This is a genomic window from Pannonibacter sp. I15F10I1 (assembly GCF_900185665.1).
GTDB lineage: Bacteria > Pseudomonadota > Alphaproteobacteria > Rhizobiales > Stappiaceae > Pannonibacter > Pannonibacter indicus.
The window spans coordinates 1-54,390 of sequence record NZ_FYAN01000004.1; the positions used below are offsets into that span (position 1 = coordinate 1).

Genomic DNA, 54,390 nt, shown 5'->3' on the forward strand with positions numbered 1-54,390 from the left:
GAATTGGCGGCATGGCGCTGGCCTTGACGCTTCATCAGATCGGCGGTGGCTACGGCGGCGGACGCAGCGGCGGCGGCGGTTACGGCGGTGGCCGTGATGGCGGCGGTGGCGGCTACGGCGGCGGACGCAGCGGTGGCGGCGGTTATGGCGGCGGCGGTGGTGGCCGTGGCGGCTTCGGCGGCGGTGGTGACGGTGATGGCGGCCCGCGCCGTCCGCGTCCCGAGTTCGACGGTCCGGTCGAGCGCGGCCCGCGCCAGATGGGCACTGTGAAGTTCTTCAAGGCCGACAAGGGCTTTGGCTTCATCACCCCGGACAACGGCGACGCCGATGTCTTCGTCCACATCTCGGCTGTGGAGCGTTCGGGCTTCCAGGCTCTGGACAGCGGTCAGCGCGTCTCCTTCGAGACCGAGCCGGATCGCCGTGGCAAGGGCCCGAAGGCTGTGAACCTGCAGGCTCTGGAAGGTGAAGCCACCTCCAGCGAGCAGGACGGCCAGGACGACGATGCAGGCTACGACGACTGATCTGGCCTGATACCGGTGAGATTGCGGTGGCCTTCCCCGGAGGGCCACCGTTTTTCTTTTCAGCGGCAGCCGCCTTGCTGTGCTCAGCCGCTCCGGCACAGACTGTTGTGATGCGCCGGAGACGCCAAGCCGCGCCATGAAGCCCGCAGCGCCCCGCCTGTGCCCCTGTTGCAGGCCCAGGGGCCGCGAAGCTCCCCTTGCCAGACACGCCTCTTCCCCATAAAGCCCATCTGAGCGCCGCATCTTTCGACATGAGGAACACCACATGAATTACCGGCACGCCTATCACGCCGGCAACATCGGCGATGTCCTCAAACATCTCGTTCTCGCCCGCTGCATCTCCTACATGCAGCGCAAGGACGCGGCGTTCCGCATCATCGACACCCATGCGGGCATTGGCGGTTATGATCTGCGCGCCGAAGAGACGCAGAAGACCGGCGAATGGCAGCAAGGCATCGCCAAGGTGCTGGCGGCTGACGTCCCCGCAAAGGCAGAACCCGTGCTGGCGGACTGGCTCGATGTGGTGAAGGGACTCAACCCGGGCACCGAACTCACCCAGTATCCCGGCTCCCCTGCCCTGGCCCGTGCCCTTATGCGCCCGCAGGACCGGCTGACGCTGACAGAGCTGCATCCCGCCGATTTCGAAACACTCGCCGCCCGGTTTGAAGGCGACTGGCAGGTAAAGACCATCCATCTGGACGGCTGGCTGGCGCTTGGCAGTTTCGTACCGCCCAAGGAGAAGCGCGGCCTTGTGCTGATTGATCCGGCCTTCGAAGTCACCAATGAGTTCGAACTCATGGCGGACGGGCTGATCAAGGCCTGGAAGCGCTGGCGCAGCGGCATGTATCTGGCGTGGTATCCGCTCAAGGACCGCAAGAGCGTCGAACGCTTTCACCGGACGCTGGAAGAGGCGGAGCTGCGCGATGTGCTGGTTCTGGAGCTCAACGCCGGTTACAGCGCACCCGACCGTCCGATGAAGGGGTCAGGCATGACCATCATCAATCCGCCCTTTACGCTGGCGGAAGAGATGCGCAACACTCTGCCCTGGCTGGCAGAGGTTCTGGCGCAAGGGCCGGGGGCATCGGCCCGGATTTTCCAGCTGATCGCCGAGTAACTCCAATGGACATGCGTCAAACTTTCAGCAAGATTTTTCTGATTTTATAGAGGCACTTTGCAAGGAGGGTTGCGCAAGATGCACGCATTTCTGAAGTCAGTTTCCGTCGCTTGCCTCATTGGATCCTTGGGCATGGTTTCGCCTGCACTCGCAACTCCTTCACAGCACCGTCTTCCGGTTTGCACGGCAACACATGTTCTCCATGCTGCGATGGCCCGCATCGCGGCTGCAAATGCAGATTACAGGAACGGTATAACCGTCAACTCGATCAGCCACATTGCCGAGACCGGCTACAGTGAGCCGCTTGGAAGTCCGCTCGCCATGCGCTCTTGCTCAGGCAGAGCGACCCTTTCGGATGGCAAGCAGCAGGCTGTTTACTTCCGTATTGCAGAGGGCCGTGGCACTCTGGGTCAGACTTGGGGCGTGGAGGCTTGTCTTCCCAAATTGGACAAATGGTATGTCTACGGTATTCGCTGTCAGGTACTGCAGCCTTGAAATCAAGGCCAGCAGCGCCGGGTCGTAAGGATCTGCCCTGTTAATGCTGCAGAATCTTATACGTTTGACCGTTCTGATTGCACTTCTGTTTATTCCGCAGGCAGTCAAAGCTCAGAACAGACTGGAGCCCTTCGATTTCTATGTCCTCGCCCTGTCATGGTCACCCGCCTATTGCGAACTGAACCGGCAGCGCGCGGACCCGCAGCAATGCGGCGATGACAAGAATTACCGCTTCATCGTCCATGGCCTGTGGCCGCAGCGTGAACGGGGTTGGCCTGATTACTGTCCGCTGCCGCGTGACCTTCCGCCCTCCGCCGGTGACATCCGGTCCATGCTGGACATCATGCCGAGCCAGGGCCTCATCCAGCATCAGTGGCGCAAGCATGGCACCTGCTCCGGCCTGCCGCCGTCAGACTATTTTTCCAAGACCCGCCAGGCCTTCGAAAAGATCCGCATTCCCGAAACCTTCACCCGTATGACACGCCGCGGCAGGATCAGTCCCGAAGGCGCCGAGGCCGCCTTTGCTGCGGTGAACCCGGGCCTCACCCGGGAAGGCATGGCCGTCTCCTGCAACCGCGGTATCCTGACAGAGTTGCGCATCTGCCTGACGAAAAACCTCGAGTTCCGGGCCTGCCCCTCCGTTGACCGCAGCGGCTGCCGCACCTCCAGCCTCGACGTTCCGGCCCCCTGACAGGGACGTCCGCTGCGGAGCGTGGCAAGCAGAAGGCATGCACAGTGGCCTTGCGCCTGCGCCAAGGGCATGCACAACTGACGTCCCCACAAAGGAGATTTCAGCCCGATGCTCATTCTGCGCTCCTCGCCTGCCTCCCCCTTTGGCCGCAAGTGCAAGATTGCCGCAAGCGTTCTCGGCATCTTCGACAAGATCGAGATACAGGCCACCGACACGACGAATCCGGCGGACACGATTCGCCTGCAGAACCCGCTCGGCAAGATCCCGGCACTGATCCTGGAAGACGGCACCGTGCTCTATGACAGCCGCGTGATCGTTGAATATCTGGACTTTTTCGCCGGTGGCGGCCGCATCATCCCGGCAGGCGAAGGCCGGTTCGAGGTTCTGCGCCTGCAGGCGCTGGCCGACGGCATGCAGGATGCCAGCATCCTGCAGGTTTATGAAACCCGCTTCCGCGCGGAGGAAAAACGCTCGGCCGATTGGCTCAGCTATCAGGCGGAGAAAGTCTCCCGCGCCCTGTCCTCTCTGGAGGCTGCCCCTCCCGCTCCGGTCAAGGTGGCCAACGGGGTGGATGCCGGTCAGATCGCCCTTGCCTGCGCGCTTGGCTATCTGGACCTTCGCTTCGAGGGCGCCTGGCGCCAGCAGGCACCCCATCTCGTCACCTGGCTGGACGGTTTCGAGACCCATGTTCCGATGTTCGCAAAGACCCGGATTCTGCCTGCCTGACCTGTGAACAGCACCCGAAGCAAAAGGCCCGGCGGAGTGTCCGCCGGGCCTTTGTCTTGATCGTCCGGACTGACCGGGATCAGAACTTGTAGCTCAGACCAACGCGGGTCACGTTGTCCTGCAGCTTCACGCGCTGGTTTACGCCGCCAACGGTGAAGTTGTCACGGCCGTAGTCGGAGTGCAGATACTCGACGCGGGCAGTGATGTTGTTGGTCAGAGCGCCTTCAACACCGGCGCCGAGGACCCAACCGGTCTTCGTTTCATCGCGCTTGGTGCCGGCAACATTGGTTTCCATGTTGGCGATCGCCAGACCACCGGTGCTGTAGACCATCAGACGGTCGAACACGACACCGGCACGGGCGCGCAGCGAGCCGTTCCAGTTGGACGAGTTCTTGATCGAAACGCCATTGCCGGAGCTGCGCTTGTCAAGATCACGGTACTGGAAGTCAGCTTCAGCACCCGCCAGGAAGTTCGGCGTGATCTGGTAGTTGTAGCCGCCATGGATACCGATGGTCGGGCCATTGGTGCTGCTCTTGACGTTGCCCGTCAGAGCGGACGAATTCTTGAACTCGCCCCAAGCCCAGCCTGCGTTCGCACCGAAGTAGAAGCCGGACCAGTCAAAGCGAGCGTCCGAAACCGGAGCCTGATCATACATCACCGGTGCGGCCGGCGCAGGGAGGTCGGCAGCGAATGCCGGAGCCGCTGCGGCGAGCGCAACCAGGGACACACCAGCAACTGCGAGACTCTTCATGTTTTTGCTCCACGCAATACAGGTTCAAAGTCGAGGATCATACCTCATGGGCAAGACAGCCGATTGTCGTGGCGGCTATCCCCATCCTCACCCACATCGAGGTATGCCCCCCGTTTGTGTCGGAAAATTTGGCAGAATATGGAAAAACCGTGGCAAGCCCGGGGTTCTTTCGGGATGGTAAGCATCCGGTAAAACCACCCGGCAGAAGCTGCCCGCCGTTGCAAAATGCAAGAAGTCCAGGGCAATGAGCGGTTCAGGAGAGTTGATCCGCGTTGAGCGATGCGCCGTATTCAAAGCATCAGACCGAAGAAGAGACAAGCACGAATGACACAGGCGGCCGGAACGGCACTCATCACCGGCGCATCCAGCCGCATTGGCGGAGCGATCGCCCGCGATCTGGCGGCGCATGGCTGGACAGTGCTCCTCCATGCCCACCACGGGCTGGAGCGGGCAGACGCCCTGAAGCAGTCGATCCTGTCAGGCGGCGGCACCGCACATGTCTTCCAGGCGGACCTGACCCGGCCGGATGAACTGGCTGGCCTGATTCCTGCGGCCATAAAGGCCGCCGGTCAGTTGGATCTTCTCATCAACAATGCCTCCATCTTCCAGCCCGACGAGGCCGGTGCTCTCGACCCGGCCCTTTTCGATGCGCATTTTGCCATTCACGTAAAAGCGCCGCTGTTCCTGACAGATGCCTTCGCCAGCGCCTTGCCTGCGCCGTCCGAGGGGCTGGTGGTCAACATCATCGACCAGCGCGTCTGGAAAACGACGCCGCGCTTTGTCAGCTACTCGCTCTCCAAGGCGGCCCTGTGGGAGCAGACCCGTATGATGGCGCAGGCCCTGGCGCCGCGCATCCGCGTCAATGCCATCGGCCCCGGCCCCAGCTTCCGCAACGAGCGCCAGACGGAAGAGGATTTCGCCCGGCAGCAGCAGGCCGTTCTGTTGCAGCGTGGCCCGGCCCCGGAAGAATTTGGCGCCACCATCCGTCATTTCTGGGCCATGCGCTCGGTCACCGGGCAAATGCTGGCACTGGATGGCGGGCAGCATCTCGCCTGGGAAACCGCGGATGTGGTGGGCGTCGGGGAATAGACCTGCATTTTCCTCGCGCCGGGCGCCCCCATATTAGCGTCAGAGCACAAGCCGTCTAGAATGGCGCCACGTTGGAGCAGATTCGCCGGGCCTTTGTGCCTGGCCGAGGTATAGTGAAATCATGACATCCCGCCCGTCAGCCATGGACCGTCCGGAAGAGGCCGAGGAAACCGTCGAGGTCCCCGCGGCGCCGGAGGTGACCTTCACGCCTGCCCAGGACGAGAACACCGCCGGCAAGAAAGGCGTCGAGGTGATCGCCGATGTGGTGCGCCGCCTGCCCATGGGGCCGGGCGTCTACCGCATGCTGGATGAGAATGGCGACGTGCTTTATGTGGGCAAGGCCCGCAGCCTGAAGAAGCGCGTCACCAGCTACACCCGCCTGCAAGGCCAGTCGAACCGCATCATGCGGATGATCATGGCCACCGCTGCCATGGAATTCGTGCTCACCCGCACGGAAACCGAAGCGCTGCTGCTGGAAGCGAACCTGATCAAGCGCCTGCGGCCGCGCTTCAACGTGCTGCTGCGAGACGACAAGTCCTTCCCCTATATCCTGCTGACCGGGGATCATGCAGCGCCAGCCATCGTCAAGCATCGTGGCGCGCGGCGGCGCAAGGGGGATTATTTCGGCCCCTTTGCCTCGGCTGGCGCGGTCAACCGTACGATCAATGCGCTGCAGAAAGCCTTTCTCATCCGCAACTGCACGGACAGCTATTTCGAGAACCGTTCCCGCCCCTGCCTGCTGTTCCAGATCAAGCGCTGCGCCGGACCCTGCACCGGCGAGACCTCAAACGAGGATTACGCGCAGCTCGTGGCCGAGGCGCGCGGCTTTCTCTCCGGCCGCAGCCAGGCGGTGAAGAAGGAACTGGCCGCCCAGATGGAGGCGGCCTCCCAGCAGCTCGACTTCGAGCATGCCGCCGTCTACCGGGACCGGCTGGCGGCCCTGTCGCATGTGCAGTCGCATCAGGGCATCAACCCGCAGACCGTCGATGAGGCCGATGTGGTCGCCATCCATCAGGAAGGCGGGCAGACCTGCGTGCAGGTGTTCTTCTTCCGCACGGGCCAGAACTGGGGCAACCGCGCCTATTTCCCCAAGGCCGACAAGTCCATCGAGGAAGCCGCCATTCTGGAAAGCTTCCTTGCCCAGTTCTATGACGACAAGCCCGCCCCGCGCCTGATCCTGCTGTCGCATGAGATCGAGGAAATGGACCTGCTGTCGCAAGCGCTGTCCGAGCGGGCCGAGCGCAAGGTGGAAATCGCCGTTCCCAAGCGCGGCGAGAAGAAGGAACTGGTGGACCACGCCCTCACCAATGCCCGCGAGGCGCTTGGCCGCCGGCTGGCAGAAACCTCCAGCCAGGGCCGCCTGCTGCAGGGCGTTGCGGAAGTCTTCGGCCTGCCCGCCGCCCCGCGCCGCATCGAGGTCTACGACAACTCGCACATCATGGGCACCAATGCGGTCGGCGGCATGATCGTTGCCGGGCCGGAAGGCTTCGCCAAGGGCCAGTACCGCAAGTTCAACATCAAGTCGCAGGACATCACCCCCGGCGATGACTACGGCATGATGCGCGAGGTGCTGACCCGCCGCTTCTCCCGCCTGTTGAAGGAACACGCCCGCACGCCGCTGGCCGCAGCCGATGATCCTGTCCCCGAAAGCGCCGGAGAAACCGGCCTTGAGGACGACGAGGAAGACGATGGCGTGCAGGCCGGCAACGCCGACATGCCCGCATGGCCGGATCTCGTCTTCATCGACGGCGGTCAGGGCCAGCTCAATGCGGTGCGGGAGATGCTGACGGAACTGGGCGTCACCGATGTGCCGCTGGTCGGCATCGCCAAGGGGCCGGACCGGGATGCCGGGCGCGAGAAGTTCTTCATGGAAGGCCGCCCGTCCTTCATGCTGCCGGAGCGCGATCCCGTGCTCTACTTCGTCCAGCGCCTGCGCGACGAGGCACACCGTTTTGCCATCGGCACCCACCGGGCCAAGCGCAAGAAGGACATTGCCCGCAATCCGCTGGATGACATTTCCGGCGTCGGCCCGGCCCGCAAGCGCGCCCTGCTGCGCCACTTCGGCACGGCAAAGGCCGTTTCAAAGGCGGGCATTGACGACCTGTTGACCGTGCCCGGCATTTCGGAATCGGTCGCAAAGCTGGTCTACGATCATTTTCACGAATGACCGTCTGTGCTAGGACGGGCCTGCCCGCGCTGCAGTGCAACAGGAGACGGCAGGCCCGATGACAGATCAAACCGGCGGCAAGACCTCGATTTTCGCCCGGCTTCTGCGCCTTGCCTCCGTCATGGGCCTGCTGGTGGCCCTGCTGTTCGGCCTTCTGTCCTTCGGGCCCTTCGTTGCGCCGGACGTCTGGGTTGCCGACAACATGAGCTTCTTCCTGCCGCAGCTGATTGGCGGCGGCTTTGTGGCCGTGTTTCTTGCGGCCATCTGCCGGCGCCTTGCCGGGCCGCCGCGCGCAGGCAAGGCCCTGCGGCGGCTGTTCCTGCTGACGGGCCTCACCCTATCGCTGGCGCTGGGTGTCTCGCTCTACCAGACATACAGGATCGTCGCTCCCGGCTTCGCCGAAGCCCGCATCCCCGGCACAAAGAACCTGCGCATCGTCTCGATCAATCTGGAAGTGCGATATCTGGGTGATCCGGAGTTCATGGCCTATCTGGAGAGCCTCAATCCCGACATTCTCGTGTTTCAGGAGGCCGAGTGGCATCATCAGATGCGCTACCGCAAGCGCCAGGGGGATGACACGCCCCTGATCGGCCTCGGCCCCTATTTCGAGAATTTCCTGATCGGCGATCTTGGCAGCATGATCGCCTTCTCCCGGTACCCGGTCAAATCCAGCAAGATCATACCAGTTGAGGGTGCCTGCGGCCCCAGACGCTATGGCAACAGGGAAATCTTCTCGGCCATCATCGATGTGGACGGGTCCCCGCTCAACTTCATCGCGGTGCATCCGGACAGCCCGCGCTCGCCCTGCCGCTGGCAGTCCCGGCAGGATTATTTTGCAGCGCTTGCCGGTGTGATCGACGCATTACCCGCCTCCGAACCGGCCATCATGATCGGCGACTGGAACACCTCCCCCCTTTCGAACCACTTCGAGAATCTGCTGGAGCAGGCCGGCATGCGTGTGCGCTTCCCGGCCGTGGTGCCCGTGATCACACGCTATTTCTACCACTACCGCTTCCGCTGGATCCTGGGCTCGGCGGTGGACCATGCCGCCGTCTCGGATGAAATCACGATCAGGGATGTTTCCATCGGCGGGGACGTGGGCTCGGACCATGTGCCGCTGATCGTGGACATCGCCATCCCCTGAGAAAGCCCGTCAGCTTCTGCCTTCCACAGTTTATGCCCGCAGCCTGCCGCCTGCCGTTTGTGTCTGACCGGCTGGATGGCAAGAGTGTGACAGACAGCGGGACCGATTCCCGCTGATGCGAACAGACCGGCGCAGGACCGATGGCCAAGCTCTATTTCAACTACTCCTCCATGAATGCCGGCAAATCGACGGTGCTGCTGCAGGCCTCCTACAACTATGTGGAACGGGGCATGCGCACCCTGCTGCTGACGGCTGCGGTGGATGACCGGGCGGGGGTCGGACGTATTTCCTCCCGCATCGGCCTTGTGGCAGAGGCGGATATTTTCCGCGCCGGCGACAACCTGCTCGACCATATCCGCAAGGCCCATGAAGCGGCCCCCATTGACGCGGTGTTTGTCGATGAGGCGCAGTTCCTCACCGAAGACCAGGTGTGGCAGCTGGCCCATGCCTCCGACCGGCTCGGCATGCCGGTCATGTGCTTCGGCCTGCGCACGGATTTTCAGGGCAAGCTCTTCCCGGGCAGCAAGGCCCTGCTGGCGCTGGCCGACAGCCTGAAGGAAATCAAGACCATCTGCTGGTGCGGCCGCAAGGCAACCATGGTCGCACGGCTTGACGGCAGCGGACGGATCGTCGAGGAAGGCGAACAGGTGGTGATTGGCGGCGAAGAGTCCTATGTTTCCCTTTGCCGCCGCCACTGGGTCGACCGTGACCTCGGGCCGCGCTGCGACTGAGCAATTTCAAGGCGTGATGCGTCAGCACCGAAAGCCTTGGTATAACGGGCGCAGATCACTTCAAACCGCAAGGACGGGACAGGCAGATGCTGGGAAAACTGTTCGGATCACTTTTCAAGGGCGGCTCTTCCGCTGAAGCCACCCCTGCCCCCGTGGCCACCGAGGATTACAAGAACTGCCGCATCATCGCCGAGCCGCGCCAGGCCGGCAGCCAGTGGCAGATCGCCGGCCGTATCCTGAAGGAGATCGACGGCGAACCGCACGAGCACACCTTCATCCGCGCCGACCAGTTGCCCACCCGCGATGAAGCCGCCGAATTCACCATCCGCAAGGCCAAGCTCATGATCGACCAGCAGGGTGATCTGATTTTCAAGAGCTGAGGGAGAGGGAAAGCTCGCTCAAGCGCAGCTTGTTTCTCAGCCCCTACCTCTCCATCGTCATCCCGGACGCGCATCGCGCGATCCGGGACCGGTGAGCCGAAGTGCCCATTGCTTCAAGAAGCTAGAGCCGAAAGACCGTGACTCACCGGTCCCGGATCTTCGCTTCGCTGCGTCCGGGATGACACCCAAGGTTGGCAAGGCCTCAGCAAGAGCGCGCTTCTCGCCTCCCCCCTCAGTCCCCCCGGCACTCCGCCAGACTGCGCTTCTGCCGGCCATCGGCGTCGAAATTATCCAGCGAGAGCCAGGCCTCGAAGCCGGCCTTCAGCCGTGGCCATTCCTTGTCGAGAATGGAGAACCACGCCGTGTCCCGGTTGCGGCCCTTGTAGACGGTCGCCTGCCGGAAGATCCCCTCGAAGGTGAAGCCGAGCCGTGCGGCAGCCGCGCGCGAGGGGGCGTTAAGATCGTCGCATTTCCATTCGTAACGCCGGAAGCCCAGCCCTTCGAAGGCATGGCGCATCATCAGATACATGGCCTCGGTCGCCAGCGGCGTGCGCTGCAGGGCGGGGGCGAAGTTCAGATGCCCAACCTCGATGCAGCCTGTCGCAGGCTCCACACGCAGATAACTGCCAACACCCATGGCCTTGCCGCTGGCCTGATCGATGATGGCGAACATCATCGGGTCCGCCTTGCCTTCCATCGTCTTCAGAAAGGCCATGCACTCCGCCTCTTCGGCGAAAGGGCCATAGGCCAGATAGGTCCAGACCCGGTTCTCCCGGTCGGCGGACCATGCGGCATGAAGCTCCGCACCGTGGCGCTCAGCGCTCAGCGGCTCAAGCCGGCACCAGCGCCCCTGCAGCACCTGAGCCACCGGCGCTGCCGCGCCCGTCCATCCATTCACCGGCTCTCCAATCGGCTGTCCCAATTCGTTCAGGCGCATGTGTGCAGATCTCCCACCATCAATTTGCTGTGACAGGCTTACCGCTCCATCCTTGCCGGCACCAGTTCAAAGACGGCATTCAGGGCCGTTTGCGCCCTCTCCGGCATTGTCAAAGTCACTCATCCGCCAGATGCGTTGACACCCGCGCGCCCTCATGCTTGTGTCCGGCTGACCCGCCGCCCGAGACGCGAAGCAGATACTTCACATGGCCAGACACGTCGCCCTGACCCTGCCTAACCTCTTGACCTATGCGCGCATCCTGGCGGTGCCTGCGGTGGTGGGATGCTTCTATTTCGATGGCCACACGGCGCGCTGGATTGCGCTGGCCATCTTCATCGCCGCCGCCGTGACCGATTTCTTCGACGGCTATCTGGCCCGCGCCTGGCAGCAGCAGTCCGCGCTCGGCCGGATGCTGGACCCGATTGCCGACAAGCTGCTTGTGTCCGTCTGCCTGCTGCTGCTGGTGGCCAAGGGGGATATTGGCGGCTGGTCGCTGATTGCCGCCATCATCATCCTGTGCCGCGAAATTCTGGTCTCCGGCCTGCGCGAGTTTCTGGCCGAGCTGCGTGTCAGCGTTCCGGTCACGAAACTGGCCAAATGGAAGACCACCGTGCAGCTCGTGGCCCTTGCCCTGCTGCTGGCAGGCCCCGCCGGGGAAGAGGTGCTGCCGGGAACCGAATTGTCCGGCCTTGTCGCCCTCTGGATTGCGGCTGTCCTGACGCTCTACACCGGCTACGACTATTTCCGGGCTGGCATTGGCCATCTGATCGAGGAGTAGTCTCTCAAGGACTGCCGAAGAAGGAGAGGCGCATGATCATCCGTTACTTTGCCTGGGTGCGCGAGCGGACCGGCGTGGAGCAGGAAGAGATCACCCTGCCGGACAGCGTGACCACCGTGGGCGGCCTGATCAACTGGCTGCAGACCATCGACGATGCCCATGGCCATGCCTTTGCCGAGCCGGAACTGATCCGCGCCGCCATCGACCAGACCCATGCCGAACATGACGCTCCGATTGCGGGCGCGCGCGAGATTGCCTTTTTCCCGCCCATGACCGGGGGCTGACGATGAGCCCGGTCCTGCGCGTCATCGTCCAGCCCGGCCCCTTCGATGCGGAGGCCGAATCCCGGCAGCTGTCCGAAGGCCGCGCCGATGTGGGCGCCATCGTCAGCTTCACGGGCCTGTGCCGTGACGAGGACGGGCGGCTGGAAGCACTGGTGCTGGAGCACTTCCCCGGCATGGCGGAGAAGGAGCTGGAGCGCATCGCCCGCGAGGCGCTGGAGCGCTGGCCGCTGACCGGCCTCACCGTCATTCACCGCCATGGCCGCATTCTGCCGGGCGAGCAGATCGTGCTCGTCACCGCCGCCTCGCGCCACCGCCGGGCCGCGTTCGAAGCCGCTGATTTCCTGATGGATTTTCTTAAATCCAGGGCCCCGTTCTGGAAGAAGGAAATCCTGCGTGAAGGCGGAACAGGCGGCTGGGTTGCGGCCAAAGCCGAGGATGAAACAGCGCTGGATCGCTGGAACGGCGTTCAGCCAAAAGCGTGAAATTTCCCGGAGTCCCAGGGTTGACCGACCGGTCAATTTGGACCACTGATAGGCAACACTGATATTTTGCACGCCGGAACGCAGGCTGCGGGCCGCGTTTCAGGCCGCTGTGCACCATACCTAAGGTTTGTTTATGTCCGATCTTGCCCGGAACACTGGCGCGAGCCAGACGCCCCATCCTGGGCTGTCCTTCGCCGAATTCGTCACCATGGTTGCCGCGCTGATGGCGCTGAATGCGCTGGCGATGGACATCATGCTGCCCGCCCTGCCCGACATCGGCAACGCACTCGGCATTGCCAACGAGAATGACCGTCAGCAGATCCTGATCTTCTATCTGATCGGTTTCGGCGGCGCGCAGCTCATCTTCGGGCCGCTGTCGGACTCCTTCGGCCGCAAGACCATTCTCGTCGGTGGCCTGGCGCTCTATGCCGCAGCCAGTGTCTTCGCCCTGTTCAGCACCAATCTCGATCAGTTGCTGATTGCCCGCGTGCTGCAGGGCATCGGCTGTGCCGGAACCCGCGTCATCGCGGTCTCCATTGTCCGCGACTGCTATTCCGGCCGCCGCATGGGGCAGGTCATGTCGCTGGTGATGATGATCTTCATGGCCGTGCCCATTGTTGCGCCTTCCATCGGCCAGTTGATTCTTCTGGTGGCCGAGTGGCACTGGATCTTCAGCACCCTCATGGGCGCAGGCGTTCTCATGCTGGTCTGGACCGCTTTCCGCCTGCCGGAAACGCTGCCCGAGGATGCCCGCCAGTCATTTTCGCCAGGCTCCATCTCCCTGGCCTATCTCAAGGTGGCGACGACCCGCATCAGCGTCGGCTACACCATGGCGACGACCTTCATCTTCGGCGGCCTTTTCGCCTTCATCTCCATGGCGCAGCAGATCTATGTCGATATTTTCGATCTCGGCGTCTGGTTCCCGCTCGTGTTTGCCGCCGTCGCCGTCACCATGGCCATTGCCTCCTTCCTGAACTCGCGGCTGGTCACCATCATCGGCATGCGGCGCCTGTCGCATGGCGCGGTGCTGGTCTTCACCGCCATGGGCCTGCTGCAGGTTGCCCTCGCGCTGGCGGGTGTCGAGAACCTTGCCATCTTCACCGTGTGCATGGCCATCAACATGGCCAGCTTCGGCTTCATGGGCGCGAATTTCAACGCCATGTCCATGGAGCCGCTGGGCGACATCGCCGGAACCGCCTCCTCTGCCATCGGCTTCACCACCACGCTGGGCGGCGCCATTCTGGGCTTCATCATCGGCCAGAATTTCGACGGAACCCTGCTGCCGATGTCCCTGGCCTGCGCCGTCTATGGCCTCATCGCGATCGGTTGGGTGCTCTTGGCCGAGAAGGGCAAACTCTTCCACGCCCAGCATCCGTCAGGCGCAAAACCGCACTGAAGCGGTAAGCACAGGCGGCAGAATCAAAAAGGGCGGCTGCACCGGATGCAGCCGCCCTTTATGACTTACCAAACAGGTTGACGCGTCACTCCGCCGCTTTCAGCCCGGCCGGATCGGCGCGCACCAGCGCGTCATAGTCCAGCATCAGCGTCTTGGTGATCTCGCCGACGGTGAAGCTGTGCGGCCCGATCTCCGAGACAGGCGTCACTTCAGCGGCGGTGCCGGTGAGGAAGCACTGCTCGAAGCCGTCCAGTTCCTCCGGCATGATCACCCGCTCGATCACCTCGAAACCGCGCGCCTTGGCAAGGTCGATCACCGTGCGGCGGGTGATGCCATTGAGGAAGCAGTCCGGCTTCGGCGTGTGGATCTTGCCGTCCTTGACAAAGAAGACATTGGCACCGGTCGCCTCGGCCACCTGACCGCGCCAGTCGAGCATCAGCGCATCGGCATAGCCCTTGCGCTCGGCTTCATGCTTGGACAGGGTGCAAATCATGTAAAGGCCAGCCGCCTTGGACTTGAACGGGGCCGTAGCCGGGTCCGGTCGGCGGTATTTTGCCATGTCGAGGCGGATGCCTTTCAGCCGCTCTTCCGGCTTGAAGTAGCTCGGCCATTCCCAGGCGGCGATGGCCAGATGAATGGTGTTGTGCTGGGCCGACACGCCCATCATCTCGCTGCCGCGCCAGGCAATCGGGCGCAGATAGGCATCAACGAGGTTCATCCGCTTCAGCAGCTCTTCCTTGGCGGCATTGATGACCTCGGAAGAATAGGGAATCTCGAAGCCAAGCACCTCAGCCGAGGCATGCAGGCGCTCGGTGTGCTCGGCGCTCTTGAAGATCCGGCCGTTATAGGCCCGCTCCCCTTCAAATACCGCGCTGGCATAGTGCAGGCCATGCGTCAGCACATGCACCTTGGCATCGGCCCAGGGAATGAACTTCCCGTCGAACCAGATTTCACCATCGCGTTGATCAAAGGGAATACCAGCCATTGTTCTTGTCTCCCGCGCCTTGTCACCCGGCGCAATCTGCTTCTGTTTGTCCGACTGAAGGGAACCCTGTTTCCGGCCTCTGGCCCAGTTCAGGAGTTTTGCATGCACCCGTAACAATCGGTATCTTGTTTTGACGAGACGGCGGGCCCGGATTCTCTTAAGGGAATGAGGGCCATGTACGATCCGGACAAACACCCGGCACGGGGGCGCATGCGACCGAACATTTCGTCAAGGTGCCGCTACAGGTAACAATCGATCAGAAATAAGTCAATATGGCTGACATAAATTTCAAGACAGCACCTGCAGCGCCCCAGATGGCCCAAGACAGCACCCCCGTTTCAGGCAGCGGAACCACCGGGTCCACGCCTTATGACCTGATCGAACTGCTGTTCTTCGCCTACCGGGATTTCACCGCAGACCCCGATCAGCTGCTCTCCGGGCTCGAATTTGGCCGTGCCCACCACCGGGTACTGCACTTTGTCGACAGAAATCCGGGCATCCGCGTATCGGATCTGCTCGCCATCCTGCGCATCACCAAGCAGAGCCTTGGCCGGGTGCTGAAGCAGCTGGTGGATGAAGGCTTCATCGATCAGCGCCCCGGCGAGACGGACCGCCGCCAGCGCCTGCTGCACACCACGGACAAGGGCCACAAGCTCTCCCGCAAGCTGGATGCCCTGCAAGCGGTGCGCATCAACGCAGCCGTGGATGCCCTGCCCGGACAGGATGCCGCCATCGTGCGCCAGTTCCTGTTCCAGATGATTGATCCGGAGCGGCGGCCCGAGGTGGCCCGCATGCTCTCCAACATTCCCCAAAGCGGCAGCAGCGGCCCAGCGCCCGAGCTGGCCGATACGGAGGCTTGACGCAATGACACGGGTGCCGGACGACAACGCCATCCACATCCTGCTGGTTGACGACGACAGCCGTATCCGCGATCTGCTGGGCCGGGTGCTGCAGGAGAACGGCTACCGGGTGACAACAGCCGCCAACGCCGCCGAGGCCCGGCGCTGCCTGTCTGGCCTCGCCTTTGACCTCCTGATCCTCGACATCATGATGCCGGGCGAGAACGGGCTGGATCTTGCGGCCTCGCTGCGGGCGGACAGCCCTGTGCCCATCCTGATGCTGACGGCCCGCGCCGAGGCGGAAGACCGTATCGCCGGGCTTGAGGCCGGGGTGGATGACTATCTGCCCAAGCCCTTCGACCCGCGCGAGCTGATGCTGCGCATCGCCGCCATCCTGCGGCGCGGTGCCACCCGCAGGATAGACCGCCAGCCGGAAATCCGCTTCGGCCCCTTCGTCTTCGTCACGGAGCGGGGCGAGCTGCGCCGGGGCGACAGCCAGATCCGCCTGACCGACCGCGAGCGCCAGATCCTGACCATTTTCGCCGAACAGCCCGGCGCCACCGTGCCGCGGCACAAGATCGTCGGTGATGACAGCGGCCTTGGCGAGCGCACGGTGGACGTGCAGATCAACCGGCTGCGGCGCAAGATCGAGGATGATCCGGCCAATCCGGTCTATCTGCAGACGGTGCGCGGCATCGGCTACAGGCTGGCCTGTGACTGAAGCGCCCGCCCGCCTCCGCAGCCTTTTCGCAGGCCTTGGCGCATTTCTGGCCCCGGCTGCGAAACTGGCGGGCAAGCTGCTGCATCCGCTGCTGGTCCCCTTCGCCTTCATCTATGACAGGGTGGCCGGGCGGATTTACCGCCATATGCCCAAGGGGCTTTATACCCGCGCGCTGCTCATCATCGTCACGCCCATGGTGCTGCTGCAGTCCGTGCTCGCTTTCGTGATCATGGAACAGCACTACCAGCAGGTCACCTTCCGCCTGTCACAGGCGGTGGTGCGCGAAATCGCGGCGCTGGTCTATACGCTGGAGAACTACCCCCAGGATGCGGATTACCGGCTGATCGAGGAAATGGGCAGCCGGACGCTGGACATGTCCGTCTCCATCCTGCCCCCCGAGCCCTTGCCCCCTCCCCGGCCCAGGGCCTTCTTCGATCTGGTCGCAGAAAATCTCAGCCGCGAGATCTCCCAGCGTATCGGCAAGCCCTTCTGGGTGGACACCATCGGCCGCTCCCGCTTCGTCGAGATCCGCATTCAACTCAAGGACAAGGTGCTGCGCGTGGTGGCCCGCCACAGCCAGACCTATGCCTCCAACTCGCATATTTTTCTGGTCTGGATGGTTGGCAGCTCTCTGGTGCTGATCTCCATTGCCATGCTGTTCCTGCGCAATCAGATCCGGCCCATCGAGCGGCTGGCCAATGCGGCGGAAGGCTTCGGCAAGGGCCGTCCGGTGGATGATTTCCGCCCCAGCGGGGCACGCGAGGTGCGCAGGGCCGCACAGGCCTTCATCGAAATGCGCCGGCGCATCGAGCGGCAGATCGACCAGCGCACCACCATGCTGGCCGGTGTCAGCCATGACCTGCGCACGATCCTCACCCGCTTCCGCCTGCAGCTTGCCCTCATCCCCGAGACGCCGGAGACCGAAGGCCTCAAGCGTGACGTGGACGAGATGAGCAACATGCTGGAGGATTATCTCGCCTTCACGCGCGGCGACAACGGCGAGGCCGTGGAAACGGCGGACATCACCCTGATGCTGGAGGAACTGGAGGAGGCCGCAGAGATTTCCGGTGCCAGCGTTTCCTCCAGTTTCACCGGCGAGCCGGAAGTGGAAATGCGGCGCAATGCCGTGAAACGCAGCCTCATGAATCTCGTCATGAATGCCGCAAGGCACGGCAGCCGTGTCGATATTCAGGGCCGCCATGTGGACGGCTGGCTGACCGTGATCATCGACGACGATGGACCCGGCATTCCGGAAGAGGAGCGCGAAAACGTCTTCCGCCCCTTCTACCGGCTGGACGAAGCCCGCAATCAGGACGCCTCCGGCAGCGGCCTTGGCCTTGCCATCGCCCGCGACATAGCCCGCAGCCACGGCGGCGATATCCAGTTGGAAGAAAGCCCCCTCGGCGGCCTCAGGGCCCGCTTCCGCATTCCCGGGTAAAGCTCAGAACAGGCGCCCGCCCAGCGGAGTGTCCTGATCGGCGGCAATGAGCACCACTTCGCCGTCGGCATCCGGCACGCCGAGCGTCAGGACTTCCGAGCGCATCGGGCCGATCTGGCGCGGGGGAAAGTTGACGACCGCCAAGACCCGGCGGCCGACGAGGCCTTCCGGGGTGTAGTGTCTGGTGATCTGGGCGGAGCTTTTCTTGATGCCGATGTCCGGGCCGAAATCGATCACCAGCTTGATCGCCGGCTTGCGCGCCTCGGGAAAGGGCGCAGCCTCGATGATCTGCCCGACGCGGATATCCACCTTCAGGAAATCGTCAAAACTGATCGGCTGCGCGGGAGCGCTCGGGGTCATGGCAGGTCTCCGGAAAATCCATGCGAAAGGATCTTCACAGTGCCGCGCCCGGCGCAACCGCGCAAGCCCTTGCAGACAGGCAGAGGACGTCAGACCGGCTGAGCCGCAGCCTCTCCGCCAGCCTCAGAGGTGGCCCCTGAGGCTGCTTCGCCGCGCCGGGACTTGCGGCGGGACATCGCCTTGCCGGCGAGTTTGATCAGGCCGCAGGCCACGGGGCGCGTCACCCGTTCCACCGCTCCCAGCCGCCGCAGCCAGTCCTCGCCCCGGTCCAGTTCCCTGTCGAGGGCTGCCATGGTGCGCGGCAGGCTTTCGTCTTCCTCCTCAAGGAAAGTTTCGAGCACACGGGCGAAGGAAACCGCCAGCCCCTGCTGCACCAGACGGCCCTTGATGCCGGGAATGGAAACACCGGCAGCGGCCAGCATCCAGCCCTGCGAGCGCACGGCAATACCGTTCAGGCACATGGCCAGCGCCGGATCACGCATGGCGTCCTTGCGCAGCTGGGCCAGCGCAGATTTGTGGGGGGCCAGCGCATCCAGCCGCGTCATCAGCACATCAAACAGCCGGTCGCGCGGCGGCTGGTCAAACATGCTGTCATCGCGGCCATCCAGCACGGCGGCATCCACCTGCCCGGCGAAGGCAGCCAGAAGCTCGCTCTTGCCGGAAACCGCCTGCCGGAGAGCCGAGGGCTTCAGCCCGGCGGCTTCGGCGATATCAGTCAGGGAAATGTCCGCGTAGGACCGGGTGGCGAGCAGACCGAGAAAAGCCTCGACGGCCATCGTCCGGTCATCGGAACGTGGCGGGGCTTTGCGGCCGCTCTTCCCGGTCTTGCCTGCGGTGCCTTCTGCTTCCGGTGCCATGTCCGCCTCCTTCTTGGATGCCTTGGCAGGATGTGTTCCCCTTATAGGTAGGCACATCCTGTCCGCATGGAAGAGGCAAAGGCAAGCAATGCGGCAGCCGCGTCAGGAACCGGCGAGTTCCCGGGCGCGGCGGGCAGCAGCTTCGACAGCTGCATCCATCAGAGGCTGAAGGCCGTTTTCCGCCATCAGCACGGAAAGAGCCGCAGCCGTCGTGCCATTGGGCGAAGTGACGTTCTGCCGCAGGATTGCGGGCGTGTCGTCAGACTGGTGCATCAGTTCCCCTGACCCGCTCACCGTTGCTTCGGCAAGGCGGGCGGCGAGATCCGCCGGAAGACCGGCGCGGCGGCCAGCTTCCGCCAGGCATTCGGCCAGCAGGAACACATAGGCAGGGCCCGAGCCGGAGACGGCGGTGACAAGATCGATCTGCTCTTCCGAGGTCAGCCACTCGACGGCACCGATCGCCGACAGAAGCTGTCCGGCGGTCTCGCGCTGAGCTGCCGTGACGCGGGCGTTGGGGTAAAGCGCGGTGATGCCACGCCCCACCATGGCGGGCGTGTTGGGCATGGCGCGAATGACGGCGATATCGCCGAATGCCGCTTCGAAGGTGCGCACCGGCGTGCCGGCGGCAACCGACAGCACCAGCGTATCGTCAGCCACCGCAGGCTTCAGCCCCGGCAGCACATCGCCCATGATCTGCGGCTTGACGGCCAGCAGAACCATACCCGCCTTGACGCCTTCCGGCACCTTCGGCGCATGGGCAATGCCGTGGCTGTCCAGCTGGGCCACGAGAGCGGCGGGCGGCGCGGGATCAACGACCAGAAGGCTGGCGGCATCGACGCCGCGGGCCATCCATCCGGCGATCATTGCGCCGCCCATCTTGCCCGCGCCGACAACGGCGAACGGGCGCTCAGCTGAAAAACTCATGCTTCTCCTGCGGTCTCGAACAGGGCGCACTCCAGCGCCTCCTGAGCTGTCTTGCCAGCCCAGACAACAAACTGGAAGGACTGATAATAGCGCTCGCAGGCTTCCAGCGCATTGGCCAGCAGCCCTTCGATCTGCGCACCGGAAGCTTCCGCACCGCCTGCCAACAGCAGGGACTGGCGGAACATGATGACGTTTTCCTTGCTCCACAGATCGAAGTGACCCATCCACATCTGCTCGTTGACGAGCGAGAGGAGGCGCATCACCTCGGTCTTGCGCGGCTCGGTGACCTTCAGATCGAAGGCACAGGCCAGGTGCAGGGCCTCCAGCTCCTCCATCCAGGAGAAGGAGACGTGATAGTCGCACCAGTATCCGCCGATGGAAATGGTGATCTCGTCATCATCCGAACGCTCGAAAGCCCACTCGTTGAGCGCAGCCACGTGTTCGATCAGATCGACGGGATTGTCGGGGCGTTCAAAGTCGATTTCGATGAGGCTCATGGCGATCCTCCCCGTTTACGGGAGCCGGATAAGGGGCGGATTTCCGCAAATCCAGCGTCTTCCCCTGAACAGAGGCCGCGCCAAACCGCCGATGGCGGCAGGGTCAAAACAGGACCCATTTCGGGGCGCGTGCGAATCCCTGTTTGGAATCAGTATATAAACTTCCTTCGCAAATGCAGCAGGAAACCGGCCTGAGGTTTTGATCAAATCCTGTGGACGATTGTTTCCTGCGCACCGGCGCAGGCCGCTTCACGGCATTGTGACGGCGGAAACGCCTTCCGCCGCCGCTGCATTGCAGCCGCAAGGGCTTGATCAGCCCTCGGTCTTGGCCTTGCGGGCAGGCTTTGCCTCGGTTTCAGCCAGCTTTGCCTCAAGCGCCGCGATCCGGGCTTCCAGAGCCTCGATCTGGTCCAGCGCGCGCACCGCCATGTCACGGGCGACGTCGAAATCCTCACGCTTCACCAGATCCATATCGGCCAGGAAACGTTCGGCCTGAGCGCGGAAAGCGGTCTCCACCTCACGGCGGGCTCCCTGCGCCACACCGGCGGCGTCAGTCATGAGCTTGGCGAAATCGTCGAAAATCCTGTTCGGGCCCTGGGTCATGACGCACTCCTGAAGATGGTGACGGCCCACCCTTGCGCTTGCTCTCCGGACCAATCCGGCGAGGCACTGCGGGCCGTGTCACACAGGTATTGACCTTTTGCTCCAAGTTCAAGGCGGCAATGCAGCGCCTTGACGCACCGGGGGGAATGCGCAAGGTCTGGTGCCGCTGGCAAATCGCCCCGGATCAACAGCACTGGACCCTGCATGCCCGTTCTCGCCCTGCCCTTCCCCGCCGTTGACCCGGTCATCTTCGAGGTTGGCCCCTTCGCACTGCGCTGGTACGCGCTGTCCTACATCGTGGGCATCCTGCTGGCATGGCGCTACATGCGCCTTGCGGTGCAGAAGGACAGGCTGTGGCAGGCCGTTCCCCGGCCCGGCCTTGTGGATATTGACGATTTCGTCACCTGGGGCACCGTCGGCATCATCGTGGGCGGGCGGCTGGGCTATGTGCTGGTCTATGACCCGCTGACCTATCTCGCCAATCCGGTGGAGATTTTCGCCGTCTGGAACGGCGGCATGTCCTTCCACGGCGGCTTTGCCGGAACCGTGCTGGCCATGGTGCTGTTCGCCCGTGCCCGCGGCATCCCGCTGCTGACGCTGTTTGACCTTGCCGGGATTGCCGCGCCCATCGGGCTTTTCTTCGGGCGGCTCGCCAACTTCATCAATGACGAATTGTGGGGCCGCCCCACGGATGTGCCCTGGGCGGTGGAGTTCCCCTCCGGCGGCTACATCCCGCGCCATCCGAGCCAGCTCTATGAGGCAGCGCTGGAAGGCGTGCTGCTGTTCCTCGTCCTGCGCCTCATGTCGCACCGCTTCGGCCTGTTGCAGAAGCCGGGCTTCCTGGCAGGTGCCTTTGCCGCCGGTTATGGCATCACCCGCTCCATCGCCGAAGAGTTCCGCATGCCCGACGCCCAGATCGGCTTCCTGCCCGGCGGCTTCACCATGGGCATGCTGCTGTCCGGCCCGATGATCATCGCCGGCATCGCGCTGATGGTCTGGAGCTGGCGCAAAGCGAAGGCCGCATGAGGAGAGACACCCTGCCTGCCTCGCCGCTGAAGGAAAAGCTCATCCGCCAGATCGCGGCGGAAGGCCCGATGACAGTGGCCGCCTTTATGGCCGCCTGCCTCGCCGATCCGCAGCACGGCTATTACACCACGGCCGCAGAGCCGTTTGGTGCGAAGGGCGACTTCATCACCGCGCCGGAAGTGAGCCAGATGTTCGGCGAGCTCATCGGCGCCTTCGTCCTCTCCACGTGGGAGGCTATGGGCGCGCCGCAGACCGTGCGGCTGGTGGAAACCGGCCCCGGGCGCGGCACGCTGATGGCAGACCTGTTGCGCATGGCAAGCCTGCGCCCGGCCTTCCTGCGCGCTGCCAGCCTGCATCTCGTCGAAATCAGCCCCCGGCTGAAGGCCCGGCAGGCCGAAGCGCTTGCCAATGCGCCGCTTGCGCCGAACTGGCATGACAGCCTGCGCGAGGTGCCGGACGGGCCGGTGATCCTTATCGCCAACGAATTTTTCGATGCGCTGCCCATCCATCAATATGTGAGAACGCCCGAGGGCTGGCGCGAGCGGATGGTCGGGCTGAGTGAGGCCGGAGCCCTCGCCTTCGGCACGGGTCCCGGCCGCCTGCCGCTGGCGGCCATTCCTCAGACCGCCGCAAACGCCCCGCTGGGCGCCATCCTCGAAACCTCGCCGCTCTCCACCGCCATTGCGCAGGAAGCTGCCACCAGAATCACCGCGCATGGCGGGACAGCCCTGTTCATCGACTACGGCTACCTGCGCTCTGCCCCCGGCGACACCCTGCAGGCGCTGCGCCGCCACGCCTATCAGGATGTGCTGGCCGAACCCGGCCTTGCCGATCTGACGGCGCATGTGGATTTCGAGGTGCTGGCCGCTGCTGCCCGGCGCGGCGGGGCAACCGTAGCCTCACCGCTGACGCAAGGCGAGTTCCTGCTGCGCATGGGGCTGCTTGAGCGGGCCGGGCAACTGGGCGCCGGCAAAGACGCCTCCATGCAGGAACGCATCCGCGGCGAGGTGGAGCGGCTGGCGGCGCCTCAGGAAATGGGCGAACTTTTCAAGGTGCTGTCCGTTGCTCAACCGGGCCTTGTTCCCGCCCCGTTTGACAGTGAGGCTCTTCCGCCGCACGCTGGCGCAAATTCCGGAGAAGCTTGATGATTACCGCTGACCTTCTGACCCTGCCCGGCGTCATCCGCCACGGCTTCTTCACGCGGCAAGGCGGCGTTTCCACCGGCATTTACAGCAGCCTCAACATCGGCCTTGGCTCCGATGATGACCGGTCGCATGTGCTGAAAAACCGCGCCCGCGTTGCTGGTATGCTGGACGTGGGACCGGAGCAGCTCGTCTCGCCCTATCAGGTGCACTCGCCCGACGTCATCACTGTCAGCCGCCCCTTCATGGAAGACGAAGACCGCACGGCGGATGCGCTGGTCACCGCCACCCCCGGCCTTGCCATCGGCGTGTCCACCGCCGACTGCGGCCCCGTGCTGTTTGCCGATCCTCAGGCCCGCGTCATCGGCGCGGCTCATGCAGGCTGGCGCGGCGCGCTGACCGGCGTGCTCGACAACACGCTGGCGGCCATGGAAAAGCTCGGCGCAAGGCGGGAGAACATCATCGCCGTGCTCGGTCCCTGCATTTCGGCCGCCGCCTATGAGGTCGGCCCGGAGTTCCGCGAGCGTTTCGAGGCGGAAGCGCCCGGCTGCAGCCGCTTCTTCGGCACGTCGGGGCGCGAAAACCACTTCATGTTCGATCTGCAGGCCTTCATCATCGCCCGTCTGCAGGCGGCAGGCGCGGGCCGGGCCGAAAGCCTTGGTCTGTGCACCTATGCCGATGAAGCCCGCTTCTTCTCCTACCGGCGCACGACGCACCGCAAGGAGCCGGACTATGGCCGCCAGATTTCCGCACTCGTGCTGACAGGAGACTGACCCGATGGCGCTGCATTTCACCGACGCGGAATTCGAGAGCCGGTTCGAGCGGCTGAGGATCCGGATGGAAGACGAAAAGCTGGATGCCATGCTGCTGTTCGCACAGGACAGCAACTACTGGCTGACGGGCTATGACACCTTCGGCTTCTGCTTCTTCCAGTGCCTGGTCGTCACGGCCGACGGGCGCAAGGTGCTGCTGACACGCTCGGCCGACGAGCGGCAGGCCAAGCACACATCCAACATCTCCGACATCCGCATCTGGGTAGACCGGGGCGGCGCCAGCCCGGTGGGTCAGCTGAAGGACATGCTCTTCGACATGGACCTGCTCGGAGCCCGGCTCGGCATCGAATATGACACCCACGGGCTGACCGCAAAGCTGGGCCGCGAGCTGGACGAAGCCCTGCGCAGCTTCGCCGAACTGTCGGACGCCTCGCACATCATCCCGCGCCTCAGGGCGATCAAGAGCGCTGAAGAACTGGTCTATGTGCGGCAGGCCGCAAAACTCGCAGATGCCGCCTACCTGGCCGGCCTCGACGAAATCCGCCCCGGCGCGGATGAAGGACGCATTCTGGCAGCGATGCATACGGCCATCTTCGAGGGCGGCGGCGACTATCCGGGCAATGAATTCATCATCGGCTCGGGCCGTGATGCCCTGCTGTGCCGCTACAAATCCGGCCGCCGGGCATTATCGCCGCAAGACCAGATCACGCTGGAACTGGCCGGCACCTACCGGCACTATCACGCCGCCCTGATGCGCACAGTGGCGGTTGGCGCCGCAACGCCCCGCCACATGGTCATGCACGAAGCCTGCTGCGAGGCCTTGGCGGCCGTTGAGAGCAAGCTTCAGACCGGCTGCACCTTTGGCGAGATCTTCGACGCCCATGCCGGCGCCATGGATGCGCGCAACATGCTGCCCCACCGGCTCAATGCCTGCGGCTACTCGCTCGGCGCCCGCTTCACGCCCAGCTGGATGGACTGGCCCATGGCCTATAGCGGCAATGATGCTGCCGTTGAACCGAACATGGTCATCTTCATGCACATGATTCTGGCTGATTCGGGTTCGGAAACGGCCATGTCACTGGGCCGGACCTATCTGACTGGCGTGGATGGACCTGTTTCTCTTTCGGAACTGCCTCTCGACCTTCCGGTCAAGGCAAGCTAAACCTGTCCACACACAGGATTTCCGGCGCTCAGGCGACTGCGGCCGCCGCCACCAGAAACGGTATTCGGGAACAGATGACGACACTCATGTCCTCCACGGCCAAGAGGCTTTGCGCCGCGACCCTTCTTCTCGCCGTTGCGGCCTGCAACCAGACAGCGCCCACACCAAGGACTGTCGCCCCGTCCGTGCCGGGAAACCAGGCCCTCACTCCGGCTCCGAAGGTTCCCGCAAGCCAGGCCACCTTTGCGTTTGAGCCCTTCACCGGTGCTCCGGGCAACACGGCGGACGAACTGGCGCAGGAGATCGGCGCCCGGGCGGGCACCGAGCGGCTGAAGCTGGTGCGCCGCATCGACGCCAAGCCGACCTACCGCGTCAAAGGATATCTGACAGCCACCGGAACGGCGGCTGGCGGCTCGGTCTTTTTCGTTTTCGACGTCTTTGATGCCAATGGCGTGCGCCTGACGCGCATCTCCGGCACCGAGGCCACTTCCGGCGTGAGCGGTGATCCCTGGGCCGCTGTGGATGTGTCCACCCTGAAGCAAGTCGCGGCCCGTACGGTGCTTGAGCTGAAGGCCTGGGTAAACACGTATTGAGCCTTTGAAGCATCAATTGCACGTCTAAGTATTCACCTTAGGTGCAACGCAGCAGAAAAAAGCAGCCGGATGGCCTTTTGTGGTGTTGTCGGAAGGCAGCGGGGTTGTTACAACGCCGCCGCCTGAGACAAGCAAAACTCAGGGTGCTGCGCACCGCCCTGGTGCGTGACATGGACGCGTAACTGAAGACGTGAGGCAGGGGCCTTCCGGGTCCGGCGTTGCCGCGTCGCACAAAAGGACCAGTCGCCCATGAAAATTGTCGCGGGCAACTCCAATCGCGCGCTTGCCGAAGAAATTTCCAAATATCTGGATGTTCCTCTGGCTGCCTGCCAGGTGCGGCGTTTCGCTGACCAGGAGATTTTCGTCGAGCTTCAGGAAAATGTCCGTGGTGAGGATGTCTTCGTGGTTCAGTCCACAAGCTACCCCGCCAATGACCACCTGATGGAACTGCTGATCATCATTGATGCGCTGCGCCGCTCCTCGGCCCGCCGCATCACCGCAGTGATCCCCTACTTCGGCTATGCCCGCCAGGACCGCCGCGCCTCGGGCCGCACGCCGATCTCCGCCAAGCTGGTGGCCAATCTGATCACCGAAGCCGGCGCCGACCGCATCCTGACCCTTGACCTGCACGCAGGCCAGATCCAGGGCTTCTTCGACATCCCCACCGACAACCTGTTTGCCGCGCCGGTCATGACCCGCGACATCAAGGAGCGCTACGCCACGGACAACGTGATGGTCGTGTCGCCGGACGTCGGCGGCGTGGTGCGCGCCCGTGCGCTGGCCAAGCGAATCGATGCGCCGCTCGCCATCGTCGACAAGCGCCGCGACCGTCCGGGCGAATCGGAGGTCATGAACATCATCGGCACCGTCGATGGCATGGACTGCATCCTCGTGGATGACATCGTCGACAGCGGCGGCACCCTGTGCAACGCGGCAGAGGCGCTGCTGAACAAGGGCGCCAAGTCGGTGACGGCCTACATCACCCACGGCGTTCTGTCCGGCGGCGCAGTTGCCCGCGTCTCTGCCTCCAAGCTCAAGGAACTGGTGATCACCAACTCCATCGAGCCGACCGCTGCCATCAAGGCCGCCGCCAACATCCGCGCCGTCTCCATCGCCCCGCTGATGGGCGAAGCGATCAACCGCACGGCGTTGGAAGAATCGGTTTCGAGCCTGTTCAACTGAACAGCCGTTTACTCGGATGGCCGGAGCAACCCGAGGGGCGCTCCGGCCCCCCGCCCCTAAGATGCTGAACCTGGTGATGCCCCTCCTGAAGGATCACCGGCAGATTGCTGTTCACGGCGGCCTGCGATGCACATTGCCTCTCAGCAGGCATACATGTATCCAGAGAACATCAGCACCTTGAGATTGGGGTGAATGGAATGCGAAGTGCCAAGTCAGCAAGCTGGAAAGCCGCAGTAGCGACCATCGTTATTGCGGCGTCCCGTAGGTCCAGTCACAACTGATCGCACAAGCACGGGCGCCGCACGGTTTCTCCAATCGAGCGGTTACTTTCTCATGTCTTCCAAACAGCCCAAATGGGCCTATTCACTGCCGGCAGCACTGCTGCTGATGGCACCCTTTGACATGCTTTCCTCGCTGGCAATGGATATCTATCTTCCTGTTGCGCCTGCGATGCCTGAGCTACTCGGCACATCAGCGCCAGTCATTCAGCTCACGCTCACTCTCTACATGGTTCTGCTTGGTGCCGGTCAGGTCATCTTTGGACCCGTATCCGACAGAATCGGAAGGCGCCCGGTCTTGCTTGCTGGCGCATCCATCTTCTTCGCAGCCTCGATTGGAGCAGCTTTCTCAACCGCGGCAGGAGCTTTCCTGAGCTTTCGTGTTTTGCAGGCTGCCGGTGCATCCGCGATGCTGGTCGCAACCTTCGCCACAGTGCGGGACGTCTATGCCAACCGCCCCGAAGGTGCCGTCATCTACGGCTCTCTCAGTTCGATGCTTGCCTTTGTGCCAGCCTTTGGTCCGATCATGGGCACATTCATCAACGGCCATTTGGGCTGGCGGGCAATCTTCCTGACACTGGCAGCTCTCACTCTGCCTGCGTTTCTTCATACATGGCAGCGATGGCATGAAACCAGCACGCTGGTTCAAACGCAGCCGAAGACAAGCGTTCTTGCGGTCTTTGCAAGCCTGAGTTTCCGCGTCTACACACTGGCATTTGCGGCCGCAATGGGAACGTTCTTCGTCTTCTTCTCGACATCTCCCCGCGTGCTCATCGGCCGGGCAGGCTATTCAGAGACCGGGTTCAGCATGGCCTTTGCAAGCGTCGCCGTTGTTATGATCGCGACAGCCCGTTTCTCCAGCGTGATCGCCGCCAGGTGGGGAATTGCCGGGTGCACTGCCCGCGGAATGGGGCTTCTGGCCTCGAGTGCCTGCCTTCTGCTGGCAGGTGAAGTCACCGGGTCTCCTTCACTCATCACCTATATCCTGCCAATGTGGATCGCTGCCGCCGGTATTGTGTTCACGGTTTCAGTCACCGCCAACGGGGCACTGGCAGAGTTCGATGATATGGCCGGGTCAGCTGTTGCGGTGTATTTTTGCGTCCAGAGCCTCATCGTCAGCATCATCGGAACGCTTGCGGTCCTGCTGTTTGACGGGCAGACGGCCTGGCCACTGATCTGTTACATGCTGGGCATGACAACTCTGGCGTTCTGCGGCCTGAGGCAGCTCAGCTTGCAGAAACGGCACCAGAGCAGATGAGACGGCGCTGAAGCTGCCGTCTGCTGTTCTTCGGGATAGCAAGGAAATCTTACATGCACATGAGAAGGCATCCGGCAACGGGTGCCTTTTTTGTCTGGACAAATGCCGGAATCCGGAGAACCGTCGGGCCCTCGACTGGCCACACGGGACGAACGGCACATGACCCAGCATCTGGAAGCAACCATCCTTGGCGTCTTCACGGGCAAGGCCAGGGACCGCTGGGAAGGCAAGGCCCCAAGTGCCATAGCCAAGCAGGCGGCGCAGGACAGTCTCTGGCTGTCGAAGACAGGGCTTTCCGGCGACGAGCAGGCAGACACGGCCGTTCATGGCGGGCTGGAAAAGGCACTGCATCACTATGCTGCCGATCACATGCCGCACTGGGCTGCCGCATGGCCGGAGCAGGCGGAGTTCTTCAACCCCGGCTGTTTTGGCGAGAACATCTCCAGCCACGGCCTGACCGAAGAGAGCCTGTGCCTTGGTGACATCCTGAAGATGGACGGCGCCACGGTGCAGATCTGTCAGGGCCGCCAGCCGTGCTGGAAGCTGAACATGCACACCGGCCTGCCGGGCATGGCCCCTGCCTTCCAGAAAACCGGCTTCACCGGCTGGTACTACCGGGTTCTGGAAGAAGGCAATGTGGCGGCGGGCGGCACGATCCGCCTCATCGAGCGGCTGCATCCGGACTGGCCGCTGAGCCGCGTGATCGCTGCGCGCTTCAATCCGCGCCTTGATGCGGCAGAGGCCGCAGAGCTGGCGGCCATGGAGGTTCTCGCCGAAGGCTGGCGCAACGCCTTTGCCCGCAAGGTTGATCCGGCCTTCGTGGAAAACACGGACCGGCGCCTGAAGGGCTGAAAACGCCAGCAATCCGGGGCGCATTGCTTGCGCTTTCCCGGCCTTTCGGCTATAGACCCGCTCGCGCCCGCACCCCTGGAGGCGGCGCAGGGACCGATCCCGTCACTCTGGCCAATGGGTCAGGGAGGCGCCGGTCCATTTTTACATCCGAAGGAGTACTGTCATGGCTGCCAGCTACGAGCTGAAGGCATCTGTGCGGAACCGGGTGGGCAAGGGGGCCGCTCGTGCATTGCGTCGCGAAGGTCTCATCCCCGCCGTCATCTATGGTGACAAGAAGGCCGCGCTGCCGATTTCCATTCCGCTCAAGGAAACCACTCTGGCCCTGCACAAGGGCGGCTTCCTGACGCACATCGCCACCATCGAGGTGGACGGCGAGAAGCACCAGGTCATCGCCAAGGACTTCCAGCGTCATCCGGTCCGCGACGACCTGACCCACGTTGACTTCCTGCGCGTGTCCGCCAACACCACCCTCGTGGTCAACGTTCCGGTTCACTTCCTGAACCAGGAAACCTGCCCGGGCATCAAGCGCGGCGGCGTGCTGAACATCGTCCGTCACACGGTTGAAATGACCGTTCCGGCGAACGCCATTCCGGAGTTCCTGGAGCTGGATCTTGCGAACGCCAAGCTCGGCGAGTCGCTCCACATCTCCGCCATCAACGTTCCGGCCAACTGCCATCCGACGATCACCGACCGCGATTTCACCATCGCCACGATCGCCGCTCCGGCTGGCCTGAAGGACGTTGAAGAAGAAGGTTCGGCTGAAGCCTGATCTCAGGCTCGCCGGAATTTTCCGCGAAAGGGGGCGCATTGCGTCCCCTTTTTGCGTCAAGCCTCCGCCAGGCTGACACCCTCAAGACCTGACCCGGCGATGCCGTCGCGCGCCAGTTCCGCCAGCCGCTGAAAATGAGCCTGACGCGGCGAGCCCTCCCGCCAGGCCAGCACGATATGCCGCTGCATGGGCCAGTCGCCCGGGCTCCGCAGCACCACCTGCCGCTCCCGCGCAAATTCGGAAGCCACATAGGCGGCCGGAAACAGGGAAAGCCCCATGCCGATGGCGACCATCTGGCGCAGGGCGTCAAGGCTGGTCCCCTCGTAGTCCTCACTCATCACCGCGCCGGACGCCGCGCACAGCGCCTGCACCTGATCATAGAGCCGGTGGCCGCGCCCCAGCGTCAGCATCCGCTCACCCTCAAGGTCGGAAACGGACAGCCCGGGCCTGGCAGCAAGAGGATGGCGCTGGGGCAGGCCCAGATAGATCTGCTCGCAGCATATCACCTCGCTGACGAGGCGGCTCTCCCGGACCGGCAGGGGCGTCAGGATGCAATCCACATTCCCCTCCCGCACGGCCGTTTCCAGAAGTGATGGCCGTTCCTCCCGGATGTAGAGCTGCAGGCCCGGCACCTGCTCCTGCAGAAGCTCGATGACACCGGGCAGCAGATACGGCCCGGCCGTGGGCGCAACGCCCATGCGGATCAGACCGCCCAGCCCCTTGTCGGCCGCCTGCGCCTCGCGGACAAACTCATCCAGCGTTTCCAGCACCGTTCTGGCATAGGGAAGCAGGGCGTGTCCGGCCGGCGTCGGCTGCACGGCACTGCCGCCCCGGTCTATCAGCACCACCCCCAGCCGGTCTTCCAGCAGCTTCAGCTGCGCCGACAAGGTCGGCTGGGAGACATGGCAGGCGCGTGCTGCACGGCCGAAGTGGCCATGCTCGGCAACGGCGACAAGATACTCGAGCTGGCGGTGCGAAGGGCGGTAGGGCATGTGATAGATATTATCTATCACAGCCATACAGTCTATGTATTTTTATAATCGCGCGAAGCACTCCATATGAGAGACGCTGGGTAATGAAAGGAGGAAAACATGCACCAGAAACTGGTCGCCTTGCGCGTTCGTCATGCCATTCTCGACGCAAAGATCGAGCGGGAGGCCCGCCGCCCTCACACCGATACCATCCGCCTCACAGCCCTCAAGAAACTGCGCCTCCGCCTCAAGGAGCAGATCGCGCAGGTGGAACGGGAGTTCTTCCGCAAGGAACTGCGGGGAAACGGGATGGCGCGCGCATGAACACCGGTTTTCCAGCCTTCTGGTTTGCCATGCATGGCTTCGGCCCCATCCGCCCCGCCGGGCGACGGAGCCAGCGGCTGACCGAACTTGACCGGCGGATGTCCGAATTCCTGACGGAGAAGCAGGGATCGGGCGGCAGCGAACTGCTGCCTCACGTCGCCGGTGAGCAGGCTCGCATTCGAGAGGCCTTGCGGGAAGGGGATTAAGTTACAACGTTCCGGCAGTGCGCACCCCGGCACTGCAGCGCTCCGCAAGACCATGAGAAAGCAGCCAGAGAGTGGGCCGTCTCGACAGGGGCGGCCCATTGCTGTAAGCGGACGCTGACACCGCGCGGCCCCAAGGCTGGCGCCATTTCCCGTTTGCGCAGCTACGGACATGCCATGCAGATCATCGCAGGCCTCGGCAACCCGGGCGGACACTATGCCCGCAACCGGCACAACATCGGCTTCATGGCCGTGGACGAGATCCACCGCCGCTACTCAAGCTTCTCGCCCTGGCGCGCCCGCTTTCAGGGCGAGGTGAGCGAAGGCACCATCGGTGGCGAAAAGGTCATGCTGCTGAAGCCCATGACCTACATGAATGAATCCGGCCGCTCCGTCGGCGAGGCCATGCGCTTCTACAAGCTGGAGCCGGCGGATATTCTCGTCATCTATGACGAACTGGACCTGCCGCCCGCCAAGTTCCGCATGAAGACCGGCGGCGGCCATGGCGGCCACAACGGCTTGCGCTCCATCACCGCCCATATCGGCGATGCCTACAGGCGCCTGAGGCTCGGCATCGGCCATCCGGGCGACAAGAAGCTCGTCTCCAACTATGTGCTGGGTGACTTCGCCAAGGCTGACGGCGAATGGCTGGAGCTGCTGTTTGACGGCATCGCCGGTCATGCGGAGCTGCTGGCCAAACGCCAGGACAGCACCTTTGCCAACAAGCTGACCCTGCAGCTGGAACCGGAGAAGGCACAGCGCCCTGAGAAGCGCAAGGCAGCGGAAACCGGTGATGCCACCACCCCGCCCGCGCCGCGCCCGGCTGCCAAGGGCCAGAGCCACATCCGCCAGGCCCGCCAGCCGAAGGCCCCTGCCCTGCCCACGTCCGGCCCCATGGCCGAGATGCTGAAGAAGCTTCTGGGCAAGAGCGGCGGACAGGACTGACCCGCCTTCCGTCTTCGCAATGCTTGACCTTGCCCGCCCCCTCGGGCAAGAAGCGGCTCAAATCTTCGATCAAACCGAAAGCGATCTCCCATGGGTTTCCAGTGCGGCATCGTCGGCCTGCCCAACGTCGGCAAGTCCACGCTCTTCAACGCGCTCACACGCACGGCGGCGGCTCAGGCCGCCAACTATCCGTTCTGCACCATCGAGCCGAACACCGGCGAAGTGGCCGTGCCGGACCCGCGCATGACGGCGATTGCCAAGATCGCGGGCAGCAAGGAAATCATTCCGACCCGCATCACCTTCGTGGACATCGCCGGCCTCGTGCGCGGCGCGTCGAAGGGCGAAGGCCTCGGCAACCAGTTCCTCGCCAACATCCGCGAGGTGGATGCCATCGTCCACGTGCTGCGCTGCTTTGTTGATGACGACATCACCCATGTGGAAGGCAAGATCGACCCGATCTCCGACGCGGAAACCGTCGAGACCGAGCTGATGGTCTCCGACATGGAAAGCCTTGAGCGCCGCCTTGCCCCGATGAAGAAGAAGGCACAGGTCGGCGACAAGGAAGCCAAGGCCATCGCCCCGATCATGGAAGCCGCCCTCGCCCTGCTGCAGGACGGCAAGCCGGTGCGCACGCTGAAGCTCGCCGATGCCGAGGAAGAGAAGATCCTGCAGGGCCTGAACCTGCTCACCTCCAAGCCCGTGCTCTACGTCTGCAACGTGGAAGAAGGCTCGGCCGGAACCGGTAACGAGCTGTCGGCGAAGGTTGCCGAAATGGCAAAGGCACAGGGCGCCGGTTCCGTGGTCATCTCTGCGGCCATCGAGGCGGAAATCTCCCAGCTCGACAATGAAGAGCAGAAGGAATTCCTCGACACGCTCGGCCTTGAAGAGCCGGGCCTCGACCGCCTGATCCGCGCCGGTTACGACCTTCTGGGCCTGATCACCTATTTCACCGCAGGCCCGAAGGAAACCCGCGCCTGGACCATCACCCGCGGCACCAAGGCACCGCAGGCGGCCGGTGTCATCCACTCGGACTTCGAACGCGGCTTCATCCGCGCCCAGACCATCGCCTTTGACGACTACGTCAGCCTCGGCGGTGAAGTGGGCGCCAAGGAAGCCGGCAAGGCGCGTGACGAAGGCAAGGAATACATCGTCAAGGACGGCGATGTGATGCTGTTCAAGTTCAACACCTGACGCCAGCACCAGAAAGACCAGCGCATCATGACGAGCTTTGTGATTGACGTTCCGAAGATCCCCGCCCTGCCCGTGGCAGGCACTGATGCGCTGTTTCCGGTGCGGCGGGTCTATTGCATCGGCCGCAACTATGCGGCTCATGCGGTGGAGATGGGGCACGATCCGAGCAAGGAACCGCCGTTCTTCTTCCAGAAGAACCCGGACAATCTCGATGCCTCCGGCACCTTCCCCTATCCGGGCAAGACGGCGGATGTGCATCACGAGGTGGAACTGGCGGTGGTGCTGAAGTCCGGTGGCAGCGGCATCACGGTGGCCGATGCGCTTTCCCACGTCTATGGCTATGCGGTGGCCCTTGATATGACCCGCCGTGACCTGCAGGCGGTGGCCAAGGACATGGGCCGCCCCTGGGACACGGCCAAGGCCTTCGAGCATTCCGCGCCCATCGGCTCCGTGGTTCCGGCCAGTGTCTGCGGTCATCCGCAGGCAGGCGCCATCACCCTCTCCGTCAATGGCACCCTGCGCCAGAGTGGCGATCTCAACCAGATGATCTGGAAGATCCCGGAAATGATCGCCTATCTGTCGGACTATTTCACGCTGGCCGCTGGCGACGTGATCCTGACCGGCACGCCCTCCGGCGTCGGTCCGGTTGTGCGCGGCGACAGGCTGGAGGCCAGCGTCGAGGGCTTTGCACCGCTGACTGTCGACGTCGTGTGATCAGCCTGCGGGCCCGTCACAGCTTCTGGCGGATGACACCGTACCAGCCAAGGCCCGCATAGGTCTCGTAACCCGGCGTCCTGTGGAAGGCGACTGTGGCACCGTCCCGGTCCACATAGAAACCATGCTCCTGGCCGCCGGTCTGGAGCTGGAACTGCTCGCTCAGCACGCCCTTGCCATCCGATGAGGCCAGCACACGGCCATTGCCGCTGACCAGCATCACGCGCGAGCGCTCCCGCTCCTGCGGTGTCAGGCGTACGCCGTCGACAATCGCCTTCGCCTGCGGCTCCCAGTCGAAGTGGACAGCCAGCATGCCGATCGGACGGCCATTGCTGCGCCCTCCCTCCCGCACGCTGGCAAGATACGTCGCCACCTGCCCGTTGCCGAGCAGAGGCTCGCGGGAGATCTCGTCCGCCACATAGTCATCACCGGAGCGCAGGGACCGGCCACGGCCGAACCAGCCGCGGGAAGACACATCCGCGCCGGCAACCTTGAAGCGGTCCGGGCGGCCATTGGCGATCACCCGGCCGTTGAGGTCACACAGCCACAGATCCGTATAGACCGTATAGGCCCCGAGAATGACGCCCAGCCGCTCGCTGGCATAGGCAACCGCCTCCGGCGTGGAGTTCTCCGCACAGCCAGCGACGGCCGAATCCGTCGCCCACCAGCGCACGTCACAGGTGCGTTCATAGAGGTTGCGGTCGATCAGTTCGATGGCGTTGAGCGCCAGATCCGTCAGGCGCGAGCCCTGCGCCTGCAGGGCCATCTGGCGCGTCAGCGTTTCCAGCGCCTCGATTTCGCCCGCCAGCTCCTTGGCCAGCGCGCCGGAAATGCCCTCGACGGCGGTGGAAATCTCACGCACTTCCTGCGCCACCACCAGAAAGCCGCGGCCCTGATCGCCTGCGCGGGCGCTCTCGATCATGGCATTGAGCGCCAGCATCCGCAGCCGCCCCGTTACGTCCCGGATCTGGCCAACCTTTGTTGTGGTCAGTTCACGCACCTCGGAGGTTCGTTCCACGATGTCGGACAGCGCCGGGGCACGCTCCGTATCGGCAATCAACTGATCCATCTAAATATCTACCTGCCGCACAGCCCCGGAGAGCCTGAAATCAGGAAGATATTACTGTCAAAAATCACTAACAAATCGGAAACCGGGAGCAGCTCCAGAATAATTTCATCAACGGTAGCGGACACTTGCACCTATTTGCCTAACGTCAAGCCAAAAGCAAAACAAATAGGCAGTTCCGGATGCAGGGATTTTTTCCTGCGCCCATCCAAACAGGCCACGCAGATATTTTTGTTCAAAAAACAGGCAGCAACCCCGTGCACGTTCGCCGTCAACACCGATTTGGCTGACCAAGGAGGGATATCGCGCTCCTTCTAACAAGCAGTCCTTTGGTCTCGAAGCATCTCTGCAAATGCATCTTCAAGGCCCCGGACGTACCGGTCAATGTCGAACAAAGCGGCAGTACCGCGCCCCTCAGCCAGCCGCAACTTGAAGGCTGCAATCTGATCCGGGTTTTTAGCGAGTGAGATCGCCAATGCCTCATACTCTTGAAGAGAATGCGTGACCAATTCAGGCAGTCCAACCGCGTTGTTGAGGCTCGCCGCGACACGTCCTGCAAACGTGTCCCCCAGGCATGTCAGCACTGGCAAGCCCGCCCAGAGGGCATCACTCGCTGTGGTGTGGGCATTCACGGGCACAGTATCGAGAAACAGGTCCGCCACAGCGTGCCGCGCAAGGTGAGAGGCAAGAGGAAGCTTTGGTGCAAACACCAGCCTTTCCGGCGACACCCCACGCTCCAATGCGGCCTTGCGGAGATTTTCCCGGGTTTGACTTGCGCTGTCGAACAGCCAGAGAACCGCACGGTCTACACCCTTCAGAATGCGCATCCAGACATCGAAGACTTGTTCCGTTATCTTGTAGGTGTTGTTAAAGCAGCAAAAGACGAAAGCGTCTTCCGGCAGGCCATGCATATTCCGCGATTGGATATGATCATCTATCTGCCGATGGCTGTTCGGCTGATAGCTTCCTGGCAGTCTGATCACTTTCTCGCTGTAGAACTGCTCATGGCCAGCGGGAATGACGGTTTCATCAGCGACGATGTAGTCGATGAACCCTGCCCCCATCGTGCCCGGATAGCCAAGATAGTTCACCTGAATGGGAGCTGGCCTGTAGGCAAGGATCTGCGTCCTTGCGCCACGTGTATAGCCCTTCAAGTCGATCAGAATGTCGATTGAATCTCCGCGGATGAGCTTCGCCGCCTCAAGATGAGACTTTCCACGCAGGTCGGTGAAGTGATCGAAGGCGCGTTCCAGCCTTGCCCGCATCCCGCTGCCATCATCCTCGCCAATCGAGTATCCGTACACCTCAAAACGGTTGCGGTCATGCCTTTCGAACAATTCGCAGGCCAGATAAGCGGTAGCATGCTCGTGAAAATCGGCTGAGAGGTACCCGACCCGGATCTTTGCCCGGTTCGCCGCGATTTCTGGGTTGAAACGCATTTCACATGCCGCCTCGAGATCGCGGGACCATTTTCGTGCCCATGCCAGCTGAGCCTGCATGTCTCCGCCGGTAGCAAGGATGCTGAAGGGAGGAACAGGCTTGATCTCAGCTCTCTCAGGATCGGCTATTCCGGGAACTGGCGCCGGCCATTCGCACACTTGCCGCTTGAGGTAAGCTTGCGCAAACATTGCCTCGCTGTCACCTGGGCTTAATTGACGGGCAATCGCATATGCAGACAGGGCTTCTTCATACAGACCCATTGCCGAGCAAGCTTCACCCAAACTCAAGTGAGCGCTCTGGTGCGAGCGGTCAAGCTGGATAGCCCGCTTGTACGCATCAAGGGAAGATTTCACATCCCCGCGATCGCGCAGAAGCTCCCCCAGAAGGAAGTGTGTTTCGGCACGCTGCGGGTCGAGACGCAGGGCCATCTGATAGGCCCCAAGAGCATCATCAGCATGTCCCTGCTTGAACAGCAGGCTGCCAAGGGCTGCATGCGAATGAGCGTTGCCGGGCCGCAGAGTGACAGCTTTGCGGGCAGATCTGACCGCCTCCGCAAGATCACCCGCAGCCGCCAGCACAATGCTCAGATTGCTATGCGCCTCTGCATAGTCAGGGCGCAGGGAGATGGCTTTCTGGATCAATTCGATGGCGGCGTGATGGTTCAGTCTCTGATGCGCAATCAGCCCAAGATGATGAACGCAACCGGCGTCTGCGGGATCCATCGACAGGACGCGCTTGTAAAGCGTTTCAGCCTGCTCCAGACGCCCTGCCTGATGCGCTGCGACGGCAGCATCCAGCAACCTCCTCTTGGGCGTAGAGAGCCCATCGTTTTTGCTACGTGCGCTCACAATCCGCCGCTGCTTGCGATTCATTGCTTCACTCTCATTGGCTTGCTTCTTCTCGCAACGCTAGAGAATGGAGCTTGTGTGAACCTATTAGGTGCCGCCCTCCGGGCCGAAATGCCACGCCAAGAGGGGCTTGTCTTCGCGCTTTCCCCTATGGCCAGGGCGGGCGGTCCACAGCGGCCGGATCGCGGCGCGCGGCGAAGGCTTTGCGCCGCTTCTGGTCGAGGTGATCTGCCCCTATTTCAACGGCAGGCAGATGTCGGTCAGAAGATCGGACGGGGCCGTGTCGCGAGGGTTGTTCAGGTAGATTTCCATGGCCGGCCCATCCGCCGGCTCATGGCCAGACGCCGGCAGCCAGGTGCCGTAGAGCCAGTCATAGGCGGCCTTCATGTCCGCATACGGCCCCTTGTGCCGCAATACGGCATAGCGCTGCGCCGGAACCTCGATGCGCTCCAGCGGCGCAGACAAGGCGATGTCCTGCCGCAGCTCGACCGCTGCGGCCGAACGCAGCTCCTGCTCCGGCACCACGGACGGATCGCTGTAGTAAAAGCCGATCAACATGCCTGTCTTGTCCATCAGGCCACGACTGGCAAGGCTGCCGATCAGATGTTCAAAGGCACGGCCGATTTCGATGTAAGGGCCCTTGTGCGCGATGCCGGCCAGCACGCGCTGCGGTTCCTGGCGGATGACGATGTCATGCATGGGAGAAGCTCCAAGGTCAGCCGGCCGCTTGCGGGCCGGCGGTGTCCAGTCCTTGTCAAAGCGGCGATGCGGACCCGCGTCCCGGTATGTGGCCGGCGGCAGGCCATAGGACTGACGGAAGGCGCGGGTGAAGGCGGTCAGGCTGCCATAGCCTGCCTCCCGTGCCAGCCGTTCCAGATCCGTCTCGCCCCTGGCCAGCGCCGTGGCTGCCCGCTGCATCCGGAGCCGCCGGACCATGGCAACCACACTTTCACCGAAACATGCCTGCCACACCCGGTGCCAGTGCCACCGCGACATGGCAGCGATATCGGCGAGCTGATCGAGATCAAGCGGCTCGTCGAGATGATCATGCACATGCTCGATGACGCGGGCGAAGCGCCGTTCGTAGGTTCTGGCCGGGGTCAGGTCCGAAGGGGGCTGGAAGGTCATGTTGCTCGCTCACTTTGACGCACTGGGCCTATCATGGGTGGTTTTGACATATCTTGCGGTTTAGATTGCGGGGGGTTCCCTCATCCTTTCCTGATCGGATCGCGCAGATGTTCTCCCGGTTTCTGTCGACTGGCCGCCGCGACTTTTCATCGCTGAGCGAGGCCGAAATTCTCGCCCTCGCGATCTCGTCCGAAGAGGACGACAGCCGGATCTATAAGGCCTATGCCGATGGGCTGCGGGATGATTTTCCCGCCTCTGCCGCCGTGTTCGATGCCATGGCGGAAGAGGAGAATGGCCACCGGCAGCAATTGATTGTCCTGTTCCAGGACCGCTTTGGCGACAGCATCCCGCTGATCCGGCGCGAGCACGTGCGCGGATATTACACCCGCAAGCCCGACTGGCTGGTCCGTCCGCTCGGCCTTGAAAAGGTGCGGGCGATGGCGGAGCAGATGGAGGATCAGGCCGCCCGCTTCTACGAGGAAGCTGCAAAGCGCACCAGCGATGCCGCCACCCGCAAGCTCTTGGGCGATCTCGCCATGGCCGAACGCGGCCACGAGAGCCGTGCAGAGGCCCTCAGCGAGAGCCTGACCCCCACGGATGTGCGGGCCGAGGAAGACAAGACCGCCCACCGCCAGTTCATTCTCACCTATGTGCAGCCGGGCCTTGCCGGGCTGATGGATGGCTCCGTCTCGACGCTGGCCCCGATCTTTGCGGCAGCCTTTGCGACGCAGGACACCTGGCAGACCTTCCTCGTCGGCCTGTCCGCCTCCGTTGGTGCGGGCATTTCCATGGGCTTCACGGAAGCTGCGCATGATGACGGGGTGCTGTCGGGGCGCGGCTCTCCACTGAAGCGCGGTCTCTCGTCCGGTATCATGACGACGGTTGGCGGACTTGGCCACGCCCTGCCCTATCTCATTCCGGATTTCTGGACAGCCACCAGCCTGGCTGCGGCCGTCGTCTTCATTGAACTCTGGGCCATTGCCTGGATCCAGAACCGTTACATGGACACACCTTTCTGGCGCGCCGCCCTGCAGGTGGTTCTTGGCGGATCACTGGTGTTCGCCGCCGGGGTACTGATCGGCAATGCCTGATAACTTCTTTGTCATATATACATCCAGTGATTGCATTATATCAATGCACGTTGATTATCGATACTAAGCGTCAGCTTTACAGGCTGTCGCAGCGGTGGTCTTGCTTTTCATGGAGCCTGCGGGCTGCGAAGAGTCGCAACTTGCCCATGGCTCTGTGGGGAGCATGATGAAAAGCTTCAATTTTTTTGCAGCGGCAGTTGCCGCAACCTTGACCGCAACCGCACCGCTGATGGCGGCCGGAACCGGGCAGGAAGGCTACTTCCAGATCTACAACAACACGGACAGCAACACGGTCGTTGGCTTCTACACCAACGGCGGTGACGGCTGGAGTGACAACTGGCTGAGCAACCGTCTGGCTCCGGGCGACAATGTGCGTGCCACCTTCCACGCCAATTCTGGTCCCTGCGAGCAGACTTTCCAGGTGGGCTGGCTCGGGACGGACGGCAGCGAAGTGCTGGACGACCCGATCTCCATCGACATCTGCGAAGCCTCGAACGTCTATCTGGACGACAACGAGATGTATTACGATTGAGGCCAATCGCCGGAGCGGGCGGCGGCCGCCCGGATCTGGCGCATGGTCTGACCCGCTGGCATTCAAGCTCCGCCAAAAGGAGCATTTGCCAGAAGCGGAATGAGCCCCATCAACCACTGGCGCGGGCGGTCATGGCAAGATAAAACAAGTCCCATGACCGCCCACCGCTACTTCGAAGACTTCTCGCCCGGCGAGACCATCCCCCTCGGCACGAAGACCGTCACGAAGGATGAAATCATCGCCTTCGCTGCGGAATTCGACCCTCAGCCCTTTCACCTTGATGAAGAGGCCGGCAAGGCCTCGCTGCTGGGCGGCCTCGCCGCATCGGGCTGGCACACCGCATCCATGTTCATGCGCATGCTGGTGGACGGGCTTCTGGCGCAGTCCGCCGGTCAGGGCGCGCCGGGCATAGACACGCTCACCTGGCGGCGACCGGTCTACCCGGGCGACACGCTGAGGGCGGAAGCCAAGGTGCTGAGCTGCCGCCGCTTGCGCTCGCGGCCCGGTCTTGGGCTCGTCACCTTCGCTTTTTCCGTCTTCAATCAGAACGGTGACACCGTGATGGTGCTGGAAAACCCGATCCTCTTCACCTGCCTTGAGCCAGCAGCGGAGGCGGGCGCATGAGAACCTGGTTTGACGAGATGGAGCTGGGCGAGCGCGTCGAGCTTGGCTCCCACCACTTCACGGCCGAAGACATCGTCCGCTTTGCCGCCGCCTTCGACCCTCAGCCCTTCCACCTGACGGAAGAAGGTGCAGCGGCCACACACTTTGGCCGCCTCTGCGCCTCCGGCTGGCACACGGCCTCCGCCTTCATGCGCCGTCTGATCCTGACCATGCAGGAACTGGACGCGGCCACGCTCGCTCGCGGGGAAACCCCGGTGGAGCGCGGCCCCTCGCCCGGCTTTGAAAACCTCAAATGGATCAAGCCCGTCTTTGCCGGCGACACCATCACCTACGCCAGCGTCGTGATTGCGAAGGATGATATCCCGCAGCGCCCGGACTGGGGTGTGCTGCGCGGCCGCAATGAGGGCACCAACCAGAACGGCGAACTGGTCTTCAGCTTTGAAAGCAAGGTCTACCTCCGACGCAGGCCGCAGCAGGCCTAACCTTCGTATTGCCGCAGCCTGGTACCAACTCTCGATGAGCTTGGCCCATCAAGAGCTGCTCAAGCCCGTGCGGCGCCTGAGCCATTTCAAGGCGTGATGCGTCAGCATCGAGAGCCTTGGTACAAAGCCTAAAGGCTGCGGCCGAGCACCACTTCGTCATGCAGCGGAATGCCGTATTCGCCCATGAGCGGGATTTCGGGCTTGAGCTGGCGCTCGTCATCAATGACGCCCTGCACGATCCGCTCCAGCCGGAAGCCACGCCGCTGATAGAAGCGGAAGGCATCCAGATTGTCATTCGATGTGCGCACCATCAGCCGGGTCATGCCATGACCGCGCGCATCATTGACCACCGCATCCAGCAGCTGCGTGCCCGTGCCTGCCCAGCGGCTGAGCGAATCGAGGGTCAGAATTTCCCATTCGCTCTCCCGGCGGATGACCGTGACAGCCCCGGCGAGTTGCCCGTCGTCCTCCGCCAGAAAGCCCGGCAGTGCCGAGGCATCGACCATGACGCCATCCAGCAGGATCTCCACGCCCGCCCACCGCTCTTCCAGCAGCTGTGCGAGCGACGCCCGGTCCTTGTCTTCAATCGGCCTGATGATGACTGCCAAAGGTTCCTCCTAACGGATGAAAATACGCCCTTCGAGCGGTGTGCGGGCCTGCCAGCCCTCCCGCTCCAGCTCCGGCACCAGATGCTCTTCCTCGGGAAAGCCGAGGCAGAGATAGCCGATCAGCTCCCAGCCGGACGGCACGTCCAGCGTTGTCTTCACGGCCTGCGGATCGATGATCGACACCCAGCCGAGCCCCACGCCATGCATGCGCGCGGCAAGCCACAGGCACTGGACCATGCCAACGGCCGAGAAGGCAAGTGTCTGCGGCATCGTTGCACGGCCAAGCCCATGGCCCTGCTCCGGGTCCGGATCGCAGAAGACCGCCAGCTGAACCGGCGCTTCGCGCAGGCCAGCCAGCTTGAGCCTTGCGTAAAGCTCCGCCTTTTCGCCCTCATAGGCAGCAAGGGCGCGGTTGTTTTCCTGCTCGAACAGCCTCGTCACCGCGTCCCGCCGGGCTTCGCTTTCCACCCGGACGATGCGCCAGGGCTGACTGTTGCCCACGGACGGCGCAAGGTCGGCCAGCGCCAGAACCTCGTCCAGCAGGCCATCCGGCAGACTGTCCTTGCGGAAGCGGCGCACATCACGCCGCCAGTGCAGCAGATCGGCAAAGGCAGCCCTGAACGCAGGGGAAAAATCCGGTCCGTGCCCGTGCTGCCCCGCCATGGTCAATGCCCCGGGAAAGACAGCAGCGTGCGCACCGGCACGCCCATGGCTTCCAGCCGCTGACGCCCGCCCAGGTCCGGCAGGTCAACGATGAAACAGGCGGCGACAATCTCCGCCCCCTGCCCGCGCAGCAGCTTGCAGGCAGCCTCCGCCGTACCGCCGGTGGCGATCAGGTCATCAACCACGATCACCCTGTCGCCCGGATTGATGGCGTCGCTGTGCATCTCGATTTCATCAAGGCCATATTCCAGCGAATAGGCAACGCTGACCGTCTGCCAGGGCAGCTTGCCTTTCTTGCGGATCGGCACAAAGCCGGCAGACAGCTGATGCGCCACGGCACCGCCCAGAATGAAGCCGCGCGCCTCGATACCGGCAATCTGCTCCACCTTGGAACCGGCCCAGGGCTGCACCAGCGCATCCACGGCCCGGCGGAAGGCGCGGGCATTGCCCAGAAGGGTGGTGATGTCGCGGAACAGGATGCCGGGCTTGGGGTAATCCGGGATCGTGCGGATGGCCTGCAGCAGCTCGTCGGAAACGCTGGGAATGTCCATATCGTCCTCTTAGGGCGCGTCGTGTCTTGAGTGGCCACTGCCCCGGGGCAGAGCCCCGGCTGCAGGGCCTTTGCCAGATCTTATATCAAGGCGCAGCTGCCGGGGGCAAAGGCATTACCACCTTGCCCACGGCCAATGCGCCGCAGCGCTCAGCCCCTGTCGAAAAGCACCCGGCCTGCCACGGCATCAAGCTTCGCCAGCAAGGCCGGGTCGCGCCGCTCCGGCGCGGTCATGATTGCATAGTCGAGGGCCCTGTCCGAGCCGACGGGGCAAGGCTCATGCTCGCGCGGCAGATCACGGGCAAGGCGCGCCACCAGCTGCTGGGCGTGATGGGCATTGTCATGCAGCACCTTGATGATCTGCTGGATATCGACCTCGCCATGGTCCGGGTGCCAGCTGTCATAGTCGGTCACCATGGCAACCGTCGCGTAGCAGATCTCCGCCTCGCGGGCGAGCTTGACCTCCGGCATGTTGGTCATGCCGATCACATCACAGCCCCAGGAACGGTAGAGGTGGCTCTCTGCGAGGGAGGAGAACTGCGGCCCCTCCATGGCCAGATAGGTGCCGCCGCGCCGGTATTTGAGGTCTTCCGCCCGCGCAGCCGCTTCCACATGATCGACCAGCCGGGGGCTGACCGGATAGGCCATGGACACATGCGCCACGCAGCCCGTGCCGAAGAAGCTCTTCTCCCGCGCAAAAGTCCGGTCGATGAACTGCTCCACCAGCACGAAGGTGCCGGGCGCCAGTTCTTCCTTCAGCGAGCCGCAAGCCGAAACGGAGATGAGGTCCGTAACGCCGCAGCGCTTCATGACATCAACATTGGCGCGGTAATTGATCTGCGAGGGAGAATGCAGATGGCCGCGGCCGTGACGGGGCAGGAACACCACCTTGAGGCCATTGATCTGGCCGATCCGCACCGCATCGGATGGCTCGCCCCAGGGGCTGCCGACGCCAACCCACTCCGCCCCCTCAAGGCCCGGCAGATCATAGATCCCCGACCCGCCAATCACGCCCAGAACCGCCTCAGTCATCGGCACCCCCAAATCAGACCGGCCTGATTAGGTCCGGTTTGCCGGTGCTTGTCAAACCCGGCAAGAGCCCCGGAAAATGCGAAGGGCCGCCCCATGGGACGGCCCTTCTCAGCATTTGCGGTCACCCGGCGGATGCCGGTATCAGTGCTCGACGTTGCGCCACAGCTTCTTCTTGGTGAAGTAGAGCATCGAGGCGAAGACGATCAGGAAGATCATGACCCGGAAGCCCATCTTCTTGCGCTCTTCCATGTGCGGCTCAGCGGCCCACATCAGGAAGGCGGAGACGTCACGGGCGTACTGATCCACCGTCATCGGCGTGCCGTCGGTGTAGTCGACCTGCTCATCCGAGATCGGAGGGGCCATGCCGATGAAGGAGCCGCTCATGAAGGCCGGATTGTAATACTGGCCTGCAGGAACCGTGACACCCTCCGGCACTTCCTCGTCGTAGCTCACGAGCAGCGCATGCACATAATCGGCGCCCTGCTCGTTGTACTGGGTGAAGGCGTCGAAGATGAACCACGGGAAACCGCGGTGGGCAGCACGGGCCTTGGCGATCAGCGAGAAGTCCGGCGGATAGGCGCCGCCATTGGCCGCACGGGCCGCCTGCTCGTTCGGGAACGGCGAGGGGAAGCGGTCGGCCAGAATGGCCGGACGCTCGAACATGTCGCCCTCGTCATTCGGTCCATCAACCACGGTATAGTCTGCCGCAATTGCCTTGGCCTGATCTTCGGTGAAGCCCGGGCCGCCCGGCTGCGCCAGGTTGCGGAAGGCCACGAACTTCAGGCCATGGCACGAGGCGCAAACCTCGCGGTAGACCTTGAAGCCGCGCTGCAGCTGGGCCTTGTCATAGGTGCCGAAGGGACCTGCGAAGGACCACTGCTCACGCGGGATGTGCGGCCCCTCACCCGCTGCGAAAGCGGGCGAGGCGATGGCAACCGCGAGGGTTGCGGCAAGCGATACGCCAAGGGCGCGGACGGTCTTGATCATGGTGCTCATTTCAAAAACTCCTGACCCTTTCCGTCACTTCGTCTGAGGTGCAGCAACTGCAGCCGCCGGCTTGCCGGAACCGCTTGCCAGCACCGCTTCGGAGATCGAGGCCGGCAGCGGCAGCGGCTTCTCAAGGAAGCCCAGCAGCGGCAGGATGATCAGGAAGTGGGCGAAGTAGTAGATCGTGCAGATGCGCGACAGGATCACGTAGATGCCTTCTGCCGGCATCGCACCGAGATAGCCGAGGGCCACCGCGTTGATTGCGAAGATCCAGAAGAACTGCTTGAACAGCGGGCGGTAGACGCCCGAGCGGACCTTGGACGTGTCGAGCCAGGGCAGGACGAACAGGATGGCAATGGCGCCAAACATGGCCAGAACGCCGCCGAGCTTGTCCGGCACCGCACGCAGGATCGCGTAGAACGGCAGGAAGTACCATTCCGGCACGATATGCGCCGGCGTCACCAGCGGATTCGCTTCGATATAGTTGTCGGCATGACCCATGTAGTTGGGCACGTAGAAGACGAACCAGGCGAAGAGGATCATGAACACCACGATCGCGAAGGCATCCTTGACCGTGTAATACGGATGGAACGGAACCGTGTCCTGACCGGACTTCGGCTGCACGCCCGTCGGGTTGTTGTTGCCCGTGGTGTGGAAGGCCCACACGTGCAGGATGACAACGCCGAAGATCATGAACGGCAGCAGATAGTGCAGCGAGAAGAAGCGGTTCAGCGTCGGGTTGTCGACGGCGAAGCCGCCCCAAAGCCAGGTGCGCACGGCTTCACCCACCAGCGGGATCGCCGAGAACAGGTTGGTGATCACGGTGGCGCCCCAGAAGGACATCTGGCCCCAGGGCAGCACGTAGCCCATGAAGGCGGTGCCCATCATGATGAGGAAGATGATCACACCCAGGATCCACGAGATTTCGCGCGGGGCCTTGTAGGAGCCGTAGTAGAGACCGCGGAAGATGTGGATGTAGACGGCGATGAAGAACATCGACGCGCCGTTGGAATGCAGGTAGCGGATCAGCCAGCCGAAGTTCACATCACGCATGATGTGCTCGACGCTGTAGAAGGCTGCCGTGGTGCTGGGGGTGTAGTGCATCACCAGTACGATGCCGGTGATGATCTGCGAGATCAGCATGAAGAAGAGAATGCCGCCGAAGGTCCACCAGTAATTGAGGTTCTTCGGGGTCGGGAAATCGACGAAAGAGCCGCGAACGAGCGAGATGACCGGCAGACGGCTCTCAAGCCACTTCGCCGCCGCGCTCTGCGGAACGTAATTGGAATGTCCAGCCATGGCTGTCTCCTGGGGTCTACCGGTCAACCGATCTTGATCTTGGCGTCTTCAACAAACGCAAACGGCGGTACGAGGAGGTTCTCCGGAGCAGGCCCCCGGCGGATACGCCCTGCAGTGTCATAGTGCGAACCATGGCACGGGCAGAACCAGCCATCGAAGTCGCCGGCATTGCCCAGCGGCACGCAGCCCAGATGGGTGCAGATGCCGACCATGACGAGCCAGGCTTCCTTGCCTTCGGCGGCGCGATTCGCGTCGGAGGCATCGGCGGTATCGGACAGGTTGAGGTTGCGCGCCAGTTTGTCCGGCAGTTCGGACAGCGGCACAGCCTTGGCCTCTTCGATCTCCTTGTCCGTACGCTGACGGATGAAGACCGGCTTGCCGCGCCACTTCACGGTGATCGACTGCCCCACCTCGACGGCGGAGACGTCCACCTCGATGGAGGCCAGAGCAAGAGCCGAAGCGTCCGGGTTCATCTGGTCGATGAAGGGCCAGGCGACAGCGCCCGCGCCCACAACGCCCATGGCGCCGGTCGCAAGATAGAGGAAATCACGGCGGGTCGGTTCCGCCGAATCCGTATGAGCCAAGGTCGCGTCCTCTCGAAACCTGTTTAACGTATACCGAATGCCCACAGGCAGACAGCCTCGCCCTCCCCTCCGGAACGGTCGGCTGCCCGGCGCGGGCATTAACGGCAAACGGGTGCGGCAATCGCCCGCACCACACCAAGCGGTGGTCTTTTTGCACCGTTCTGCCGCATTGTCCAGATGACCTTCGGCCAGAACGCTAAATGTCGCACCGCTTGGGATGCCGTCATCACCTTTTTGATGCCCTGAAAAGGCCCCAATTGAAAGCCGGATCGTTTGATCTGGATCAAACTTCTGCAGCTGACTGCAAAAATCCGCCAGACTGATGCGACCACAGCTGTGCATAGAGGCCGCCCCGGGTCAGCAGTTCTTCATGACGCCCCTCTTCGATGATTCGGCCCTTGTCCATGACGATGAGCCGGTCCATAGCCGCGATGGTCGACAGGCGGTGCGCGATGGCAATCACCGTCTTGCCTTCCATCAGGTCGAAGAGACTGTCCTGAATGGCTGCCTCCACCTCGCTGTCCAGGGCGGATGTCGCCTCGTCCAGCAGCAGGATGGGGGCATTTTTCAGCAGAACCCGGGCAATGGCAATCCGCTGGCGCTGTCCGCCGGACAGCTTCACGCCGCGTTCACCCACCTGGGCCTGAAGGCCGCTGCGCCCGTCCCTGTCCTCAAGTCCCTGAACGAACTCAAGGGCATGGGCCTTGCGCAGAGCCTCGATCACCTCCGCTTCCGACGCCTCCGGCTTGCCGTAGGCGACGTTCTCATAGATGGACCGGTGCAGCAGCGAAGTATCCTGCGTAACAACACCGATATGAGCGCGCAGGTCATCCTGGCGGACACGGGCGATATCCTGCCCGTCGATACGGATTGAACCGCTCTCAAGGTCATAGAACCGCAGCAGCAGATTGACGAGGGTGGACTTGCCCGCGCCGGAGCGGCCGATGAGACCGATCTTTTCGCCCGGACGGATCGTCAGATCTAGCGCATCGATGACACCCTTGACCTTGCCATAGTGGAAGGAGGCCTTGTCGAAGACGATCTCGCCTTTGGTGACCGTAAGAGGCGCTGCATCCGGCACGTCCTGCACCTCCCGCTCACGCGCAATGGTGCCGATGCCGTCCTGCACCGTGCCGACGTTTTCAAACAGGCCCGCCACTTCCCACAGGATCCATTGCGACATGCCCTGGATACGCAGGACGAGCGATACGGCCACCGCCACATCGCCAGTGGTGACCACTTCATGCTGCCACAGGAAGATGGACAGCCCGGCCGTGGAGAACAGCAGCAGCGTGTTCAGCGTGTTCAGCGAGATGTTCAGCAGCGTCACGTAGCGCATCTGGCCGAAGACGGTCTTCATGAAGCCCATCATCGAATTGCGGGCATATTCTTCCTCACGCCTTGCATGGGAGAAGAGCTTGACCGTCGCAATGTTGGTGTAGGCATCCACCACGTGGCCGGTCATCACCGAGCGGGCATCCGCCTGCTCCTGCGAGATCGCCTTGAGGCGGGGAATGAAGACACGCAGCACGCCAACATAGGCAAAAGTCCAGACCACCAGCGGAATCGCGAGATAGAGGTTGGCATCAGCGATGACGATCAGCGCGCTGGTCAGATAGACCAGCACATAGACCATCATGTCGACGATCCGCGTCACCACTTCGCGCACGGCCAGTGCCGTCTGCATCATCTTGTTGGCGATGCGGCCGGCAAAGTCGTTGTGGTAGAAGGTCATGCTCTGGCGCAGCAGATAGCGGTGCACGCGCCAGCGCACGGACATGGGATAGGTGCCGATCACGCCCTGATGGAACAGCAGCTCCCAGAAGGCCTGCGTCAACGGCAGGCACAGCAGGATGACACCGGCCATGAGCGAGAGCTTCACCCAGTTGTCGGTCCAGAACGTCGCCCGGTTGGCCTCGCCCAGCCAGTTGACCAGATCGCCCAGGAAGGCAAAGATCGCGACCTGAAAGATCGCGATCATCGCCCCCAGCACACCGACACCGGCCAGCAGCGGCCAAAGCGGCTTGGTATAGTACCAGCAGAAGGCCCCAAACCCCTTCGGCGGCACATCCAGCTTAAAGTCCGCGAAGGGATCGATCAGACGTTCAAATCTGGAAAACATTGTTCAACTCCAGAGATTTACGGCCCTCGCCCGCGGACCGGGCAGAACCGCGCAGACGCCTGATTTTAAGGCGCTGCCAATAGGGACGGCGGCCACCGAAGGCCAGCGAAAAGACGAAACTGACCAGCGCACCGGCAAGCACCAGCGTGCCAAGGAACAACTCGATCAGATGCGTGCGGTACTGAGCCGCGCTTTGCACCGCATTGCCGATCCGGACAGCCTCCAGCGACCACAGGTCAGCGAGGAGAACCGGCAGGAAAATCAGCATGGCGGCACCAGCCGTTGCAGCGGAAAAGACGGCAACAGCCGCCCCGCCAAGGGCCAGGCGCTGGCGCCAGGACAGCGTCACCCGCGGCAAGGACGCAGCAAAGTCATCCGGACGCGGCAGGTCCGGCGGATAAGGCAGATCGAAAGGATCCAAAGGATAACGAACAGACATGGTTCTGCTCCAGACGGAATCGGACTGATGAGGCACGGCTGGCGGAACGCGCAAATGAAAGACGCGCAGCACCGGAGGAGTCCGGTTACGCTTGAAGCCAGTCGCTATTCAGCTGGAATGTTTTGAAACGCCGTCTCAGGCTGCCGGGTGGCAGGAGATGGGAAACGGGCCCACGAGAGCAGGGGCTACGGTCATATGGACACGTGACGTATTGGTCATGAATACCCCTCCTCTGTTAGCTCGGTTGACGGCAATAGACAGCGCGGCAGAACGCGCCTGACTTTCTTAAACTGTTCGGTTGAAATCGCAAGGCCTCAAGCACAGCTCAAACATGCTTTACCTTCCGCCTGTTGCCATGAGGCAACAATGCAACCAGTCCTTGAGGGGCTCCGCCCCCTTCTCCAGCGCCTGTCCGGATCAGAGTGAACCTGACAGACGCCGGGTTTCTTTGTTTTCATTTGTCTTTTCGGGAAAACCGGTGGCCGCTTTCCCCTGACAAACTCCGGGCCCGCCTTCAGGCACGCCCTCCGTCTGCGGGCGGACAAAAAAATGCGGCGGAACCCGTCCGCCGCATGACATCGTCCTGTGGATTGCCTGCCTCAGGCTGCGCGGATGCTGGTGAGGAACTGACTCACCTGCGTCTGCAGGCTGGCGGAAAGATGGGTGAGTTCACCCGCTGCCGCGTGCATTTCATCCGTGGCCGAGGTGCTGGCCTGCATTGCTTCTGCAAGGCGGTTCATGTTGCCCCCCACGCGCTCGGTGCTGGCATTGGCCACGTGGACCGAACGGGAAATCTCACCGGTCGCCTGCATCTGGCTCTGAACCGAGCCATGAACGGCTTCGGAAATCTGGCTGATCTGCTCGATGGTCGCGGTGATGGAGCGGATCGCCCCGACCGCCTGCTCCGCCACGAACTGCACGGAGGCCACCTGGGAGGTGATTTCTTCCGTTGCCTTGGTGGTCTGGCCGGCCAGAGCCTTCACCTCATTGGCCACCACGGCAAAGCCGCGGCCCGCTTCGCCCGCACGCGCCGCCTCGATGGTGGCATTCAGGGCGAGAAGGTTGGTCTGGTTGGCAATCTGGCTGATGAGTTCGACAACTTCGCCGATCTGACGGCCCGTCTCCGACAGGCGGCCGACGATTTCATCGGTCTGGCGGGCTTCAAGCACGGCAGCGCTGGCGATCTGGGAAGCGTTTTCGACATCACGGCCGATGGTCGAAATGGAGACTGCCAGCTCTTCGGCAGACTGGGACATGACACGCACCGACTGACCGGCCTCTGCCGTTGCGGTGGACACTTCATCCACGGCGCGGGAGGAGTTGCCGACCGCCTGACGCAGATCAAGGGCATTGCCGCCAACCGCATGCGCCGTGCTGGTCAGCGCTTCCACGACGCTGATGACCGAGCGTTCGAAGTCGCTGGCCACGTCGTGCATCAGTTCCCGGCGCTCCTGTTCCATCTGGGTCTGCTGGGCCGCCTGGAGTTCAACTTCCTCCTTGGCGCGGGCTGCCAGCTTTTCACGGAACTGGACAACGGAGCGCGCAATGGCACCGATTTCATCGCTACGGCTGGCACCGTCGATATTCACATCCAGTTGCCCCTGGGACAGAAGATCAAGACCATCCTGCAGCCGGTTGAGCGGCCGGGCGACGCCCAGGGCCAGCACCACGGCCAGTGCCAGGAAGGCAATACCGATGGGCGAGCAGACAAGAACAATCTGCAGCATCTGATCGATGATCAGGCCATCAAGCAGCGAGGAGGCCTGCGGACCGAGAAAAGCCTGTGCCTGCGACGGGTCCCCCAGAGCAGAGGTCAGCGCTTCACGGAACACATAGAACGCATACCCCGTGCCGGCCACCATGATCAGGGCCGACGTCACAACCAGGACAAGAAACCGGCCAAGGATCGAAAGGCGGATGCCCGTACTTACATTATCGTGCATGTCCATTCCCGATGGTCAGAAGAAACGTTCTTCGGTCCGATACCATGGGCAATAGTACTAGGCAGCGAGCGTAAAGATTTTCTTCACGCGAAGGGATAAATCGTTCAGGACAACAGCTTATTCGTGATGGCATAGCCAGCGGCAGCCGATACCGCACTGAGGAATGCGCCCCAGGCAATGTCAACGAAAACAACCTCCAGCGGCCAGTTTCTGAGAGTTGCATAATTTGTCATGTCATAGGTTGCATACGCAATAAAACCTAGGACCGCACCACAGACCACTGCTGTCCAGATGCTTTCAGACTTCAGTGCAGGCAGCACAGCGAAGAAGACAAGACCGCCGACGTAAAGCAGATAGAAAATCGCCGCCGCACCGAGATTGGGCTTGTCCATCATCAGATGCCCGATGCGGTCAAAATAGAAACGCGTTGCCACTTTTCCGAGCCATACCGCGTCAATCGCAAGAAATACGGCGGCAGTGGCAAGGTAGGCGGTGATGATCTGACCCATGCGGAAGTCCCCCTTCTGGGAGATCTTACGTGGCCTCACGTCTGCCGGATCACGCAAGACGGATGTCACCTTTCCTCAACAGCCATCATTTCCCCGGCAGGCAGGAACCCGCCGGACTGGCGCTCCCACAGATCCGCATAGAGCCCGCCGCGCGCCAGCAGCGCGTCATGGGTGCCCTCCTCGACGATCTTACCCCCGTCCATGACGATCAGCCGGTCCATGGCCGCGATGGTGGAAAGACGGTGGGCGATGGCCAGCACCGTCTTGCCCTGCATCAGCGGCATCAGATTGTCCTGAATGGCTGCCTCGATCTCTGAATCCAGTGCGGAGGTCGCCTCATCCAGCACCAGAATGGGTGCATTCTTCAAGAGCACGCGCGCAATGGCGATGCGCTGGCGCTGGCCGCCGGAGAGTTTCACCCCGCGCTCGCCCACCTGCGCCTCGAAGCCGGAGCGGCCCTTGCTGTCTTTCAGGTTCAGGATGAACTCCAGCGCATGGGCCTGCCGCGCCGCATCCTCAAGCATCGCCATGGTGGCGTCCGGCCGACCATAGGCGATGTTCTCGCGGATGGAGCGGTGCAGCAGCGAGGTGTCCTGCGCCACCATGCCGACCTGCGCCCTGAGCGAGGCCTGCGTCACCTGCCGGACATCCTGACCGTCCACCAGAATGCGCCCGCTCTCCACGTCATGGAAGCGCAGCAGCAGGCTGGCCAGCGTCGACTTGCCCGCCCCCGAGGGGCCGACGATGCCGATCTTCTCCCCGCCCTTCACCGCAAAGCTCAGATCATCGATGACGCCCCCGCGCTTGCCATAGTGGAAGCTCACCTTGTCAAAAACGATCGCGCCCGCGCTGACCATCAGCGCCGGAGCGCCCGGCTGGTCCGTGACGGCAATGGGACGTGTCAGCATGTCGACACTGTCCTGCAATGTGCCGAAGGAGCGGAACAGGGAGTTGAGCTGGCCCAGCATCCGCCCCAGCAGAAGATTGAGCCGCAGCGCCAGCCCCAGCGCCACCGCCACATCGCCGGCCGTCAGGATACCATCCTGCCACAGCACAAGAGAGAACCAGCCGATGCTCACCATCATGACGCTGCTCAGCAGCGACATCAGCGAGCGCACTTCGGTCAGGTTGCGGGTGAAGCGTTTGAGCACCGCAAGGTAGCTCTCGAAAATCGCCCGCACACCGGCCTGTTCGCTCTCGCGGCTGCTGAACAGCTTCACCGTCTGGATGTTGCTGTAGGTGTCGACCAGCCGGCCCGTCGCGCCGGAGGCGGCATGGGCAGCGGCGCGGGAATGGTTGCGGATGCGCGGCACATAGTAGCGGGCGATCACCGAGAAGACCGCCAGCCAGACGAGAATGGCCGCGCCAAGGCGCCAGTTCAGTTCGCCCAGCAGCAGCAGCGTCGCCAGAGCATAGACCGCGATGTACCAGACCACCTGCAGCAGCGTGACCATGAACTCGCCCGCCGCCTGCCCGGCCTGCCAGACCTTGGACGAAATGCGGCCCGCGAATTCGTCGTGAAAGAAGGCGATGCTCTGGTCCATGATCCGCTGATGCGCCTGCCAGCGCACGCGGGCATAAAAGCCGGGCACCACGGTCTGCTCTTCAACGCCTGCGGTGAAGAAGGCCAGCACCGTGCGCAGCACCAGCACAACGGCCGCCATGCCTGCGAAAAGCTGCCAGTTCTGCGTGAAGAGTTCGTCCTTCGGCGTGGTCTGCAGCAGATCGACGATGATGCCGATGAAACTGTAGAGCCCTGCTTCCACCAGAGCTGTCGCCCCGCCCAGCAGCAGCATGGCCACGAAGGGCCAGGGCGACTGGCGCACGAGGAACCACAGATAGGCGCCTGCGGTGACGGGCAGTTTTCCGGCGGGCGCAGAAACGAAGGGGTCAATCCAGCCTTCAAGGCGGCGCAAAATTCTGTTCAAAGGCTTGGTCCGGTTTCGAGATGTCCCCTTGCAGGGTTTTAGCACCCGCACCGGGAATGGCCAGCCGCAAGGGGCTTAAATTGCTGTAATGACTTGCCGCAGGCTGCAAGGGACATGCTCCAGCCGCTGGACAAACGGCGGAAAACCGGGCACTGCGTGGCCATGCCTGACCTTGCCCTTTACCAGCCGGATATCCCGCAGAACACCGGCACCATGATCCGC

59 protein-coding genes (1 of these 59 only partly in view) are annotated in these 54,390 nt (G+C 62.9%); 35 read left to right on the top strand and 24 right to left on the bottom strand.

All coding sequences use genetic code 11. From position 1 onward, the window contains the following. The 4 genes from IF10I1_RS23115 to IF10I1_RS02985 form a co-directional block, all read left to right on the top strand. Nucleotides 1–521, top strand: a 521-nt coding sequence (locus tag IF10I1_RS23115; protein ID WP_305790717.1) for a cold-shock protein, incomplete at its 5' end; no start/stop codon positions are given. A gap of 265 nt (nt 522–786) precedes the next feature. Next, nucleotides 787–1,635 (top strand): 23S rRNA (adenine(2030)-N(6))-methyltransferase RlmJ, encoded by an 849-nt coding sequence (locus tag IF10I1_RS02975; protein WP_186391156.1) that lies wholly within the window; start codon nt 787–789, stop codon nt 1,633–1,635. Between the two features lie 538 nt (nt 1,636–2,173). Further along, complete coding sequence (locus IF10I1_RS02980) at nt 2,174–2,821, top strand: ribonuclease T2 (protein ID WP_186391157.1); 648 nt, start codon at nt 2,174–2,176, stop codon at nt 2,819–2,821. 108 nt (nt 2,822–2,929) lie between these two features. Then, nucleotides 2,930–3,547, top strand: coding sequence for a glutathione S-transferase family protein (locus IF10I1_RS02985; RefSeq protein ID WP_186391158.1), 618 nt, complete (start codon nt 2,930–2,932; stop codon nt 3,545–3,547). Nucleotides 3,548–3,626: 79 nt separating this feature from the next. On the opposite strand, the gene IF10I1_RS02990 is transcribed toward IF10I1_RS02985, so the two are convergent. Next, nucleotides 3,627–4,298, bottom strand: a complete 672-nt coding sequence (locus IF10I1_RS02990) for an outer membrane protein (protein ID WP_186391159.1) — start codon at nt 4,296–4,298, stop codon at nt 3,627–3,629. Between the two features lie 324 nt (nt 4,299–4,622). On the opposite strand from IF10I1_RS02990, the gene IF10I1_RS02995 reads away from it, so the two are divergent. The 5 genes from IF10I1_RS02995 (at nt 4,623) to IF10I1_RS03015 (ending at nt 9,809) form a co-directional block, all read left to right on the top strand. Next, complete coding sequence (locus tag IF10I1_RS02995) at nt 4,623–5,387, top strand: SDR family oxidoreductase (RefSeq protein WP_186391160.1); 765 nt, start codon at nt 4,623–4,625, stop codon at nt 5,385–5,387. 121 nt (nt 5,388–5,508) lie between these two features. After that, the gene (uvrC, locus tag IF10I1_RS03000; protein ID WP_208977567.1) at nt 5,509–7,554 is read left to right on the top strand and encodes an excinuclease ABC subunit UvrC; all 2,046 of its coding nucleotides are present in this window, start codon (nt 5,509–5,511) and stop codon (nt 7,552–7,554) included. A gap of 58 nt (nt 7,555–7,612) precedes the next feature. Then, nucleotides 7,613–8,698, top strand: a complete 1,086-nt coding sequence (locus IF10I1_RS03005) for an endonuclease/exonuclease/phosphatase family protein (RefSeq protein ID WP_094463812.1) — start codon at nt 7,613–7,615, stop codon at nt 8,696–8,698. A gap of 140 nt (nt 8,699–8,838) precedes the next feature. Further along, complete coding sequence (locus IF10I1_RS03010; protein WP_050475016.1) at nt 8,839–9,429, top strand: thymidine kinase; 591 nt, start codon at nt 8,839–8,841, stop codon at nt 9,427–9,429. An 86-nt stretch (nt 9,430–9,515) separates the two neighbouring features. Beyond that, nucleotides 9,516–9,809 (top strand): HlyU family transcriptional regulator, encoded by a 294-nt coding sequence (locus tag IF10I1_RS03015; protein WP_122520576.1) that lies wholly within the window; start codon nt 9,516–9,518, stop codon nt 9,807–9,809. A 232-nt stretch (nt 9,810–10,041) separates the two neighbouring features. On the opposite strand, the gene IF10I1_RS03020 is transcribed toward IF10I1_RS03015, so the two are convergent. Continuing rightward, entirely contained in the window at nt 10,042–10,746 is a 705-nt protein-coding gene (locus IF10I1_RS03020) for a GNAT family N-acetyltransferase (RefSeq protein ID WP_186424358.1), read from the bottom strand. A gap of 205 nt (nt 10,747–10,951) precedes the next feature. On the opposite strand from IF10I1_RS03020, the gene pgsA reads away from it, so the two are divergent. The 4 genes from pgsA (at nt 10,952) to IF10I1_RS03040 (ending at nt 13,686) form a co-directional block, all read left to right on the top strand. Continuing rightward, a complete protein-coding gene (gene pgsA, locus IF10I1_RS03025; RefSeq protein WP_050475012.1) occupies nt 10,952–11,524 on the top strand; it encodes a CDP-diacylglycerol--glycerol-3-phosphate 3-phosphatidyltransferase in 573 nt (190 codons plus the stop codon). Nucleotides 11,525–11,556: 32 nt separating this feature from the next. Continuing rightward, nucleotides 11,557–11,808, top strand: coding sequence for a molybdopterin converting factor subunit 1 (moaD, locus tag IF10I1_RS03030; RefSeq protein ID WP_019963964.1), 252 nt, complete (start codon nt 11,557–11,559; stop codon nt 11,806–11,808). Nucleotides 11,809–11,810: 2 nt separating this feature from the next. Beyond that, nucleotides 11,811–12,290 (top strand): molybdenum cofactor biosynthesis protein MoaE, encoded by a 480-nt coding sequence (locus IF10I1_RS03035; protein WP_050475010.1) that lies wholly within the window; start codon nt 11,811–11,813, stop codon nt 12,288–12,290. Nucleotides 12,291–12,423: 133 nt separating this feature from the next. After that, on the top strand, nt 12,424–13,686 hold the full coding sequence (locus IF10I1_RS03040) for a multidrug effflux MFS transporter (RefSeq protein WP_123194791.1): 1,263 nt from the start codon (nt 12,424–12,426) through the stop codon (nt 13,684–13,686). Between the two features lie 85 nt (nt 13,687–13,771). On the opposite strand, the gene IF10I1_RS03045 is transcribed toward IF10I1_RS03040, so the two are convergent. After that, on the bottom strand, nt 13,772–14,671 hold the full coding sequence (locus tag IF10I1_RS03045) for a branched-chain amino acid aminotransferase (RefSeq protein ID WP_186391163.1): 900 nt from the start codon (nt 14,669–14,671) through the stop codon (nt 13,772–13,774). Between the two features lie 314 nt (nt 14,672–14,985). Here IF10I1_RS03045 and IF10I1_RS03050 point away from each other — a divergent pair, with 314 nt between their 5' ends. The 3 genes from IF10I1_RS03050 to IF10I1_RS03060 all read left to right on the top strand — a co-directional run bounded on the left by IF10I1_RS03050 (nt 14,986) and on the right by IF10I1_RS03060 (nt 17,669). After that, a complete protein-coding gene (locus IF10I1_RS03050) occupies nt 14,986–15,531 on the top strand; it encodes a MarR family winged helix-turn-helix transcriptional regulator (protein ID WP_058899235.1) in 546 nt (181 codons plus the stop codon). Nucleotides 15,532–15,535: 4 nt separating this feature from the next. Continuing rightward, on the top strand, nt 15,536–16,231 hold the full coding sequence (locus tag IF10I1_RS03055; protein WP_019963959.1) for a response regulator: 696 nt from the start codon (nt 15,536–15,538) through the stop codon (nt 16,229–16,231). 145 nt (nt 16,232–16,376) lie between these two features. Beyond that, entirely contained in the window at nt 16,377–17,669 is a 1,293-nt protein-coding gene (locus tag IF10I1_RS03060; RefSeq protein ID WP_208977578.1) for an ATP-binding protein, read from the top strand. Nucleotides 17,670–17,672: 3 nt separating this feature from the next. Here the strand turns inward: IF10I1_RS03060 and IF10I1_RS03065 are convergent, their stop codons facing one another. The 5 genes from IF10I1_RS03065 to IF10I1_RS03085 all read right to left on the bottom strand — a co-directional run bounded on the left by IF10I1_RS03065 (nt 17,673) and on the right by IF10I1_RS03085 (nt 20,910). After that, nucleotides 17,673–18,029: a tRNA-binding protein gene (locus tag IF10I1_RS03065; protein ID WP_186391165.1), complete on the bottom strand. Its 357-nt coding sequence runs from the start codon at nt 18,027–18,029 to the stop codon at nt 17,673–17,675. 89 nt (nt 18,030–18,118) lie between these two features. After that, nucleotides 18,119–18,886: a TetR/AcrR family transcriptional regulator gene (locus IF10I1_RS03070; RefSeq protein WP_186391166.1), complete on the bottom strand. Its 768-nt coding sequence runs from the start codon at nt 18,884–18,886 to the stop codon at nt 18,119–18,121. A 102-nt stretch (nt 18,887–18,988) separates the two neighbouring features. Further along, nucleotides 18,989–19,810 carry a pyrroline-5-carboxylate reductase gene (gene proC / locus IF10I1_RS03075; RefSeq protein WP_186391167.1) on the bottom strand — a complete coding sequence of 274 codons (822 nt, stop codon included), beginning with the start codon at nt 19,808–19,810 and terminating at the stop codon, nt 18,989–18,991. Then, nucleotides 19,807–20,307 carry a YbjN domain-containing protein gene (locus tag IF10I1_RS03080; protein ID WP_019963954.1) on the bottom strand — a complete coding sequence of 167 codons (501 nt, stop codon included), beginning with the start codon at nt 20,305–20,307 and terminating at the stop codon, nt 19,807–19,809. Before IF10I1_RS03080 ends, proC begins: the two co-directional genes overlap by 4 nt. Before the next feature lie 312 nt (nt 20,308–20,619). After that, a complete protein-coding gene (locus tag IF10I1_RS03085; protein ID WP_019963953.1) occupies nt 20,620–20,910 on the bottom strand; it encodes an accessory factor UbiK family protein in 291 nt (96 codons plus the stop codon). A 204-nt stretch (nt 20,911–21,114) separates the two neighbouring features. On the opposite strand from IF10I1_RS03085, the gene lgt reads away from it, so the two are divergent. The 9 genes from lgt to IF10I1_RS03130 all read left to right on the top strand — a co-directional run bounded on the left by lgt (nt 21,115) and on the right by IF10I1_RS03130 (nt 29,945). Beyond that, nucleotides 21,115–21,936: a prolipoprotein diacylglyceryl transferase gene (gene lgt / locus IF10I1_RS03090; protein ID WP_094463807.1), complete on the top strand. Its 822-nt coding sequence runs from the start codon at nt 21,115–21,117 to the stop codon at nt 21,934–21,936. Further along, the gene (locus IF10I1_RS03095; RefSeq protein WP_186391168.1) at nt 21,933–23,081 is read left to right on the top strand and encodes a class I SAM-dependent methyltransferase; all 1,149 of its coding nucleotides are present in this window, start codon (nt 21,933–21,935) and stop codon (nt 23,079–23,081) included. The genes lgt and IF10I1_RS03095 overlap by 4 nt, the downstream gene beginning before the upstream one ends. Next, the gene (gene pgeF, locus IF10I1_RS03100; RefSeq protein ID WP_371328663.1) at nt 23,078–23,851 is read left to right on the top strand and encodes a peptidoglycan editing factor PgeF; all 774 of its coding nucleotides are present in this window, start codon (nt 23,078–23,080) and stop codon (nt 23,849–23,851) included. The genes IF10I1_RS03095 and pgeF overlap by 4 nt, the downstream gene beginning before the upstream one ends. Before the next feature lie 4 nt (nt 23,852–23,855). Then, nucleotides 23,856–25,013: a Xaa-Pro peptidase family protein gene (locus tag IF10I1_RS03105; protein WP_050474997.1), complete on the top strand. Its 1,158-nt coding sequence runs from the start codon at nt 23,856–23,858 to the stop codon at nt 25,011–25,013. A gap of 74 nt (nt 25,014–25,087) precedes the next feature. Next, nucleotides 25,088–25,606: a hypothetical protein gene (locus IF10I1_RS03110; protein WP_208977566.1), complete on the top strand. Its 519-nt coding sequence runs from the start codon at nt 25,088–25,090 to the stop codon at nt 25,604–25,606. A gap of 249 nt (nt 25,607–25,855) precedes the next feature. Next, nucleotides 25,856–26,788 carry a ribose-phosphate pyrophosphokinase gene (locus IF10I1_RS03115; RefSeq protein ID WP_019963947.1) on the top strand — a complete coding sequence of 311 codons (933 nt, stop codon included), beginning with the start codon at nt 25,856–25,858 and terminating at the stop codon, nt 26,786–26,788. Between the two features lie 333 nt (nt 26,789–27,121). Continuing rightward, nucleotides 27,122–28,324 carry a CmlA/FloR family chloramphenicol efflux MFS transporter gene (gene cml, locus IF10I1_RS03120; protein ID WP_186424359.1) on the top strand — a complete coding sequence of 401 codons (1,203 nt, stop codon included), beginning with the start codon at nt 27,122–27,124 and terminating at the stop codon, nt 28,322–28,324. 159 nt (nt 28,325–28,483) lie between these two features. Further along, the gene (locus IF10I1_RS03125) at nt 28,484–29,176 is read left to right on the top strand and encodes an MOSC domain-containing protein (RefSeq protein ID WP_094463805.1); all 693 of its coding nucleotides are present in this window, start codon (nt 28,484–28,486) and stop codon (nt 29,174–29,176) included. Between the two features lie 163 nt (nt 29,177–29,339). Then, nucleotides 29,340–29,945, top strand: coding sequence for a 50S ribosomal protein L25/general stress protein Ctc (locus IF10I1_RS03130; protein WP_058899226.1), 606 nt, complete (start codon nt 29,340–29,342; stop codon nt 29,943–29,945). Nucleotides 29,946–30,001: 56 nt separating this feature from the next. On the opposite strand, the gene IF10I1_RS03135 is transcribed toward IF10I1_RS03130, so the two are convergent. Beyond that, on the bottom strand, nt 30,002–30,964 hold the full coding sequence (locus tag IF10I1_RS03135) for a LysR substrate-binding domain-containing protein (RefSeq protein ID WP_371328662.1): 963 nt from the start codon (nt 30,962–30,964) through the stop codon (nt 30,002–30,004). Nucleotides 30,965–31,036: 72 nt separating this feature from the next. Between IF10I1_RS03135 and IF10I1_RS03140 the strand changes: the two genes are divergently transcribed. The 5 genes from IF10I1_RS03140 (at nt 31,037) to IF10I1_RS03160 (ending at nt 34,293) form a co-directional block, all read left to right on the top strand. Beyond that, a complete protein-coding gene (locus tag IF10I1_RS03140) occupies nt 31,037–31,240 on the top strand; it encodes a YdcH family protein (RefSeq protein WP_050474991.1) in 204 nt (67 codons plus the stop codon). After that, nucleotides 31,237–31,446 (top strand): hypothetical protein, encoded by a 210-nt coding sequence (locus IF10I1_RS03145; protein ID WP_186391171.1) that lies wholly within the window; start codon nt 31,237–31,239, stop codon nt 31,444–31,446. The genes IF10I1_RS03140 and IF10I1_RS03145 overlap by 4 nt, the downstream gene beginning before the upstream one ends. A gap of 174 nt (nt 31,447–31,620) precedes the next feature. Continuing rightward, on the top strand, nt 31,621–32,388 hold the full coding sequence (gene pth, locus IF10I1_RS03150) for an aminoacyl-tRNA hydrolase (RefSeq protein ID WP_186391172.1): 768 nt from the start codon (nt 31,621–31,623) through the stop codon (nt 32,386–32,388). 90 nt (nt 32,389–32,478) lie between these two features. Then, the gene (gene ychF / locus IF10I1_RS03155; protein WP_050474988.1) at nt 32,479–33,579 is read left to right on the top strand and encodes a redox-regulated ATPase YchF; all 1,101 of its coding nucleotides are present in this window, start codon (nt 32,479–32,481) and stop codon (nt 33,577–33,579) included. Between the two features lie 27 nt (nt 33,580–33,606). Continuing rightward, on the top strand, nt 33,607–34,293 hold the full coding sequence (locus IF10I1_RS03160; RefSeq protein WP_186391173.1) for a fumarylacetoacetate hydrolase family protein: 687 nt from the start codon (nt 33,607–33,609) through the stop codon (nt 34,291–34,293). Between the two features lie 16 nt (nt 34,294–34,309). Here IF10I1_RS03160 and IF10I1_RS03165 read toward each other — a convergent pair whose 3' ends face one another. From IF10I1_RS03165 to IF10I1_RS03175, 3 genes are all read right to left on the bottom strand, one after another. Next, nucleotides 34,310–35,362, bottom strand: coding sequence for a methyl-accepting chemotaxis protein (locus IF10I1_RS03165; protein ID WP_122520593.1), 1,053 nt, complete (start codon nt 35,360–35,362; stop codon nt 34,310–34,312). A 311-nt stretch (nt 35,363–35,673) separates the two neighbouring features. Further along, nucleotides 35,674–37,671 (bottom strand): tetratricopeptide repeat protein, encoded by a 1,998-nt coding sequence (locus tag IF10I1_RS03170; protein WP_186391174.1) that lies wholly within the window; start codon nt 37,669–37,671, stop codon nt 35,674–35,676. Between the two features lie 210 nt (nt 37,672–37,881). After that, nucleotides 37,882–38,775, bottom strand: coding sequence for a GyrI-like domain-containing protein (locus IF10I1_RS03175; RefSeq protein ID WP_186391175.1), 894 nt, complete (start codon nt 38,773–38,775; stop codon nt 37,882–37,884). 107 nt (nt 38,776–38,882) lie between these two features. Between IF10I1_RS03175 and mbfA the strand changes: the two genes are divergently transcribed. From mbfA to IF10I1_RS03195, 4 genes are all read left to right on the top strand, one after another. Beyond that, nucleotides 38,883–39,866 carry an iron exporter MbfA gene (mbfA, locus tag IF10I1_RS03180; RefSeq protein WP_186391176.1) on the top strand — a complete coding sequence of 328 codons (984 nt, stop codon included), beginning with the start codon at nt 38,883–38,885 and terminating at the stop codon, nt 39,864–39,866. A 166-nt stretch (nt 39,867–40,032) separates the two neighbouring features. Then, nucleotides 40,033–40,398, top strand: a complete 366-nt coding sequence (locus IF10I1_RS03185; protein ID WP_208977565.1) for a hypothetical protein — start codon at nt 40,033–40,035, stop codon at nt 40,396–40,398. 153 nt (nt 40,399–40,551) lie between these two features. After that, nucleotides 40,552–41,022 carry a MaoC family dehydratase gene (locus IF10I1_RS03190; protein ID WP_186391178.1) on the top strand — a complete coding sequence of 157 codons (471 nt, stop codon included), beginning with the start codon at nt 40,552–40,554 and terminating at the stop codon, nt 41,020–41,022. Next, nucleotides 41,019–41,504, top strand: coding sequence for a MaoC family dehydratase (locus tag IF10I1_RS03195; protein WP_050474979.1), 486 nt, complete (start codon nt 41,019–41,021; stop codon nt 41,502–41,504). The genes IF10I1_RS03190 and IF10I1_RS03195 overlap by 4 nt, the downstream gene beginning before the upstream one ends. 128 nt (nt 41,505–41,632) lie before the next feature. Here the strand turns inward: IF10I1_RS03195 and IF10I1_RS03200 are convergent, their stop codons facing one another. The 12 genes from IF10I1_RS03200 to IF10I1_RS03255 form a co-directional block, all read right to left on the bottom strand. After that, the gene (locus IF10I1_RS03200) at nt 41,633–42,112 is read right to left on the bottom strand and encodes a GNAT family N-acetyltransferase (RefSeq protein WP_050474978.1); all 480 of its coding nucleotides are present in this window, start codon (nt 42,110–42,112) and stop codon (nt 41,633–41,635) included. A gap of 9 nt (nt 42,113–42,121) precedes the next feature. Next, nucleotides 42,122–42,775: a 5,6-dimethylbenzimidazole synthase gene (gene bluB, locus IF10I1_RS03205; protein ID WP_050474977.1), complete on the bottom strand. Its 654-nt coding sequence runs from the start codon at nt 42,773–42,775 to the stop codon at nt 42,122–42,124. A gap of 2 nt (nt 42,776–42,777) precedes the next feature. Continuing rightward, nucleotides 42,778–43,326 (bottom strand): adenine phosphoribosyltransferase, encoded by a 549-nt coding sequence (locus tag IF10I1_RS03210; RefSeq protein ID WP_050474976.1) that lies wholly within the window; start codon nt 43,324–43,326, stop codon nt 42,778–42,780. A gap of 149 nt (nt 43,327–43,475) precedes the next feature. Further along, nucleotides 43,476–44,357 carry an S-methyl-5'-thioadenosine phosphorylase gene (locus tag IF10I1_RS03215; RefSeq protein WP_186391179.1) on the bottom strand — a complete coding sequence of 294 codons (882 nt, stop codon included), beginning with the start codon at nt 44,355–44,357 and terminating at the stop codon, nt 43,476–43,478. A gap of 141 nt (nt 44,358–44,498) precedes the next feature. Continuing rightward, nucleotides 44,499–45,353 (bottom strand): cytochrome c1, encoded by an 855-nt coding sequence (locus IF10I1_RS03220; RefSeq protein ID WP_050474974.1) that lies wholly within the window; start codon nt 45,351–45,353, stop codon nt 44,499–44,501. 24 nt (nt 45,354–45,377) lie between these two features. Further along, on the bottom strand, nt 45,378–46,643 hold the full coding sequence (locus IF10I1_RS03225) for a cytochrome b/b6 (protein WP_050474973.1): 1,266 nt from the start codon (nt 46,641–46,643) through the stop codon (nt 45,378–45,380). Nucleotides 46,644–46,666: 23 nt separating this feature from the next. Then, nucleotides 46,667–47,227: a ubiquinol-cytochrome c reductase iron-sulfur subunit gene (gene petA / locus IF10I1_RS03230; RefSeq protein WP_019963925.1), complete on the bottom strand. Its 561-nt coding sequence runs from the start codon at nt 47,225–47,227 to the stop codon at nt 46,667–46,669. A gap of 283 nt (nt 47,228–47,510) precedes the next feature. Then, on the bottom strand, nt 47,511–49,349 hold the full coding sequence (locus tag IF10I1_RS03235; protein WP_186391180.1) for an ABC transporter ATP-binding protein: 1,839 nt from the start codon (nt 49,347–49,349) through the stop codon (nt 47,511–47,513). Then, nucleotides 49,333–49,788: a hypothetical protein gene (locus IF10I1_RS03240; protein WP_157757141.1), complete on the bottom strand. Its 456-nt coding sequence runs from the start codon at nt 49,786–49,788 to the stop codon at nt 49,333–49,335. The genes IF10I1_RS03235 and IF10I1_RS03240 overlap by 17 nt, the downstream gene beginning before the upstream one ends. A 599-nt stretch (nt 49,789–50,387) precedes the next feature. Then, nucleotides 50,388–51,731, bottom strand: a complete 1,344-nt coding sequence (locus tag IF10I1_RS03245) for a methyl-accepting chemotaxis protein (protein WP_050475027.1) — start codon at nt 51,729–51,731, stop codon at nt 50,388–50,390. A gap of 104 nt (nt 51,732–51,835) precedes the next feature. Further along, complete coding sequence (locus IF10I1_RS03250; protein ID WP_050474970.1) at nt 51,836–52,240, bottom strand: DUF2177 family protein; 405 nt, start codon at nt 52,238–52,240, stop codon at nt 51,836–51,838. 65 nt (nt 52,241–52,305) lie between these two features. Next, nucleotides 52,306–54,168, bottom strand: a complete 1,863-nt coding sequence (locus IF10I1_RS03255; RefSeq protein WP_186391181.1) for an ABC transporter ATP-binding protein — start codon at nt 54,166–54,168, stop codon at nt 52,306–52,308. Nucleotides 54,169–54,330: 162 nt separating this feature from the next. Here IF10I1_RS03255 and IF10I1_RS03260 point away from each other — a divergent pair, with 162 nt between their 5' ends. Next, a protein-coding gene (locus tag IF10I1_RS03260) for a tRNA (cytidine(34)-2'-O)-methyltransferase (RefSeq protein ID WP_186424360.1) crosses the window boundary here: on the top strand, nt 54,331–54,390 show its start. The gene runs 411 nt beyond the window's last position; only the first 60 of its 471 coding nucleotides appear in the window; the start codon lies at nt 54,331–54,333; its stop codon lies off the right edge, out of view.

What these genes read in the sequence shown, in the direction of transcription:
- IF10I1_RS03105 (WP_050474997.1), top strand. Translation starts at nt 23,856, where the DNA reads ATGGCGCTGCATTTCACCGACGCGGAATTCGAGAGCCGGTTCGAGCGG.
- IF10I1_RS03015 (WP_122520576.1), top strand. Translation starts at nt 9,516, where the DNA reads ATGCTGGGAAAACTGTTCGGATCACTTTTCAAGGGCGGCTCTTCCGCT.
- IF10I1_RS03135 (WP_371328662.1), bottom strand. Translation starts at nt 30,964, where the DNA reads ATGGCTGTGATAGATAATATCTATCACATGCCCTACCGCCCTTCGCAC.
- pgsA (WP_050475012.1), top strand. Translation starts at nt 10,952, where the DNA reads ATGGCCAGACACGTCGCCCTGACCCTGCCTAACCTCTTGACCTATGCG.
- IF10I1_RS03045 (WP_186391163.1), bottom strand. Translation starts at nt 14,671, where the DNA reads ATGGCTGGTATTCCCTTTGATCAACGCGATGGTGAAATCTGGTTCGAC.
- IF10I1_RS03215 (WP_186391179.1), bottom strand. Translation starts at nt 44,357, where the DNA reads ATGACTGAGGCGGTTCTGGGCGTGATTGGCGGGTCGGGGATCTATGAT.
- IF10I1_RS03095 (WP_186391168.1), top strand. Translation starts at nt 21,933, where the DNA reads ATGAGGAGAGACACCCTGCCTGCCTCGCCGCTGAAGGAAAAGCTCATC.
- IF10I1_RS02995 (WP_186391160.1), top strand. Translation starts at nt 4,623, where the DNA reads ATGACACAGGCGGCCGGAACGGCACTCATCACCGGCGCATCCAGCCGC.
- IF10I1_RS03035 (WP_050475010.1), top strand. Translation starts at nt 11,811, where the DNA reads ATGAGCCCGGTCCTGCGCGTCATCGTCCAGCCCGGCCCCTTCGATGCG.
- IF10I1_RS03085 (WP_019963953.1), bottom strand. Translation starts at nt 20,910, where the DNA reads ATGACCCAGGGCCCGAACAGGATTTTCGACGATTTCGCCAAGCTCATG.
- moaD (WP_019963964.1), top strand. Translation starts at nt 11,557, where the DNA reads ATGATCATCCGTTACTTTGCCTGGGTGCGCGAGCGGACCGGCGTGGAG.
- IF10I1_RS03165 (WP_122520593.1), bottom strand. Translation starts at nt 35,362, where the DNA reads ATGGATCAGTTGATTGCCGATACGGAGCGTGCCCCGGCGCTGTCCGAC.
- IF10I1_RS03250 (WP_050474970.1), bottom strand. Translation starts at nt 52,240, where the DNA reads ATGGGTCAGATCATCACCGCCTACCTTGCCACTGCCGCCGTATTTCTT.
- IF10I1_RS03125 (WP_094463805.1), top strand. Translation starts at nt 28,484, where the DNA reads ATGACCCAGCATCTGGAAGCAACCATCCTTGGCGTCTTCACGGGCAAG.
- IF10I1_RS02985 (WP_186391158.1), top strand. Translation starts at nt 2,930, where the DNA reads ATGCTCATTCTGCGCTCCTCGCCTGCCTCCCCCTTTGGCCGCAAGTGC.
- IF10I1_RS03240 (WP_157757141.1), bottom strand. Translation starts at nt 49,788, where the DNA reads ATGTCTGTTCGTTATCCTTTGGATCCTTTCGATCTGCCTTATCCGCCG.
- IF10I1_RS03185 (WP_208977565.1), top strand. Translation starts at nt 40,033, where the DNA reads ATGAAAAGCTTCAATTTTTTTGCAGCGGCAGTTGCCGCAACCTTGACC.
- proC (WP_186391167.1), bottom strand. Translation starts at nt 19,810, where the DNA reads ATGAGTTTTTCAGCTGAGCGCCCGTTCGCCGTTGTCGGCGCGGGCAAG.
- IF10I1_RS02990 (WP_186391159.1), bottom strand. Translation starts at nt 4,298, where the DNA reads ATGAAGAGTCTCGCAGTTGCTGGTGTGTCCCTGGTTGCGCTCGCCGCA.
- IF10I1_RS03065 (WP_186391165.1), bottom strand. Translation starts at nt 18,029, where the DNA reads ATGACCCCGAGCGCTCCCGCGCAGCCGATCAGTTTTGACGATTTCCTG.
- IF10I1_RS03220 (WP_050474974.1), bottom strand. Translation starts at nt 45,353, where the DNA reads ATGAGCACCATGATCAAGACCGTCCGCGCCCTTGGCGTATCGCTTGCC.
- IF10I1_RS03010 (WP_050475016.1), top strand. Translation starts at nt 8,839, where the DNA reads ATGGCCAAGCTCTATTTCAACTACTCCTCCATGAATGCCGGCAAATCG.
- IF10I1_RS03145 (WP_186391171.1), top strand. Translation starts at nt 31,237, where the DNA reads ATGAACACCGGTTTTCCAGCCTTCTGGTTTGCCATGCATGGCTTCGGC.
- cml (WP_186424359.1), top strand. Translation starts at nt 27,122, where the DNA reads ATGTCTTCCAAACAGCCCAAATGGGCCTATTCACTGCCGGCAGCACTG.
- IF10I1_RS03055 (WP_019963959.1), top strand. Translation starts at nt 15,536, where the DNA reads ATGACACGGGTGCCGGACGACAACGCCATCCACATCCTGCTGGTTGAC.
- IF10I1_RS03020 (WP_186424358.1), bottom strand. Translation starts at nt 10,746, where the DNA reads ATGCGCCTGAACGAATTGGGACAGCCGATTGGAGAGCCGGTGAATGGA.
- IF10I1_RS03040 (WP_123194791.1), top strand. Translation starts at nt 12,424, where the DNA reads ATGTCCGATCTTGCCCGGAACACTGGCGCGAGCCAGACGCCCCATCCT.
- IF10I1_RS03115 (WP_019963947.1), top strand. Translation starts at nt 25,856, where the DNA reads ATGAAAATTGTCGCGGGCAACTCCAATCGCGCGCTTGCCGAAGAAATT.
- IF10I1_RS03080 (WP_019963954.1), bottom strand. Translation starts at nt 20,307, where the DNA reads ATGAGCCTCATCGAAATCGACTTTGAACGCCCCGACAATCCCGTCGAT.
- IF10I1_RS03070 (WP_186391166.1), bottom strand. Translation starts at nt 18,886, where the DNA reads ATGGCACCGGAAGCAGAAGGCACCGCAGGCAAGACCGGGAAGAGCGGC.
- ychF (WP_050474988.1), top strand. Translation starts at nt 32,479, where the DNA reads ATGGGTTTCCAGTGCGGCATCGTCGGCCTGCCCAACGTCGGCAAGTCC.
- uvrC (WP_208977567.1), top strand. Translation starts at nt 5,509, where the DNA reads ATGACATCCCGCCCGTCAGCCATGGACCGTCCGGAAGAGGCCGAGGAA.
- bluB (WP_050474977.1), bottom strand. Translation starts at nt 42,775, where the DNA reads ATGGCGGGGCAGCACGGGCACGGACCGGATTTTTCCCCTGCGTTCAGG.
- IF10I1_RS03160 (WP_186391173.1), top strand. Translation starts at nt 33,607, where the DNA reads ATGACGAGCTTTGTGATTGACGTTCCGAAGATCCCCGCCCTGCCCGTG.
- IF10I1_RS03060 (WP_208977578.1), top strand. Translation starts at nt 16,377, where the DNA reads ATGCCCAAGGGGCTTTATACCCGCGCGCTGCTCATCATCGTCACGCCC.
- lgt (WP_094463807.1), top strand. Translation starts at nt 21,115, where the DNA reads ATGCCCGTTCTCGCCCTGCCCTTCCCCGCCGTTGACCCGGTCATCTTC.
- IF10I1_RS03140 (WP_050474991.1), top strand. Translation starts at nt 31,037, where the DNA reads ATGCACCAGAAACTGGTCGCCTTGCGCGTTCGTCATGCCATTCTCGAC.
- IF10I1_RS03235 (WP_186391180.1), bottom strand. Translation starts at nt 49,349, where the DNA reads ATGTTTTCCAGATTTGAACGTCTGATCGATCCCTTCGCGGACTTTAAG.
- IF10I1_RS03210 (WP_050474976.1), bottom strand. Translation starts at nt 43,326, where the DNA reads ATGGACATTCCCAGCGTTTCCGACGAGCTGCTGCAGGCCATCCGCACG.
- IF10I1_RS02980 (WP_186391157.1), top strand. Translation starts at nt 2,174, where the DNA reads ATGCTGCAGAATCTTATACGTTTGACCGTTCTGATTGCACTTCTGTTT.
- IF10I1_RS02975 (WP_186391156.1), top strand. Translation starts at nt 787, where the DNA reads ATGAATTACCGGCACGCCTATCACGCCGGCAACATCGGCGATGTCCTC.
- IF10I1_RS03175 (WP_186391175.1), bottom strand. Translation starts at nt 38,775, where the DNA reads ATGACCTTCCAGCCCCCTTCGGACCTGACCCCGGCCAGAACCTACGAA.
- IF10I1_RS03170 (WP_186391174.1), bottom strand. Translation starts at nt 37,671, where the DNA reads ATGAATCGCAAGCAGCGGCGGATTGTGAGCGCACGTAGCAAAAACGAT.
- IF10I1_RS03195 (WP_050474979.1), top strand. Translation starts at nt 41,019, where the DNA reads ATGAGAACCTGGTTTGACGAGATGGAGCTGGGCGAGCGCGTCGAGCTT.
- pth (WP_186391172.1), top strand. Translation starts at nt 31,621, where the DNA reads ATGCAGATCATCGCAGGCCTCGGCAACCCGGGCGGACACTATGCCCGC.
- IF10I1_RS03190 (WP_186391178.1), top strand. Translation starts at nt 40,552, where the DNA reads ATGACCGCCCACCGCTACTTCGAAGACTTCTCGCCCGGCGAGACCATC.
- IF10I1_RS03225 (WP_050474973.1), bottom strand. Translation starts at nt 46,643, where the DNA reads ATGGCTGGACATTCCAATTACGTTCCGCAGAGCGCGGCGGCGAAGTGG.
- IF10I1_RS03050 (WP_058899235.1), top strand. Translation starts at nt 14,986, where the DNA reads ATGGCCCAAGACAGCACCCCCGTTTCAGGCAGCGGAACCACCGGGTCC.
- IF10I1_RS03245 (WP_050475027.1), bottom strand. Translation starts at nt 51,731, where the DNA reads ATGCACGATAATGTAAGTACGGGCATCCGCCTTTCGATCCTTGGCCGG.
- IF10I1_RS03110 (WP_208977566.1), top strand. Translation starts at nt 25,088, where the DNA reads ATGACGACACTCATGTCCTCCACGGCCAAGAGGCTTTGCGCCGCGACC.
- IF10I1_RS03130 (WP_058899226.1), top strand. Translation starts at nt 29,340, where the DNA reads ATGGCTGCCAGCTACGAGCTGAAGGCATCTGTGCGGAACCGGGTGGGC.
- IF10I1_RS03005 (WP_094463812.1), top strand. Translation starts at nt 7,613, where the DNA reads ATGACAGATCAAACCGGCGGCAAGACCTCGATTTTCGCCCGGCTTCTG.
- mbfA (WP_186391176.1), top strand. Translation starts at nt 38,883, where the DNA reads ATGTTCTCCCGGTTTCTGTCGACTGGCCGCCGCGACTTTTCATCGCTG.